Source organism: Methylobacterium sp. AC690 (assembly GCF_979256535.1).
In genome coordinates this window covers 1-54,774 of sequence record NZ_CEEDOX010000016.1, presented here as the reverse complement: position 1 = coordinate 54,774, position 54,774 = coordinate 1, and the positions used below count along the sequence as shown (strand labels likewise).

The following is a 54,774-nucleotide window of genomic DNA, read 5'->3' as shown; positions in this document are numbered from 1 at the left end:
GGCCGCCACGCCCGCCTGCACGAGTTCGCGCAGGACCGAGCCGATCTGGTCCACATGGGCGCGGCAGACATCCCAGCTCTCGGTGATGGCCGCTTCCACCATCTCGTGCAGGCGCGGGTTGGCCTCGCAACGTTCGACGCAGGCCTGGTGCATCACCGTGATGACGCCGGCGATGCGCGACGCGGCGGTCCGGTTCGGGGCGACGGCGGCCTGCGCCACCCGCTGCTCGGTGTCGTCCATGAGGCGCTTGATGACGGCTTCGTGGATCGCCTTCTTCGATTCGAAGAAGCGGTACACGTTGGCCGGGCTCATCCGCAGCGTCTTGGCGATGTCGGCGACGGTGGTCTTCTGATAGCCGACGAGCCGGAACGCCTCTTCCGCCGTCGCGAGAATGCGGCAACGCGTGGTCGGGGCCGCTTCGTCGGGGATGTCGCGGACGATGGCCGCTGCACGGGTCATGGCGATAAACTAGGCTGTTGCCTCGTCGGCGTCAAAAACGGCGCCGCGCCGTACCGCGCGCCGTCGATGGCCTGACGACGCAGCGCAAAGCCCGGCATCGGACGATGCCGGGATGGTTCGTATCGGAGCCGGATCGGAACGGATCAGGATCCGAACTGGGAGCCGAGCTGCTCCAGGTACTCGGCCAGATCGACGCCGCCGATCCGCTTGCCGTAGTCGAAGCGCATACCCTGGCGGATGTCGACGCTGCTGCTCTTGGTCGTCAGCGTGAAGGGCTTCACGCAGACCCAGGCGCCATCGCGCCGATGTTCGAAGAAATTCAAGATCTCATGCTTGGCCATGAGGGCCTCCCCGGCTGTCTCTGCAGACAACGGGCCGAGGCAGGAACGGTTGCGCTCCCGGTTAACGAAGTTCGAGCTTGGCCGTTAGACTTCGCTGCCCCTGCGCGGCACTGTCCAATGGTGCGACGCAGCGCGTCTGATCTTGCGGAGATTGCAGTCGCGCCCGCGGCCGCCGGAGGGCTTGTCGCCGCCCGGCGCCGGGTGGTGTTGCGCTCGCGCGGGAATCAGGCGGCGCTCTTCAGCGCGCCCGTGCTCTCGTGGAAATCCGGTCCGTTGACGGTCCGGGTCACGTAGCCGTCGCGGATCAGGTAATCGCCGAACCGCTCGCCGGCTTGCTTGTTCCGGGCATAGGCCGCGAAGAGCGGGTCGAGGAGGGTCTTGATCTCGGAGGCACTGACGTCCTCGGCGTAGAGCTTGCCGAGGCGCGAGCCGTCGAAGGCGGCCCCGAGATAGAGGTGGTAGCGCTCGGGGCCGCGGCCGACGAGGCCGATCTCGGCGATGAACGGCCGGGCACAGCCGTTGGGGCAGCCGGTCATCCGGATGGTGATCTCGTCGTCCTGGAGGCCGTGGGAGGCGAGGCTCGCCTCCAGCTCGTCCATCAGGCTCGGCAGGTAGCGCTCGCTCTCGGCCAGCGCCAGGCCGCAGGTGGGCAGGGCGACGCAGGCCATGGAGTTGCGGCGCAGCGCGCTCGCGCCCTTCATCATGCCGTACTGGTCCACCAGGGCCTCGATCTCGGCCCGCTTCGCGGCCGGGACGTTGGCGATGATGACGTTCTGGTTGCCGGTGAGCCGGAAATCGCCCTCGTGGATCTCGGCGATCCGGCGCAGGCCGGTGAGCAGCTGCGGGCCGTTCTCGTAGTCCTTGATCCGGCCCGAAGCGACGTAGAGCGTGAGGTGGTGGCGTCCGTCGTCGCCCTCGGTCCAGCCGTAGCGATCGCCGTTGCCCGTGAAGGCGAAGGGCTTCGGGTCGGCGAGCGGCTTGCCGACGCGCGTCTCCACCTCGGCCCGGAAGGCGGCGAGGCCGTAGCGCTCGATGGTGTACTTCAGGCGGGCGTTCTTGCGGACCTTGCGGTTGCCCCAGTCGCGCTGCACCGTCATCACGGCCTCGGCGACCTTCAGGGCATCCTCCGGCGCGACGAAGCACATCACGTCGGCGGTGCGCGGGAAGGTGTCGGTCTCGCCGTGGGTCATGCCCATGCCGCCGCCGACCGTGACGTTCCAGCCGGTGACCTGGCTCTTCTCGTCCAGGATGGCGATGAAGCCGAGGTCGTGGGCGAAGATGTCCACTTCGTTGGACGGGGGCACCGCCACCACGGTCTTGAACTTCCGGGGCAGGTAGGTCCTGCCGTAGATCGGCTCGATCTCGGCCGCGTCCTCGCCGCCGACCACGCGCTCGCCGTCGAGCCAGATCTCGCGCCAGGCGCTGGTCTTGGGCAGGAGCGAGTCCGAGATGTCCTTGGCGAGCTGGTAGGCGGCCTTGTGGGCCCCGGTCTGGGCCGGGTTCGTGGCCGCCATCACGTTGCGGTTGACGTCGCCGCAGGCCGCGATGGTGTCGAGCAGCGTCGCGTCGATGGCCGCCATCGTGCGCTTCAGGTTCGACTTGATGACGCCGTGGTACTGGAAGGTCTGGCGCGTGGTCGCCCGCAGGGCGCCGCCCGCATAGGTCGTGGCGATGTCGTCGAGGGCCAGCCACTGCTTCGGGGTGACGACGCCGCCGGCGATGCGCAGACGGATCATGAAGCTGTAGGCCTTCTCGAGCTTCTTCTTGGTGCGCTCGGCCCGGATGTCGCGGTCGTCCTGCAGGTACATCCCGTGGAACTTCACGAGCTGCCCGTCATCCTCCGAGATGGCGCCGGTGGCGTGCTTCAGGAGGCCGTCCGCCAGGGTGCCGCGCAGGTAGCCGCTGGCGATCTTGATGTGTTCGTTGGCGGCAAGACCCGCCGCGCGCGCCGCTTCCGCTTCCGAGATCGGGCGGTCGGTGGGCGGGGTCTCGTAGGTGCGGGGGGTGGTCTTGTCGGCCATGGCGGGATTTCCGGTTCGGGAGCTCTCCTCCCCCCTGTGGGGAGGAGCTGGCGGTGGCGGTGGTGCGGGAGGCGCCGCGAGCGCTCGATCCTCAACCACCCCCACCCTCGGTCCCTCCCCACGCGGGGGAGGGAGGGGTCTCAGTAGACGTCCTGCTGGTAGCGGTGGGCGCGCTCCAGGGCGGCGACGGCGGCCTCGGCCTCGGCGGGGCTGAGCGCCTTCACGTCCTGGTAGGCCTTCACCACGGCGTTGCGCACGTCCTTGGCCATCCGGGTGGCATCGCCGCAGACGTAGAAGCTGGCGCCGCCGTCGAGCCAGGCGACGACCTCCTTGGCGTGCTGGGTGATCCGGTCCTGCACGTAGATCTTCTCGGGCTGGTCCCGCGAGAAGGCCACGTCGATCTGCGACAGCGACCCGTCCTCCAGGGCCTCCTGCCACTCGAGCTGGTACAGGAAGTCGTGGGTGAACTGCCGGTCGCCGAAGAACAGCCACGCGCGGCCGGGGGCCTCGACGGCGCGGCGCTCCTGCACGAAGGCGCGGAACGGGGCGACGCCGGTGCCGGGGCCGACCATGATGATGTCGGTGGCCGAGTCCTGGGGCAGGCGGAAGTGCCGGTTCGGCTTCAGCTTCACCCGCAGCTTGGCGCCATTCTTGATGCGGTCGGCCACGTGGGTCGAGGCGACGCCGCCGCGTGCCCGGCCGTGGGTCTCGTAGCGCACGGCCGCGATCACGAGGTGGACCTCGTCGCCCACCTCCTTGCGGGAGGAGGCGATCGAGTAGGCCCGCGGCGGCAGGGGCCGCGTGATGGTGGTGAGGTGCTCGGCCGTCAGCGCCGCCGGGTAGGCGGTGATGAGGTCGATGAGGTGGCGGCCCTCGATCCAGGCGCGCAGCTCGCCGCTGTCGATCAGCGTCTGCGCCTCGGCATGGCCCGTCGCCTTAACGAAACGCTCCACGGTGGTGGCCGACAGGGTGGTGATGTCGCGCTCGGCCAGCAGGGCCTGGCGCAGGGCCGCGTCACCGGACAGGCCGGTGGCGTTGAGGATCTCGTCGACCAGGGCCGGGTCGTTCTCCGGATAGATCTCCAGGGAGTCGCCGGGCTCGTAGGCGGGGGCGCCGTCCTCGAATTCCAGGGCGAGGTGGATCGTCTCCTTGTCGGAGCGCGACGAGTTCAGGTTGACGTGGTCGACCACCTCCACGATCCGGGGCTCGCGACTGGGCTCGGCGTCCTCGTCCTCGTCGCCGGCGGCGCGGGCGGCGAAGTCCACCGCCACCACGTTGTCGGCGCTCGGCGGCGGGGTCAGGGCCTTGAGGGTGTCCTTGATCCAGGCGGCGGCCGGCGTCTCGAAATCGAGGTCGAGGTCGGCGCGTTCGTGGGCCCGGGTCCCGCCCAGGGCCTCGAAGCGGGCGTCGAGCGCCTTCCCAATGGCGCAGAACTCCGCGTAGGAGGTGTCGCCGAGGGACAGCACCCCGAAGGACACGCCGTCGAGGCGCGGCGCGCCATCGGCCATCAGTTCGTTGTAGGCGCGCACGGCCCGGGCCGGCGGTTCGCCCTCGCCCCAGGTCGCCGCGATGGCGACGATGCGCTTCTCCTTGGCGAGGCTGGCGATCTCGAGATCGGCGAAATCGACGATCTTCGGCTTGAAGCCGTTCTTGCGGGCGAGCTTGGCCATGTCGCCGGCGAGCTTCTCGGAGTTGCCCGACTCGCTCGCGAACAGGATCGTCAGCGGCTCGGCGGCCTTCGGCGGCGCGGCCGGGACGGCGGCGGCCTGCGGCGTGCCGCTGGCGTCGAGGCCGGCGAGGAAGCCCGCGAGCCAGGCGCGCTGGATCGGGGAGGCGGCGCCGAGGACGGCGTCGAGGCTCGCGCGTTCGGTGTCGCCGAAGGGAGCCGTACGGGGGATGATCGCGTGTCGTGCCATGTGGAAAGCCATGTCGTCCTGAGAGGCCGGCTGTCAACGGGGTTGTCCGTTTTACAGAACGACGTCACGGTAGAAGGAGCTGCCTGCGTGTGCAGGGCAAAAGAGAATTCTATTCCCCGGCCACCACCGACAGCGTCGGCGTGAAGCGTCCGTTGGCGGGCGGGACCGGGAGGGGCAGGGCCGTGGTGGATTTGACCTTTTCCATCGCGAACCGGGAGGTGACGTTCTTGAGGGGCAGGGTCGCGATGAGGTGCTTATAGAACGTATCGTAGGCGCGCATATCGGCGACGACGACGCGGAGCATGTAATCCACGTCCCCGGCCATGCGATAGAACTCGAGCACCTCCGGCATTGCGGAGACAGTCTCGGCGAAACGCTCCAGCCATTCACGCGAGTGATCGGCGGTCTCGATCGAGACGAAGACCGTCAGGCCGAGGCCGAGCTTCACCGGGTCGAGGACAGCGACGCGCCGGTCGATGACGCCGTCGGCTTCCAGCCGCTGGATCCGCTTCCAGCACGGCGTCTGCGACAGGCCGACCTTCTCACCGATGGTGGCGATGGACAGGGTGGCGTCCTGCTGCAGCAGCGCCAGGATCTTCAGGTCGATCGAATCCAAGCTGGCCTCGCGGGTTCGTGAGACGCGGGGATGTGCAGGTCAGCACATCGTGACCGCCCGATGAGAAGGAATTTCCTTCGTTGAGCAACAGAATGCCCCTGTGGCCCGTTTCGGCGAAGGGGTCGTCGCACCCGGGGGTTGCCCGGTATCGATAGCCGCCATGCCTTGACAGCGTTCGTTATAGCGAACATTTCAGGTGCCAGACAAGTCACATCACCACGCAAGTCCCGTCGCCACATTCGTCGCCACGTCATATCGCGAAGTCTTTCATGAGCTCTCAACTGGAACACGCGGCGCGGGACCTCGCGTCCGCGATGGCGGACCGCGACCTGAAGGGCCGGATCGCCCTGATCGAGGCGCAGGTGCCGGGGCGTCTGGTGTTCACCACCAGCCTCGGGATCGAGGACCAGGTGCTGACGCACGCGGTCGCGCTGCACAAGGGCCGGACCGAGATCGTCACCCTCGATACCGGCCGGCTCTATCCGGAGACCTACGACACCTGGACCGAGACCGAATCGGCCTACGGCATCCGCATCCGCGCCTATGCGCCGGAGCGCGAGGCCGAGGAGCACTTCGTGGCCGAGTCCGGCATCAACGGGTTCCGCCACTCGGTCGCCGCCCGGCAGGCCTGCTGCGGCTTCCGCAAGGTCGAGCCTCTGGGCCGGGCCCTGGCGGGCGCCGCCGGCTGGCTCACCGGCCTGCGGGCCGGGCAGTCGGCCAACCGGGCCGACACGCCGCTGGCCGAGGCCGACGAGGCCCGCGGCCTCATCAAGATCAATCCCCTGGCCGACTGGTCCCGCGCCGACGTCGAGCGCTTCGTCTCGGACAATTACGTGCCCTACAACGTGCTGCACGATCGCGGCTTCCCCTCGATCGGCTGTGCGCCCTGCACCCGGGCGATCCGCGTCGGCGAGGACGAGCGGGCCGGCCGCTGGTGGTGGGAACAGGCTTCCAAGAAAGAGTGCGGGCTGCACGTCCACGCACCCGAAGAGAACGTCGCCCCCGGCCAGGAAGCGGCGGCGTTCGAAACGACACAAACCTCAAACGCCCTGGAGATGGCCCGATGAGCGCCGCCCCCCTCACCACCCAAACGGGCACCAGCCCTGCGGCGAGCCGGTCCGCCCGGCTCACCCATCTCCAGCGGCTGGAGGCCGAGAGCATCCACATCATGCGGGAGACGGTCGCCGAGACCGAGAACCCGGTGATGCTGTACTCCATCGGCAAGGACTCGTCGGTGCTGCTGCACCTGGCGCTGAAGGCGTTCGCGCCGGGCCGCCTGCCGTTCCCACTGATGCACATCGACACCACCTGGAAGTTCCGGGAGATGATCGCTTTCCGCGACCAGCGCGCGAAGGAGCTCGGCCTCGACCTCATCGTGCACACCAACCAGGACGGTCTCGCCCGCGGCATCGGTCCGGTGAGCCACGGCTCGGAGGTGCACACCGACGTGATGAAGACCCAGGCCCTGCGCCAGGCCCTCGACAAGCACAAGTTCGACGCGGCCTTCGGCGGCGCCCGGCGCGACGAGGAGGCCTCGCGCGCCAAGGAGCGCATCGTCTCCCTGCGCACGGCCCAGCACCGCTGGGACCCGAAGCGCCAGCGCGCCGAGCCCTGGCACCTCTACAACATGAAGAAGAAGCGCGGTGAGTCGCTGCGCGTGTTCCCGCTCTCGAACTGGACCGAGCTCGACGTCTGGCTCTACATCGAGCAGGAACAGATCCCGATCGTGCCGCTCTACTTCGCCAAGCCCCGTCCGGTGGTGGAGCGCGAGGGCCAGCTCATCATGGTCGACGACGAGCGGCTGCCGCTGAACCCCGGCGAGACCCCCCGGCAGGTGTCGGTCCGTTTCCGCACCCTCGGCGACTATCCCCTGACCGGTGCCGTCGAGAGCGACGCCGCGACCCTGCCGGAGATCATCGGCGAAACCCTGGCCGCCCGCACCTCGGAGCGCCAGGGCCGGGTCATCGACAAGGACGGCGCGGGCGCCATGGAGCGCAAGAAGCAGGAGGGCTATTTCTAAGATGACGATCCATCAGTCACCCGAAGCCTTCGGCTACGACGCCTTCCTGACCGCACACCAGAACAAGGAGGTCCTGCGCTTCATCACCTGCGGCTCCGTCGACGACGGCAAGTCGACGCTGATCGGCCGCCTGCTGCACGACACCAAGCAGATCTTCGACGACCAGGTGACGGCCCTGCAGCGCGACTCGCGCAAGCACGGCACGCAGGGCGCCGAGATCGACCTGGCGCTCCTCGTGGACGGCCTGCAGGCCGAGCGCGAGCAGGGCATCACCATCGATGTCGCCTACCGCTTCTTCTCCACGGACAAGCGCTCCTTCATCGTGGCCGACACCCCCGGCCACGAGCAGTACACGCGCAACATGGCCACGGGCGCCTCGACGGCGGACGTGGCGGTGATCCTGGTGGATGCCCGCCAGGGGCTCACCCGGCAGACCCGGCGGCACGCGCTCCTGGTCTCCCTGCTGGGGATCAAGCGCGTGGCGCTCGCGGTGAACAAGATGGACCTCGTCGGCTGGTCGCAGACCAAGTTCGAGGAGATCCTGTCGGCCTTCAACGCCTTCGCCGCCCCCCTCGGCTTCAGCGAGATCCGGGCGATCCCGCTCTCGGCCAAGAACGGCGACAACGTCGTGCTGCCGGGCGCCGCCGCCCCCTGGTACACCGGCACCCCGCTGCTCCAGTACCTCGAGGAGGTTCCGGTGCGCGTCGAGGAGCAGGCGGCGCCCTTCCGCATGGCGGTGCAGTGGGTGAACCGGCCGAACTCGGAGTTCCGGGGCTTTGCCGGCCTCATCGCCAGCGGCCGCGTGGCCCCGGGCGACGCCGTCATCGTCGAGCCCTCGGGCCGGACCTCGAAGATCGCCCGCATCTTCACCGCCGACGGCGATCTGCCCCACGCGGTCGAGGGCCAGTCGGTCACCCTGGTGCTCGCCGACGAGATCGACGCCTCCCGCGGCTCGGTGATCGTCACCGCGGACGCGCCGATGCGGGTGACGGACAGCCTGGACGCCCGCCTGTTCTGGGCGGCCGAGACCGAACTGCTGCCGGGCGCTACCCTGCTCGCCAAGATCGGGACCGTGACGGTGAACGCCGTCGTCACCACGATCCGGACCCGGATCGATCCCGAGACCGGCAACCCGGAGCCGGCCGCGCGCCTCACCGCCAACGACATCGCCGACGTGACCCTGACCCTCGACCGGGCCGTGGCGGTGGATGCCTACACGGCCAACCGCGACACCGGCGGCTTCATCCTGATCGACCGCGAGACCACCGACACGGCGGCCCTCGGCCTGATCCAGGCCGATGCGGCGGCGGCCGCGGTCAAGGACGAGCCCGCGGAGGTGCGCGAGACGCGCTCGGGTGGCGGCTTCCTCTCGAAGCTGCGCTGGGTCTTCGGCGGGATCTGACGGACCCGGACCCGGCCCGACAGCGCACGAACCATCATCGACTGCCTTGCCGCCGCGGCTCCCCCAGGAGCCGCGGCGGTTCGCGTTCACGGCAAGCCTGCGCCGGGTTGCAGGGGGACAGATGCATCAATAGCAGAGTAGTGGTTCCGTTTGAAATCTGACGGGGTTGACCGTGCCTTAAAGAGATCGGGCGGTCGTGGCACAATGGGGCTATGACAGAGATCAAGCAGACCAAAGCTCGTGCGGACCAAATCGAACAGGAGCCGCCCTTGTGGCGCTACGAGCTTCTTGAGCTGGATTGTCAGCTGATCGAAGCTTCAGATCAGGACTACGGCAGCGAAGCAGCCGCCCGTTTTACAGGGGAGAACCGCGCTCAAAAGATACGCCAGGAAGGCTTCCTGCACGGTATGCGTCAACGACCACTCGCAAGCGCCCCCGCGATCCCATCCAACTCGCCAAGTTCATCGTAGATATCACGACTGGCAGCGAATAATCTGCTCGACAGCCGTCAGTTGAAAAGCCAACCTGCCTACAATCGAGTTCGCAAGGAGCGGCGTGCTGATGGGAGGTCGAGCGCGGGCTGACAAGCTGTCGGCCGATGAGCGCTTGAACTTTCCTCGGAAAGCCGCCGCCAGAAGGTGGTCTAAGGATGACAGCTGAAATCGTTATTATTAACCAGCAAGCCGTAACGCTTGCCGCTGATAGTGCTGTCACGATTGGCAAGAACCGAGTTTGGAAACACGCTAACAAGATATTTTCTGCCGGGCATCGCAACGACATCGGCATTATGATTTACAATGCCGGCGATTTCCTGAGTATTCCATGGAAGTTGCCATTAAACAGCACCGGAATAGCATCAAGAAAAAAAGCTTTAACAAGCTCAGTGACTATGCAGATGATTTCGTAAAATTTATTAGCTCAGATATTTTTAATATACCCGAGCAGGAGAATTTAAGTTTTCAGCTAATTATGCTCGATATAATCTCCGGGCTGCAAGATGGAAAACAAAGTAAAAACAAATCAGATTTTCACGCGGCGTTGAGCGCTGAAATATCAGATCAAAAAGCAGCGGTTGACGCAGTCGACGTCTTAGTTTGCCCTTTTGATTCAAAAAAATTTAGTAAAACGTTTTCATCTTCGATTAAAGATCTAGCGAACGAGCATTTCAAGTATCGCCTATCTCGACAGATTATGAATGAACTAATCGAGCTTTGCTATGCGCACATAACGCATTGTTCTATGTCCGAATATTTTACTGGTATCGTCATAACGGGGTACGGCAAAGATGAGCTGTTTCCCAGCGTTGCTCATTACGTGATTGACGGTAGATCTCTGGGTATGACGAGGATTTGGCGATCGGATAGATGCATTGATCTGAATGTTCCAAAAAATGCCGGAGCAGCAATCATTCCATTTGCTCAGGCAGATATGGCGCATTTATTTATGGAAGGTATCTTGGAGCAGTATCTAAAATATATATACATGACAACTAGGCGGCTGCTAACGAAAAGATCGCACGAAACGATCGATAGATACGTGGTGCGTGACGATGAGAAATTAGTAGAGAAGGCAATTCAAGACAAAGAAAACGAAGATATTATGAAAAAATTTATGGAATTATTCGCAAGTTTTAGGGAAAATAAGTTTACAAAACCAATAATGAGGACTATCCGAGCTCTACCAAAGGAGGAGATGGCCTTCATGGCTAGGGCAATGGTAGAGATAACAGCCCTGAGAAGACGGTTCGCGTCATCTGTAGAATCTGTTGGCGGCGATATTGATGTTGCTATCATTTCTAAAAGCGATGGCTTTGTGTGGATAGCTAGAAAACATTACTTTGATCTTGACTTAAACACTGATTTTGTGCATAGAAAGTCGCACGTTAGGGGAGACTGATATGCGCCAATTTTTATCAACCGACGCGCCTCTTCGTCGGAAAGAAGTAAGTCAGATCAAAGATTTGCTGGGGCTGGATGAGCGGGACGTTTCTGTGGAAGAAGCCGCTGAAGCTGCCGTTGAGAAGATGCTCGCTGCGGCGAAAAAGCGACGAGACCTTGAGTTGAAAAGCAACCAGAATACTTGACTGATAAACAAAAGTGTCGTGTCCACGGAGGGCCATGAACAAGCTCTCCGCTTCCAACTGCGCGCGCATCCTGCACCGCTTTGCGAGGGTACATTGATCCGCGCTGTCACTCAGCTGACGGGTGCGGGCAAAATAACGGTCGCGAAGCTGCTGGTAGACACGGGCAAACTATGCGCCGCTTTCTACGACGATCGCGTCCTTAGTGTCGCCGCCAAACTCTTGTAGGTCGATCGGATCTTAGCTTTCACCCACTGCACGCAGAAAAACGGCGCGACGGCGAAAGCCGCGCCGGATGTCGCTGGCGACGGGTGGACATGGACCGCGATCGACGCCGATAGCAAGCTCGTCCTGTCGTACCTCGTCGGTGGACGGGACGCTGAGTACGCCAACGTAAGCATGCTGAACGTGGCGTGCCGCCTGACGGACCGCGCGCAGGTGACCTCTGATAATCTGCGCGCATACCTAAAAGCCAACGAAGAAGCTTTTGGCGAGGACGTAGATTACGCCCAACTGGTGAACTCTTACGGCGCTGTGCGCGCCAGCACCAAAGGTCGTTACAGCCTAGCCTTATGCACGGGAATCAAGAAGAACCCATTTGAGGGCCGCCCCGACGAAGCGCGCGTCTCCACATCCGACGTCGAACTCCATAGGCTCTTCAAACTGACCCACTACCGACGGCAGGTCTCCCTTGCCCGTGCGCGGCGGCGCGACTAGGGTCCGCGCCGCTCGATCCGACCTTCATACACTATACGGGAGTGACCCCCCATGGGCTTTCTGGCCGACGCCTTATCTCGCGTGAAGCCGTCCGCGACCATCGCGATGACGCAGAAGGCGCGCGAACTGAAAGCGCAGGGCATGGACGTGATCAGCCTCTCCGTGGGAGAGCCGGATTTCGACACCCCCCAGCACATCAAGGATGCGGCCATCGAGGCGATCCGGCGCGGCGAGACCAAGTATCCGCCCGTTTCCGGCATCGTGCCGCTGCGCGAGGCCATCGCGAAGAAGTTCAAGCGCGAGAACGGACTCGACTACAAGCCGTCCCAGACCATCGTCGGCACCGGCGGCAAGCACGTCATCTACAACGCCCTCCTCGCCACCCTGAACCCGGGCGACGAGGTGGTGATCCCGCGTCCGTACTGGGTCTCCTACCCCGAGATGGTGGTTTTGTGCGGCGGCACCCCGGTCTTCGCCGAGACCGACATGGCGCATGACTTCAAGCTGCAGCCCGAGGAGCTGGAGCGGGTGATCACGCCCAAGACCAAGTGGATCATCCTCAACTCGCCGTCCAACCCCTCGGGCGCCGCCTATGCCCGGGACGAGCTGAAGAAGATCACCGACGTGCTGATGCGCCACCCGCAGGTCTGGGTGCTCACCGACGACATGTACGAGCACCTGACCTACGGCGACTTCGAATTCGTCACCCCGGCCCAGATCGAGCCGGGCCTGTACGAGCGCACGCTGACCATGAACGGCGTCTCGAAGGCCTACGCCATGACCGGCTGGCGCATCGGCTACGCCGCCGGCCCCGAGCCCCTGATCAAGGCGATGGACTTCGTCCAGGGCCAGCAGACCTCCGGCGCCTCGACGATCTCGCAATGGGCCGCGGTCGCCGCCCTCGAGGGGACGCAGGCGCACCTCGCCGAGTTCCGCAAGGCCTTCCACACCCGGCGCGACCTCGTGGTGTCGATGCTGAACCAGACCAAGGGCCTGAAGTGCCCGACGCCCGAGGGCGCCTTCTACGTCTATCCGTCCTGCGCGGAGACGATCGGGCGCAAGACCCCGGCCGGCAAGACCATCGCGACCGACGAGGACTTCGTGGTCGAACTGCTCCAGGCGGAGGGCGTCGCCGCGGTCCACGGCTCGGCCTTCGGCCTCGGCCCCAACCTGCGCATCTCCTACGCCACCTCCAACGCCGCCCTCGAAGAGGCCTGCACCCGGATCCAGCGCTTCTGCGGCTCCCTGAGCTGACAGCGCCCCGGGTGACGCCCGTTCTCCGGGCCTGCCCCTTGCATCCCTGAGCGACCGCGCCCCGGCCGAGAGCCGCGGCGCGGTCGTTCGCATTTCGGAAGGCGCGGGCTCATGACGACGATCGCCATCCTGGCTGCCGGCGCGATGGGGAGCGCGCTCGCCGCGCGCCTGACCGGGAACGGCGCCGACGTCCTGACGCTCCTCGACGGCCGCAGCGCCGCGACCCGGGCCCGCGCCGACGCCGCCGGCATGACCGAGACCGACGCCCCCGGCCTGATGCAGGCCGATCTCCTGCTCTCCATCGTCCCGCCCGCCGATGCCGAGGCGCTCGCCGTCTCCCTCGCCCCGGTCCTCGCCGCCGCGACCCACAAGCCCGTCTACGTCGATTGCAACGCGGTGAATGTCGAGACGGTCCGCCGCATCGCCGGGATCGTCGCGGCCACCGGTGCGGCCTTCCTCGATGGTGCGATCATCGGCCTGCCGCCGAAGCCCGGCACCCCCGGTCCGCGTCTCCACGTGTCGGGCGACTCGGTCGAATCCGCGCGACCTCTTCGCGACCTCGGTGTCGACCTCAGGCTGAATTCCGGTGGTATCGGCGCGGCCTCGGGCCTGAAGATGGCCTATGCGGGCATCAACAAGGGCCTCACCGCCCTGGCCGCCCTCATGGTGCTGGGGGCCGAACGGGCGGGCGCCGGCGAAGCCCTCCGGGCGGAACTCGCTGAAACTGAGCCGGCTCTCCTCGCGCGCTTCGCCCGCGGCCTGCCCGACATGCTTCCCAAGGCCCAGCGCTGGGTCGCCGAGATGCACGAGATCGCCGATTTCCTCGGGGACGATGCCGCCGGGCGTCAGGTCTTCGCCGGCGCGGCGGACCTCTATGCGCGCCTGTCCGGGGCGGACGAGGCCGGCGACGGCGCCCGCCTGACGGCCTTCGCGGCGGCGTGCGGATCGTCGCAGCCGTCATGACGCGGGCGAAGCCGGTTGCCGGCTCAGTCGCCGCCGCCTACATCGGCGGTCCCTGCTGCCGAGGCGCCCGATGGTTTCGCGAACCCTCTCGGGCTTGGCATGGTGGCGGGGCTTGTCGTGACGGGGCGGTGCGGACCAGTTCTCTGCGCAGTCCCTGTGAGGCCTAGTGGGCCGGGTGGCGACAGGCGTGTCAGGGACGCGGGGAACAGGAACCGCAGCCTTGGCGCAAGGCCCACCTCATCGGCCCCGTCCCATCCCGGGACGGACTCCCGTTGTATCTTAGTCACGGTCGTTAACGATCCTGGGCAAGTGTGGGCATCGGCCGGGGAACCGGTCGCGTGCCACTGCGTAGTTTCGGGCCTGACCACTATGAGACGCCTCCTGACGGGTGGCATCAAGGCGATCCTCACGGTCGCTGCGCTCTCCACCGCCGCTCACTGGACCTTGCGCCTGCAGCGCGAGCCGACCCCCTCGCTCCGCGCCCAGGCGGAGCTCCCCGACCCGATCACCACCGGATCGATCACGTCGCGGCCCGCAGACCCGGCCGTGCTTGCCGAGCCGGCTCCGGATTTCGCGAAGACCCTCGATCAGCGCCATCTCTCCGAGCTCTTCGCGGGTGCGACGCCTGAGAGGGCGAAGGTGCAGAAGACGGCCGTCAAGCGCTAGGGCCGCTTCGAGCCCGCATCTGCGCCAACGCTTCGACGGATCGCACGCCCGATTCCGGGGCGTGCGGCCGTCGGCGACGGGATCGCGGATGGGTCAGGCGGCGGCGCGGCTGCCGTGCTTGCCTTCCTGGATCTCCTCGATGATCTTGGCGCAGAAGGCGTCGAGGTCGCCGGGGTTGCGGCTGGTGATCAGGCCCTTGTCGGTGACGACGGGCTCGTCTCTCCAGTCCGCGCCCGCATTCACCACATCCGTTCGGATCGATGCGAACGAGGTCATCCGGCGTCCCTTCGCGGCGCCAACCTCGATCAGCAGCCAGGGCGCGTGGCAGATGGCGGCGACCACCTTGCCGGAATCCAAGAAGCTGCGGATCAGCGCGAGGGCCTTCGGCTCCAGGCGAAGCTTGTCCGGGTTGATCTGGCCACCGGGAAGCACAAGGGCGTCGTAATCCTGCGGAGACACGGACTCGAGATCCTTGTCGACTGCGACGTTCTTACCCCAATCAGTCTTATCCCAACCCCGGATGGATTCCCTGGCCGTGCGGGACTGCGGCGCTGCGACGTGAACGGTCGCACCGGCTTCCTTGAGCTTGCTGTGTGGGACCGTGAGTTCGGTCTCCTCGAAACCATCTGTGGCGACGATCAAGACCTTGGCCTGCCTGATGTCAGACATGGATTTTCTCCGAGAGGTTGAGGGTACGGCACTGAACAGGTCCTGTGGGACGCAAGTTCCCCACGGGCTCCCATAGGTCACCGCGGCCGCGGGAACCCAGCCGCGCTCGGCCGTGTTGGTCCGCACATCCCTCAGACAGACAGGAGGCTTCGCATGGCCCATCACGAGATGGCCAATCCCGGCCTGCCGATCCCCGAGCCGCTGCCGGGTGGAATTCCCGGTGACCTGCCGACGCCGCCCCCACCGGATGAGCAGCCCGATATCGGACCGACCGGCCCGCGCACACCCTATCCCGTCAACGATCCGGGAATCGACGAGCCGGCCGGCCCTGGCTCGGAGCCGGATTACCTACCGGGCGGCCCCACCGACCCGGGCGTTCGGATGTAGCGGACTCAGTGATCCCCATGCGACGCGCGCACGTCGCGCGGCGCGCTCAAGATTTCAGAGAGGCTCGTTGCCACGTGACGGGCCTCTTCGTCCGTCAGGCGAAGCTGAAACGGGGGCAGCGCGCCGGCCTGCAAGGCTACGACGGCCTGGCCCTGCTCGTCCGTACCGACCTCGATCGCCGACGAGGTGACGTCGAGCATCGCGATCTCTTCGTCAGACATATCCTCGGGCAGGTCGCCGTCGTCGGGTTCATCGATGGCTGTGAGAAGCTGGCCCACCGCCCGTACCAGGGCACGGGCCGCCCGAGCATCCATCACGACTGCCGTGGCCTGATCGTCCTTCTGAAATGAGAGTTGGATGTTCGCCCCTTCGAGGGAAACCGAGATGCCCGCCATAAATCGCCTAACCGCTTGCTCAAGAACTCTTATATGCGGTCGACCGCGCAAATAACACAGGGGCTGCCCCTGCGGCCGCTCCGAACCGGCGTCGTTTCCGTCCGCCAGAACGCCTTGTTGCGGCCGCATGATCAGACTACATGAGAGATAGCGGGTATCGGTGAGCTGGGATCTTGTACCGCAAGCGTCTCACGTCCTGCTGATTCCGTCAGGCCTACCGAAGAGGATCCGCCGCTTGCGTCGAGCAGACGCAGGCTGTTGATCGACGAACGATACGAGGATCTATTTCGTGAATACCGGCACTGTAAAGTGGTTCAACGAGACCAAGGGCTACGGCTTCATTCAGCCTGACGACGGCGGCAAGGATGTGTTTGTGCACATCTCCGCAGTCGAGCGCGCTGGCATGCGCAACCTCATCGAGGGTCAGAAGATCTCCTATGAGATCCAGACCGACAAGCGCAGCGGCAAGGACTCGGCTGGCAACCTCCAGGCGGCCTGACGCTCCCGGCGCCAGCCCCCGGGCTGGCGTCACCCCGAAGGGCTTCTCACGAAGCCTCCGCCGTCGGTGACCGATACCCTTCTGGGGAGAATGGGTCAGGGATCCGACATCTTCCGCAACCCCAACGACGCCCGCGGCCTATCTGGTCCGATGCGTCCGAGACACTGCACGCGAACCTGCACGTTATTGAAAGTACACAAGAAAAATATGTTGTTTGAATATACCCGACGCCGCGGCGTCCGTTCGCCGGTCACTGATGCGGCGACGTTCAAGGTGGGTCACCTGAAGCAGACCATGGCTCATGAAGCCAAGACCGTCGACCTCAGCCACCTGATCGACACCTCCTACAACTACCATTCGCCGCGTGAACTGCGCTGGCATCTCGCCGAGCGGTTCGGCATGGCCCCAGAGGCGATCGCCCTGCGCGAGCATCACTGATCCAAAGGCGGCCCTGATTTTTTCGGGGTGGACCACACGTTGCTTCACTAAGCCGACGTTGCGATCGAGCCCAGCGCCCAGGTGCTGGGCTTTCCTGTTTTCAGACCCCTCCCGCAGCCTTCGCCGCGTACCCTTAGCGCGGCACCAAGGCCGCCACGACATCGTCTCGCAGAGCTTGGGATACGGCGACGAGTTCCCCGTGCACCGGATCGGGACGGTTGTAGGTCGTCGGACGGCCCTGCAGGTCACTGACCGTGCCGCCCGCCTCGCGCAGGATGAGGTCCGCACCGGCGAGATCCCAGTCTCGCGCATGGGGCGAGACCAATCCAACATCGATCGAGCCCTCGGCCACCCGCGCGACGCGCAGGGCCAAGGACGGAATGCGCGCGACGGAGACGAGATCGGCCTGCTGGCCATTCGTCCCAGCGCCTCGGGCCAGGCGGTCCATCATCGGCTTCGGACCGGTGACCCGTGCCCCCTCAACCGCGCTTTGGCCAGAGACGGCGATGGTCTGGCCGTTGCGAGTGGCACCCGCGCCCGCGATGGCCTCATAGAACGTGTCGGTCACGGGCGCGTGAACGAAGCCCAGGATCGGTTGTCCGGCCGACAGCAGCGCAACGGCAATCGACCAGTCGGGATGCCCGGACATGAAGGCGCGGGTCCCATCGATGGGATCGACGATCCAGACGAAACCGGCATCGAGTCGCACCGGATTGTCGCTGGTCTCCTCCGAGAGCCAGGCGGCCCGGGGCAGCATCGCGCTGAGGCGAACCTTCAGGAAGGTGTCGACCGCCACATCGGCTTCCGTCACCGGTGAGCCGCCTGCCTTCGACCAGACCCGCGCGCCCGTCTGTCCGCCTGCCTTGTAGAAGGGCAGCGCGAGGGCGGCCGCTTCGCGGATCGTCTCGCGCAGGGCGGGAACGAGGGCGTGTGCGGCTTCCGGGGCAATCGGATCGGACATGCGTCCCCATACGGTTTTGGAGGTAAGGCTGGGCGCTTGTTGAAGAGCCCGTCGCCCCGGCACGGATGCATGGAGGGCGGTGCTTCCTTCGTTGTAGGGTGCTGCGCGGGTTGTCACAAGCAGAGCGGCGCAGATCTCGATACGGACAAATCTCTCAGATCGAAGCAAGGAAGCGTTGAGCATTCCATCTGCTTCACCCTTGTCCATACTCGCTTAACGCTCACTCTTAAGCTGGTCTGAGGAGGTTAGACGTAAATCTGCTTGTCATAGACGGGTGGCCCATAGAGGTTGCCGGCGCCAACAGGGTGTACGAGCCATGAACACTTTCGCGAACATGAACGACATGTCGGCGGATGCCACCTTTGTCGGCGCTGCTCCGATCCTGACCCAGTCGCGGCTCCCGGTGATCGACCGCTCCGGCCCGAGCCGGCTCGCCGGCGTGGCCCTCGCTTTCGCCGAGGATGATTCGGATGCCTGCGGCGAGGATCGCTTCGACCTTCTCCTCGTCGACGCCGCCGGTCGGGTCGTTACCCGCCTCGGACCGTTCTGTGAGGACGAGGTGGTGGCGTGCTGGCGCGACGTCGCGGCCAAGTCGGGCCTCCCGCGGATGATCGTCAAGGAAGACGGCGAGCTCGCCAGCATCTCGAACCAGCTGGGCCCGGTGGCCCTCGGTCGGACCCGGACCCGCCGCCGTCACGGCCTCCTCAACGGCCGCCGCCCGCGTTTCCTCGTCCGTCGCAAGACCGGCGCGCTGCCGGTTCGCCCCTTGATCCATCGCGGCGAAAGCGAAATCATCTCCGGCGCCCGCTGCTGAGAAGGGGTCGCCGGACTTCGAGCGACGTTCAGAGGAGGTGCGTCACCGCGGCATCCGCCGCGAGACCAAGAAACAGGATGAGACCCGCTTCACGGTTGGAGCGGAAGAGCGTCAACGCACCCCGTCCGTCGCGCGTGTCGAGGCGCAGCACCTGTCGCCCGAGTTGGGCACCGAACAGGGCGACGCCGAGCAGTCCCACGGGGCCTGCACCCGCCAGGATCGTAGCCAGCGCGATGAATCCGACGCTGGCGCCGTAGCACAGACCGATTGCTCCTCGCATCCGGCGCCCGAAGAAGCGGGCCGAGGAGCGGATACCCGCGATCTCGTCGTCCTCGATATCCTGCACCGCGTAGATCGTGTCGTAGCCGATCACCCAGGCAATGGTGCCCGCGTAGAGAAGCAGGGCCGGTGCATCGAGCCGGCCGAACACCGCGACCCATCCCATCAGCGCACCCCACGCGAAGGCGAGGCCGAGGACCGCCTGCGGCACCGGCATGACGCGCTTCATGAACGGATAGATCGCCACCGGGACAAGTGAGGCGATGCCGACGCCGATCGCCGTGCCGTTGAACTGCAGCAGCACCGCGAGGCCGATCAGGGCCTGCACCACGAGGAAGACGGCAGCCTGGCGTGCCCGGACCTGCCCCGAGGGCAGGGGGCGCGAGCGCGTGCGCTCCACCTGTGCGTCGAGGTCCCGATCGGCGATGTCGTTGTAGGTCGAGCCCGCACCCCGCATGGCGACGGCGCCGACGAAGAACAGGACCAGATGGACAGGGTCGGGAAAAGCGGCGCCCGACCGAATGGCCGCGAGCGAGGCCGACCACCAGCATGGCAGCAGCAGGAGCCACCAACCAATCGGGCGGTCGATGCGCGCAAGACGCAGATAGGGCCGCGCCCAGCGCGGCGCGATCCGGTCGACCCAATGTCCTGCCACCGCATCGGCGACACGGCGGTCCGCCTGGGGGGGACTCACGCCGTCCATGGACGCATGGGCGCGCTGGGCCGACTCGTCCGGAAAGTCAGCACAGGATCAGAGGGCACCCTGCGGCATCTTCAGGCTGCCCGTAAGGCCGGGGCCGCCGAGAAGGCCACCGCCGCCGCCGCCGTTCTGGGCCTGCGCGCGGGCTTGAGCTTCCATCTTGGAGGCCTGGGCCGCGACCGTGCACACCTTGGTCTTGATACCCGACACCTTCAGGTGGTCGGCCTTGAAGCCTTCCGCGAAGGAATCGGGGATCGAGCACCACTCCTTGTTGGCGGTGATCCATTTCAGCCCGGCGGTACCGTTGGCCTGGAGCTTGCCGAACAAGGTGCAGGCCTCGGCCGGCGTCATCTTCTTCTTCGAGTTCGACGCGGCGTTCGCCTTACCGATCAGGTCCTTGCGGGCCTGGAGGGTCTGCTGGATCTCGCCGCACTCGGCAGCGGCCTGTGCGAAGGCGTGTTCGCTGGAAAGCGCGGTCCCGGCGAGGGCGACGGCCAGCGCCGCGATGGTCTTGAACGACATGCCTTGAGATCCTTTCTCCGCCCATCCTCGATCCGGTCGGGGTAAGCCCGGCGACCGGATGCGGAATAGCCTGATGCGTGCCCGGATGCGCGCAAGATTCCGCGTCCTCCGGTCTTGGTTTTGTTTCGGCATAGGAATGTGGCGCCTTTCAAGCCGCAAACGCCGGGCCGCATTCGAAGGTGGATTTGCGACGCAATATTGCTGCGTGTTGCGGTTTTGCATCGGCCGATGCGGTCCCGGGACCGGACCGTTGACAGCCGACCCCCCCTCACGCGACCACGCCGGGCATGGCCGCATATGACTTCACCGCCCCACGTCTCTTCGTCGAGGCGGACCTCGCTGCCGGAGCGACGCTGCCGCTCGACCGGTCGCAGGCGAACTACCTCCTCAACGTCTTGAGGCGCGGGCCCTCCGATCCGGTGCTCTTGTTCAACGGGCGCGACGGCGAATGGCGGGCCGAAATCACTCCGACCGGACGCAAGAGTGCGGACCTGATCGTGCGGGAGCGCACACGCCAGCAGCCACCACGCGCGGACCTCCATTACCTGTTTGCACCGTTGAAGTCGGCCCGGCTCGACTACATGGCTCAGAAGGCGGTGGAGATGGGTGCTGGAACTCTTCGTCCGGTTTTCACCCGCTACACGCAGGGCGAGCGACTGAACGTCGATCGCCTGCGTGCGAACGCCATCGAGGCGGCCGAGCAATGCGGCATCCTCGACCTGCCCGAGATCCAGGAAGCGGCCAAGCTCCCGGCGGCGCTTTCCGACCTCAACCCCTTGCGGCTGCTGGTGTTCTGCGACGAGGACGCCCCGGTTTCGGATCCGGTTCGAGCTTTGCGCGAGGCGGCGGCCTCAACCGTTGCCCCACCTCTCGCGGTACTGGTTGGACCCGAGGGTGGGTTCGCACCGGAAGAGCGCGCGCTGATTCTGGAACGCCCCAACACGGTCGCCCTCTCCCTCGGTCCGCGCATCCTGCGGGCCGATACGGCGGCGGTGACGGTGCTGGCCCTGGTTCAGGCCGTGCTCGGCGACGCCCGCTGAGGCGTCGCTTGCCCGCGTTGTTCGCGCGGGTCCCCTGGCCTATGAGGCGCGTTGACCCGATCCTAGGGGCCTCGCCGCTGCGGTCCGGCACGCCTCTCCTTTGAACGACCTTCCTGAAGAGGCAGCGCATGGCGCGCGACACGTCCGATACGACGCCCCTGACCACGCGGGACGAGCTCATCGCCTGGTTCGCGGAAGGCGAGAAGCCGCGCGCGCGCTTCGCGATCGGCACCGAACACGAGAAGGTGCCGTTCTACCGCGACGGCAACCGTCCGGTCCCGTATGCGGGTGAGACGGGCATCCGGGCCCTGCTCGAGGGGCTTGGCCGCGACACGGGCTGGGAAGCGATCGAGGATGCCGGCCACCTGATCGGTCTCGCCGGTTCCGAGGGGGGCGCCATCTCGCTCGAGCCCGGCGGACAGTTCGAACTCTCCGGTGCACCGCTGGCCGACGTGCACGCGACGGCCGCGGAATTGCGGATTCATCTCGACGCGACGGCGCAGGTCGCAGACGGTCTCGGCATCGGCTTCCTCGATCTCGGCATGAGTCCGAAATGGACGCGGGAGGAGACCCCCGTGATGCCGAAGAGCCGCTACAAGATCATGGCGGGATACATGCCCAAGGTCGGCAGCCTCGGCCTGGACATGATGCTGCGCACCGCCACCGTGCAGGTGAACCTCGACTTCGCCTCCGAGGCCGACATGGTGGCCAAGATGCGCGTGGCCCTCGCGCTACAGCCGGTGGCGACCGCCCTCTTCGCCAATTCACCCTTCACGGATGGACGCCCCAACGGCTTCCTGTCGCGCCGGTCCGAGATCTGGCGCGACACCGACGGCGACCGTACCGGCATGCTGCCCAGGGCTTTCGAGCCTGGCTTCGGCTACGAGTCCTACGTCGACTGGTTGCTCGACATGCCGATGTACTTCGTCAAGCGGGGCGAGACCTACCATGACGTCTCCGGCGCCTCGTTTCGCGACCTGATGGACGGCCGCCTCGCAGCGCTGCCAGGGGAGCGCGCTACGGTGTCGGACTGGGCCAATCATGCTTCGACCGCGTTCCCCGAGGTGCGGCTCAAGCGCTTCATCGAGATGCGTGGATCCGATGTGGGCAATCCAGCGATGATCGCCGCGCAGGCGGCTTTCTGGGTCGGCTTGCTCTACGACGAGGCCTCCCTGGCGGCGGCCTGGGACATCGCCAAGAACTGGAACGCCTGCGACCGGGAAGGCCTGCGCGCGACGGTCCCCCGCCTCGGTCTGGCCGCCCGCATCGCCGGCCGGTCCCTGGGGGCAGTGGCGGCGGAGGCTCTCACGATCGCCCGCGCGGGCCTCGCTGCACGGGCGCGTCGCGACGCTCAGGGGCGAGACGAGACTCACTTCCTTCAGCCGTTGGAGGCCATCGTCGCCGCCGGACGTTCCCTCGCCGAGGAGCGCCTCGCCGAATACGAGGGGCGCTGGCAGCGCTCCGTGGAGCCCGCCTTCACCGAATGCGTGTTCTGAACAGATCATACCGCGGAAGCAGGGGATACGCGCCTGCGATTTTGCGAATGTGCTTGAGGACACCCACCGGCGCGGCTTGACTGTGGCGATCCTGGAACGGATCGCCAAGTTCATCGTTTCAGGAACATCCAATCCTGTGACGGAGAACGCTCGCATGTCGCGCATCTTGTCCTTCGCCCTCGCGGGCACCACCGCCATCGGTCTCTCGGCGGGTTCGTTCACGGCCGCTCAGGCTGCCCCGATGCCGGCTCTGAGTGCTGCCCAGGTCGGTGGCGGCGCCACGGTCGAGACCGTGCGTTATCGCGGCTACGGCCGGGGTTATTATGGTGGCTATCGCCGTGGGCCCGGCGTCGGCGGCGCGCTGGCGGCCGGTGCAGCCCTCGGCATCATCGGTGGGGCCATCGCGGCCAGCCAGGCACCGCGCTATGGCTATTACGACCGCGGCTACGTCGGCACCGGTTACGGTTATGGCTACGACGCGCCGGCCTATGGCTATTACGCCGCTCCGTCTTACGGCTACGGCTATCCCGCCTACGGCTACGGCTACTGAGGTCTGACCTCGCCGGGCGCCCTCAGCGCCCGGCCCGGCCCTCCCTGGTCCCGCCGACGGTCCAAGCCGTGGGCGGGATTTTTTGTATCGAGACTGGTAGAGCGGCTGGGACCAGGAAAGCCGGGGGCTGAGATGTGACGTCGATGACGGGCGGAGGCAGCGAGACCAGACATCTCGACCTCACCGGGTTGAAGTGCCCACTACCGGCTCTGCGGACCCGGAAGGCCTTGCGCCGGATGCCGTCTGGCGCGTTCCTGGTGGTTACCTGCACCGATCCGATGGCGGTCATCGACATTCCCCACATGGTGAGGGAAGAGGGCGACGCCCTCGTCGCGCAGACGCGGGACGCGGATCGGATGACCTTCACGATCCGCCGACGCCTCACAATCCCCGAGACCGTTGCTGAAAACACGCGCTTCACGCCTCATTGATGCGCCAAGCCGCTGTTAGGTCCCTTCCATTCGGTCGCCGCAGCCTCGGCGATCCGACGGGGGGGAGAGCAGAATGGCGCCGATTATCCGCGGCACCCGGATCGTGCATGACGGCTGGAGCCGGTTTCTCGTCGCCGAGGTGACGATGGAGGATGGCACACGCCTGGCGCGCGAGATCGAGGATCACGGACGGGCGACCGCAGTACTGCCCTACGATCCGACCCGGCGGGTCGCTCTGCTAGTCGAACAGTTCCGGACCCCGGCCTTCTATGCGGCGGGGGTCACCTCCGTGCTCGAGGTGCCGGCCGGCCTCCTCGATGAGTCCGAGCCCGAGGAAGGGGCACGCCGCGAGGCCTTCGAGGAGACGGGCGTGCGTCTCGGCGTCCTCGAACCGGTCGCCTGCGGCTGGAGCATGCCGGGGATCTCGACCGAGCAGATGGATCTGTTCCTGGCGCCATACGAAGCGCCCGACCGAGTCGGTCCCGGCGGCGGACTGGTCGGCGAGCACGAGGACATCACCGTTCGGGAGCTGGCCCTGAGCGAACTCGCGGCGATGACGGATCGCGGTGAGGTCACCGACATCAAGACCCTGGCGTTGATCCTGACCCTGCGGGTGCGGCATCCGCACCTGTTCGGCGCGGCGTGATCCGTCCGAAACGCTTCAGGGCGTTTTAGGCGCGCGCTGGGCGTTGGGCGCCGGACGCTGCCGGGCGGCTTGGGGAAGCCGACGGGATCTCCGAAACAGCGATCGGCGCAGAGCAATCCCGAACAGTCCCCACGAGCGTACGAAGTAGCGGCGGAACAGCCGATGCGGCGCGTGCCAGAACCGGAAGAACCATTCGAGTCCGAAGCGCTGCATGAGGGCAGGCGCGCGGGGCACAAGCCCGGCCGCGACGTTCAGTGCTTCGCCGACGGCAAGGACGACCGGACCCCCGAGGGCGTTCCCTTGGCGGTCGACCCAGATCTCCGAACGTGGCGCACCGACGCCGAAAACGAGCAAGGTCGTTCCGTGCGCCCGCACAGCTGCACAGAGGTCCGCCCCGTAGGCCTCATCGTTCTCGAAGCCGAAGGGCGGCACCGTGAAGGCGACCGACGCGCGCGGTATGCCCGCCATCACCAGGCGCTCAGTGAGGCGAAGTCCGACGGCCTCCGTCGAGCAGACCAGAAAGATCTGCCGACCCGCAGGCCACGGTGCGGCGAAGGCGGCCGCGATGAGATCGTGGCCCGTGACCCGCCGCGCCGATCGTTCCCCACAGAGCCGGGCGAGCCAGACGAGGGGCATGCCATCGAGGGTGTGAGCGACCGCGCCCTCGTAGGCTTTCCGGAAAGCCATGTTCTCCGACAACGTGACGATATGATCGAGGTTCGCGGTGACGATCATGCGCGGACGGGTCACCGGCTGGCGGGCCGAGGTCGCGAGGATGTCGGTGGCCGATCCAGGCGTGAACGTGATGTCGAATAAGCGAACGCTCATGTCATCGCCTTTGGCACCTGTCCCGTGCGCACCCTGAGGATGAACGACGGGAACCCGGGGCTGACCCGTCGCGCCACGTGGGAGGGTCGCACGGGGAAGGTTTGCAGAAATCGATCGTGGAGGCAGGGGTGGGCGGAGCTGGACTCAGGCATCGACAGCTCGGAAGCTGCGGGCCCCGGTCGAACCGCTCGTCCGGGGCGGACGGGGCACCCGTCGGTCGCGGCGGGCTCCGAGCCAGAGCGCGCCAGCGGCACCGAGACCCAGGCCCACAAGCAAGGCGAGGGGCAGCACCAGCTTCGGGGAGGGCGGCCAGGTTCGGCTCCGCGGCGGCGTCGCCGTCGAGATGACCCGCACGTTGGAACTGTTCAGACGCTCCTGTTCGTTGGTCTCGCGCGAACGGCGCAGAAAGGCCTCGTAGATCGAGCGCCGGGCATCGAGCTCGCGCTCGAGCTCACGCAGGCCCACATTGGCGCGATCGTTACCGGCCGTCTCGGTCTTGGCGCGCTCCAGGCTCCGACGCACCGCGGCCTCGCTCGCCACGGCCCGATCGTAATCCTTCTGCGAAGTGTCGATGATGCGCTCCTTCTCGCGCTGGATGAGGCGCTGGAGATCGCGCTGCTGCGCGTACTGGTCGGCCATGGCCGGATGGCGGTCGCCGAGGCGTTGGGCGAGTTCCGCGGTGTTGCGCGACAGGGTCGCGTATTGCTGCCGCAGGTTCTGCATTTCGAGCGACTGCAGCATTTCCGGAAGGGCGGTCCCGGCCTCGCCGGTGCGCATGTGCCGTGCCTGATCGAGCCGTGCCTTGGCCTCGGCCGTCTTGAGGGTCGCGGTGACGAGCTGCTGGTTGAGATCGCTGAGCTGCTGGTCGCTGAGGAGGCGTCCGCTCGACGTCACCAGCTTGTTCGTCACGCGATACTGCAGGACCTTGCGCTCGGCCTCCTCGACCGATTGGCGCAGCGTCGTCAGACGGCCCGTCAGGGCCTCGGAGGCACGACGCGCCGCATCGGTGCGGGCCGCCGCATCCTCCGCGAAATACGCGTCCGCGATGGCATTGGCGATCCGGGCCGACTTTTCCGGGTCCTGAGTCTGGACATAGACGTCGATGACGAACGTCCGCTCGGCGCGACGCACGCCGAGCTTGAGGCGCAGGTTGTCGAGGGCGAGATTGACCGGCTCGCGGCTCGCCGGCGGCGGATCCATGCCGAGGAGCCCCTTGAGGCTCCGCACCAGCGGGTGTGTCGAGGCCGGGGGAACGAACTCCTCGTCCTCAGTCAGATCGAGGCGGTCGATGACCCGCCGCAGGACGCTGTCGGACTGCATCACCCGCGTCTGGCTCTCGGCGATCGAAACGCCGCTATCCGCCTGGGGCTGCCGGTTGCTGAGGTCGTTCTGGATCACCGGAAGATCGGACGGGTCGACGAGGATCTGCGTCACGGCGGTGTAGGTCGGCGCCACGGCGTTCAGCAGCACCACCGCGAGGATCACGGCGGCGAGCCCGCCGAGCAGGATCACGCCGGTGCCGCGCCACAGGCGACGCAGGATCAGACCGCTGTCGAGCCCGCTCGGAACCCTGGTCTCGAGAATCACCGGCTCGCCACGGACCGGGCTTCCGAAGTCGAACATCTGTCTCGTCTCCCGACCTGGTCGCCGCGCGCGCGGTTCTTCTCGTCCGCCTCGAACAACTCTGTTCCAGTTTTGCCGCCCGTCTGTCTCGAAACGGAACAGGCGCCGACTGAAACGGCATCAACATCGTCGTCTGCGCAGGACGTATGCCAGTGGATCTGCTGCGCTGAGCGTCGCGATGGTCGCCCTCGACGATCTCCTCGTAGAAGCCGTGACTCGCAATGATATTGGTAAGAACAGGTTTGCTGACAGGTTGCGATCTGCGTAGTCCGCCGGACCTTCGTCGCTTATCTGTGTACAACTCCAATCGGCTTCATGCTGGGGCACGATTGTAAGGCTGCACCAGCCGATCTTCCGCATCGTCGTAGGCGGCAGCACCCACCTTCAGAAACATTGAGAAACACGCCGCGTCCCCAGCGGCGAGGCGGTTCCAGCGCGCCACATTGGCCCGCGCGGCATCCGGTACGGCCGCGAAGGCGGAGCTCTCGACCCAGGAGAGGATCGCGGCGGCGGCTCCCTTCGGATCGGAGGAGTCGATGTGTAAACCGGAGCCGGCCAGCACCTCGGCGAAGACCGGTCCGTGCGGTGCGGCAACCGGGAGACCGCCGTGCTGGGCCTCGAGGAGTGGCAATCCCAGCCCTTCGGCCTTCGAGGTCGAGAGAAGGAGATGGCATCGCGCCGCGAGGCCGCGCAGAGCCCCGTCGTCGAGATAGCCGTGCAGGGTTAGGAAAGGTGGCGGCGCCGCAAGGAAAGCATGGTCGCCCCAGCCGACCCGGCCGACCAGATGGAGTTCCGCAGCGATCCCACTTGCATTCAGGGCCGCGACGATGGCGAGCGCAGACGGGTAGTCCTTCCGCGGCTCGATGGTCCCGATGCAGAGCAGCCGAAGCGGCGTGCCGGGGGCGGGCGGCGGGGCGGCGGGCAGGCCGGTCAGTCTGAACACATCGCGCACGGCGGGCCTCAGCAGGGCGACCAGGGCATCGCGGGCGCAGTACGCCCGGACTGCCTCCCCGGTGGTGCGCGAGTTGGCGAAGAAGGTGCGCCCGAAGCGTAGTGCGAAGGCGAAGCTCGGCGCCATGTAGAGGCGGCTCTTCCAGCTGAGGTCCTGCGGGCGCGTCAGCAGGAAGGTGTCGTGCACATAGGTGATGCACTGGCGACGACGCAGGACCGAGAGCGGACCCGGGGGGAACCCGGGGAAGAGGAACAGGGCCGCGGGATCGCGCAAGGCCCGCAGGGGCAGGCCGAGATGCTGCGCGGCGATCATGCCGGGGATCCCCCGCGCACGGACCGTGGTGACAGGGTGCGGATGGAGCGTGTCGGGCGTGAACAGGTCGAGGGCGACGCGCTCGATCCCGGTGACATGCCCGCGCAGATGCGTGTGATCGAGATAGAGGCGGCGAGGCCGGTCTGATGGCGCGCTCATCGAACCTCTCCGCGAGTCGCCGGCCGAAGCATCCTGCGCAGCGTCGCGACCGCGTAGAGGATCCGGCGCAGCCAAGGCGGCATGTCACGCCCCACGAGAGCGTGCTTGGTCCGCCGGGCGAGGCGGACCACCCGCGAGGCGTCGCTCGGAATCAGGCCGGTCCGTCCGGGCGCACGATCCTGCGCCATGGCAAAGGTCGACAGCATCTCCGGCGCGAAGCGGATACGTCCGGTCCCGGCCGCGGCCGGCAGGATACCCCGCGCGACGAACACGTCGTTCAGGCGCATTGCGCAGGCGGCGTGGCTGTTGCGACTCTCCAGGGCGATCCGTCCTAGGGCTCCCAGGCGTTGGCGCTCGGGAGCATCGGCGATCAGCGCACGGAGGGCGTCTTCAAGGGCGCCCGCCTCCAGCGGCACGAGGCGGCCCGAGACCCCGTTCAGGACGGCGGTGGCCAGACCGGTGGCGCGATAGGCGATGGTTGGGGTTCCGCACAGCCCGGCTTCCACGGGTGTCTGTCCGAACGTCTCCTGGCGGCTCGCGGTGACGTAGAGATCACAGGCACCATACCAGGCTGCCAGCGTCGCCTCGTCACCGATCGGACCCGCCGCGATCAGATCCGGAATTCCGAGAGAATCCGGATCGTCGAGCCGCCCGACGACGACGAACCGGAGCCCCGGCCGGACAGCCCGGCGCAGGATCGCGGTCAGCTCGGCCGTTCCCTTGCTGGGCGCGTCCGCGATCACGGCGGCGAACATGACGAGGACGTCATCGGCCGGCAGACCGAGTTCGCGCCGCAGGGCCGCGCGCGAGCGAGGACGGAACACGCCCGTCGGGAAGGCCAGGTCGATGCGATCGACCCGCGTCTCCCGCGGCGCCAAGGCGCGCGCCGCCGATTCCGTCCAGGCGGAGGCGGCGAGCAGGAGGGGTCCGTCGGGTTCGGCCAGGATCGCCTGCTTCTCGGCATAAACGCTGGCAATCCGCTGGGGCAGCAACTGCGGATAGGCGTTGGGCGAAGGACAGCGGGCGTCGCATCCCTCGGGGATGATGGGGCAGCCGGACGGGGAGGCGCAGCGCCCGGTGACGGGGAAGAGGTCGTGCAGCACGGCGGCGACCGGAACGGCTCGGGTGAGCCGCTCCAGGATCGTGGTCCGGCGGGTCGCGCCATGCAGGTTGCCCGCCACGATCAGATCGTAGCGCCCCTGCGACAGGGTGCGCTCCGTCCGCGGGAACCGCTCGACCCATTCGGCCGCCGCCGGCGGCGATTCCGCCGCGAGGCAGTGATCGCTGACGGTGTGGCCGGCGAGGGCGAGCGCATCGCACAGGCGTCGGTGGGCGATCCCGGCGCCGCCGAGAGGACCCTGGTCGGTCAGGCTGGCTACCGAGAGGCCCGAACCCATCGCGGGCGCCGCGTGGCCCGGCGCAGAGTGCAGGAGCACCGGTCGGCCCACCCGTGCGAGCACCGCACCCTGCCGGACGAGCCGCGGCCAGAGGGCGGCAACCGGATGTGCCGCGTCCGGGTCGAGCCCCCCGGCGGCCTGTACGCAGGAGCGCTTGAGCAGAGCCTCGCCGCCGGTGAAGGGGGCGAGCGGCCCGTCCGGAGGCGCGGGATCGACGAGCGTCCCCGGCGGCGCTGCCGGTGCGTCGAGACCGAGCGGTCCCGCATCGAAGACGACCCGTATGCCAACGACGACGTCGGCGCCACTGAGCAGGAATTGCAGGCCGAGGGCGGCAAGTGCGTCGGGGGCCAGAAGGTCGCCCGGCTGGAGGATCAGGAGAGCGTCGTACCCTTCATCCGCAACGATGAGGGGAAACCGAATCGCGCCGTCTGTCCGCAGGATGATGTCGTGTCGGAGATTCGGATAGGCCTGCGCCTCCACGGAGGCCCGGGTGGCGGCGAGTCCGTCGCACGGCTGCTGGACCAGCGTCACGATGCGCAACCGCGGCCACGCGCCATTCGCCAAAGGTCGATCGACGAGAGCGGAACGGGGTGGTCCGAAGGGCCAATCTGCGATGCCGTGCGCACGGGGTCCGAAGCGATCGGCGTCACCGTCCACCGTCAGTTGCGTGACGGATCCGTCCGATAAATCCGTCACGCTTGTCCGATCACCCTTCGCCGATCACGCTCGCCTCGGAATCGTGAGAATGCCGAGGACCGATCTCACCAAGGATGCGAGGGAGAGCTGAATCTTCCGTATGCGCGATGCCGGAGTCCGGCAGATGATCCCCATCCGGCCCGGCGCGCGGTCGTGCCAGTCCAACTGGACATGCACGCGGCGTTTACGCCGACCCAAGAATCGAACCGTCGCAGAGTGAGAGCCGGCGCCCGCCTGAACTCTCGACGTCGCTGGGCGTACAATCGAGCGCTTCGGCCGACGTGTCCTGCGCGAACGAACAAGTTCTCGAAATTTGAGTGATCTCGGGAAAAGACCAAGTCTTGGTGATGCTGGTCGGAGTGGCAGGATTTGAACCTGCGACCCCCACGTCCCGAACGTGGTGCGCTACCAGACTGCGCTACACTCCGACAACGCCGGCTGTGTGGGCCGGCGAGCGGACGTATAGCGAGCCCTCCTCGGAGCCGCAAGCGCTTCCTTGCGGGAAATCGTCAGTCGGTGCCGTTCTCAGCCCTGAAGGCCCCAGTCCTCCGGGAGGCGATACCGGTGGCAGGACTGACCGGGCAGCGGAAAGGCAACGGCGCCGGCAGCCTCCGGTCCGAGGTCGAAATCGGACAGCGACCACCCGCATCCCACGGGGTCCGCGCCCTCCCAGGCAACGGTCGGCGCCGAGGGGGCACTGGTGCTGACGTCGAAGCCGTCAAGCGCGAGCATCAGGCCCGTGCCCAGTGCCTTCACGACGGCCTCCTTTCGCGTCCAAAGTCGAAAGAACGCATGATTCCGGAGGGCCTTCGGCGTCTGCGTCAGAACTTCGACTTCGTTGCGATGGAAGTGGGCGCGCGCGATCGGGAGCGGATCGTCAATCGGCCTGATCGCTTCTACGTCGACACCGATCGGAGCGGCGCAGGAGATGCCGACCAGGGCAAGGGATCCCGAATGGGACAGGTTGAAGTGCAGGCCTGCGCGTTGATGGGTTGCCAGAACGGGTTTTCCGCCAGCGTCCTGTCCGAAGATCAGATCCTGGGGCTGCCAGCCCCCGTATCGCGCCAAGATCAAACGAAGCGCGACGTGGCTTTCGATGAAGCGCGAACGATCTTCGGCGCGTAGGAAGCGGTCAGCTCGAGCACGCTCCTCGTTCGAGAGCCAAGCGGTCCGTCCAGGCGGGAGGGCCGTACCGAGGGACAGGTCGACGCGCCAGACCGCATTGCCGGCGTTGGCGCCAGGCACAGCACACTCCCAGCGGTGGGGTGCAGGCGTCGCAGCGGGCATGAGGCTGGACGACAAATCTTCCGGAAAGCGGCGATCCATCCTGACGCCTACAAAGCCCCTGTCAGACCCGCCATATGGCGGGCGCCGAGAGGTCTGTACGCCCATCACCACCACCCGCGAAAGCCCATGTCGCGCGGGTCGACGCTTCAACGCGCCGTGGTTTCCTCAGGCGTAGACGTTACCACCCGTCTGGGGAAAACGCTCAGCCAGGGCACGCCGCAGCTTCTCAAGCGCGCGGTTCTCGATCTGACGAACGCGCTCCTTCGAGATGCCGAGGCGATGACCAAGAGCCTCGAGGGTTGCTTGGTCCTCGGCGAGACGGCGCTCCTTGAGGATGCGCAGTTCACGCTCCGACAGAACCGTCAGGGCTTCGTTGAGCCAGATCAGCCGGCGCTCACCATCCACCGTCGCAGAGACGGTTTCATCCGGGAGGGCAGCGCCGTCCACCAAGAAATCCATGCGCTCGGAGGAGGCTTCGCTCTCCTCGCCCACCGGCGCGTTCAGGGACATGTCGGGGCCGGACAGCCGGGCGTCCATCAAGGCCACATCTTCCCGAGACACACCGATGGCCGTGGCGATACGGCGATGAATCTCGTCGCCGACGTGCTCCTCGGTCGACTGCATCAGCCGGGCGCGCAGGCGACGCAGGTTGAAGAACAAGGCCTTCTGGGCCGAACTCGTGCCACCGCGAACGATCGACCAGTTGCGCAGGATGTAATCCTGGATGGAGGCTCGGATCCACCAGGTGGCGTAAGTGGAGAAGCGAACTTCCCGCTCGGGCTCGAAGCGGGCCGCCGCCTCCATCAAGCCGACATGTCCCTCTTGGACGAGGTCGGCCATGGGCAAGCCGTAGTGACGAAAGCGTCCGGCAATGGCGATGACGAGCCGCATATGCGCCGAGATCAGCCCGTGCAGGGCACGTTCGTCGCGCTCGTCCTTCCAGCGCACGGCGAGACCGCGTTCCTCATCCCGCGCAAGGAAGGGCGCCTCCATCGCCGTGCGTATGAATTGCCGCCGTATCCCTGCGATATCCGCCATCCCCGCCTCCGCCTCGATGAAACGTGTGCATCTGACCACAGGGCGTCACCGCCGATCGAAACCGGATAGTGGACCTGTGACTGGCAACGCGACAACACGAGGTCTGTGGGATGGTTCCGCGGCCAGGGTGCTTCACACGGTCTCGTGAGCGCGTAACCCGGAGCGGATGGGGCCAAGAAAAAAGCCCGGCGCGCGGGCGCCGAGCTTTGAAAGCTGTTGGTTCCGGAATGATCCGGAACGCTGGAAGCGGCCGATCAGGCCGCCTCTTCCTGCAGATCGTCGCCTTCGGCTTCACCTTCCACCTCAGCCTCGCCCTTGGCGCGCCGCGGGGACTTGGCAAGGCTCTGCTCGATGAGCTTCAGGGCTTCGGTCTCAGTGATGCGATTCACCGACGAGATTTCCCGCACGACCCGGTCGAGGGCCGACTCGTACAGCTGGCGCTCGCTGTAGGACTGCTCGGGCTGCGCCTCGGAGCGGTAGAGGTCGCGCACCACTTCGGTCACCGACAGGAGGTCGCCCGAATTGATCTTGGCCTCGTATTCCTGCGCGCGGCGCGACCACATGGTCCGCTTGATCCGGGCGCGGCCGGTAAGCAGATCCAGAGCCTTCTTCACGAGATCCGGCTCTGCGAGCTTGCGCATGCCGACGCTGTTGGCCTTGGCGGTCGGGACGCGCAGAACCATCTTGTCCTTCTCGAAGGACACCACGAACAGCTCAAGCTTGTAGCCGGCGATCTCCTGCTCCTCGATGGCGGTGATGCGACCGACACCGTGAGCTGGGTACACGACCGCTTCGCCGGTCTTGAAGCCTTGGCGGCCTGCCGTCGTCTTCTTGGCTGTGGTCATGCGAGAAGCGCCTCCAGAACATTGCGCGGCCTTGAACGCCGCGCCGAACCCTGTAATCCGGGGTGGGTCACCCGGCTCCAGCCCCTTGTCCGAAGGATCTGCATCAGCGACGCACATCCTGCCGGTTCCCGGGCAAGCCGATGATCGCACAACGAGAGAGCGTTCGCCGAAAGCAGCTGAGCCTTCAGCGATCGATCGCATGCGCCCCCAGTCCACAGCTGAGTGTGAGACCCATCCGGTGTTGGCTGGAGGCAGCACGTCGGGCACGAACGACGGCAGGCATCTGTAATAACATAAACCCGCCGACGAATCAAAGGATTGCCGGCGCCGGGCCGTGGGAATGGCGAACGCTCGCCAGCCCTCCACAGCCTCTTCGTTAATGCTTCGGGAGGGCTCGGTGTCGGCGATAGGCCGCACCGAACGCACTTCGCGGCGATCAGTCGCCGGTGCCGGGATTGGCTGAGAAGTGCGCTTCGAACTTACCGGCGACGCCGTCCCAGGTCTTGGCGTCCGCGGGGGCGTCCTTCTTCTGCGTGATGTTCGGCCAAGTCCGCGCGTAATCCGCGTTCACCTTGAGCCAGGTCTCGAGGCTCGGTTCGGTGTCAGGCTTGATCGCCTCGGCGGGGCATTCCGGCTCGCAGACGCCACAATCGATGCACTCGTCGGGGTGGATGACGAGCATGTTCTCGCCTTCGTAGAAGCAGTCCACCGGACAGACCTCGACGCAGTCCATGTACTTGCACTTGATGCAGTTGTCGGTGACGACGTAGGTCATGGGGCCTTCAGTCCTTGATCCGGCCAGCGCCGGGAGCGTCTCGATGCCGATGCATGGTCGCTCGCGCAGATCGTTGCACGGATGCCTTAATGTGGAGTGGCGATGATGCCGGGTCGCATGGGCAAGAGTGAGTCGCGCTGGCTCTAGACCCTGTCCGTGGGACTGACAAGCGCGCTGGCGGACCTCCTGCACGACCGTTCACCCGGTGTCGCGCGGGTGACACGGGTCGGCCGCCTATTCTGGAGCATCCCCCACGACTTCGTAGAGCAGCTGGGCCTCCGGAGCCGGACCCCGCCGCTCGCCGAGATCGAGGATTCGGGCGATCACCGTGACGTGCGCCGCCGCGACCGTCACGACATCTCCGAGGGCGACGGCCGTGGCGGAGGCGTCGACACGCTTTCCATTCACCCGGACATAGCCGTCGGTGACGAGGCGTGCCGCCAGCGATCGGGTCCGCGCGAAACGCGCGAACCACAGCCATTTGTCGAGCCGCTGACGTCCCGGCTTCATTCCACCTCAGCGCTTGCGGTCGTTCCCGGCTTCGAGTTGCGCCTTCAGCGCGGCGAGCTTGGCAAACGGCGAATCCGGATCCGGAGCCCGCTCGCGTCGCTGCGGACGTGGCTCGTCCCGGGGCGCAGCCCGCGGTTCGTCTCGACGCTCGGGTCGCGTACGGCCTGGCTCGAAGCGTTCGCGGCGCTGCGGCCGCCCCCCATCCGGACGTCCCTCGCCGGGACCACCGCGGCGTCCGCCCTCGGGCCGGTCGCCGGCCGGGCCACCGCGCGGACGGTCACGGCCCTCGCCGCTCCCACCGCCCGGACGGCGTTGGTCGGGGCGTGCCTCGCCCGCGGCACGATTCGGGGCGCCGCCGTCACGGCCCTGGCTGCGCGGACGATTCTGGCGCGGGTTGGCATGGCGCTGGTGACGCTGAAGCCGCCAGACTTCGACCGTCGCGACCTCGGCCGGAGGAGCTTCCGACGGCGTTTCGCCGTCAGCGGTCTCGGCCGAAACCGCCGTGGGGGTCGCTTCCGGCTGAGCAGCTACGGCCTCCTCCGGCGGATGCTCCGTCGCCTCGGCGACGGCTGCAGCGTCGGCGACGGGCTGTGGTGCGGTCTCCTCGGCAGAGTCGACCGCACTTTCCTGGGCGGAGCTCTCCTCGAGCAAGTTCGCCGGCGTGGCGCTGTCCTCGACGGCTTCCTCGGGTGCACCGGCGGCGACGGAATCCTCAGTCGAACCCGGCGCGAGCGCCGGCTCAATCATCTCGGCGGATGCCGCGCTCGCGTCGGCCGGAGCCGTGTCGGTCACGCTGTCGGGTGCCGTCTCGCCTGCGGTCTCGGCCGGGGCATTCTCGGCGGTCGCCGGATCGGCGTCGGCCGCCGTCTCGGAAATGGTGGGGTCGGTGCCCGCAGCGGCGGGCACGATGGGCTGGGTTGGTGCCGCCGGGAGCAGCGGCACGGTGATCGCCGGGCCCGGGCGCGTCTCCGAGGCGTAACCGAGGGATTTGAGGATCGAGGCGAAATCCTCGCCGGAGCAGCCGACCAGGGAGGTCATGCCCACCGTCGCCACGAAGGCGTCTCCGTCGGCGGTGCCTACCGGAGCCTCGCCCGGCGTGGTGCCGGGGCGATAGGCGATGGCCGGCCGGATCAGGTCGGCGAGACGCTCGAGGATGTCGACGCGCACGGCGCGCTCGCCGCAGACCCGGAAGCCGGCGGCGCGGTACAGACCCTTGGCGATCTCGGGATCGACCTTGATCGAGGTGCGGCCGGAGCTCGCCAGATGGGCAATCTCGTCGAGGCCGCGCTGGTCGAGGCCGCCGTTTTTCAGGGCCCAGAGCTGGGCCGCGAGGGTGCGGGGCGCGGGCTTCAACAAGGCCGGCAGGAAGATGTGGTAGGCGCCGAAGCGGACACCGTGACGGCGCAACGCGCCGCGGCCTTCCTGATCGAGGGTGCGCATCTCCTGCATCACTTTGGCGCGCTCCAGCACGCCCAGGGCTTCCACCACCTGGAAGCCGATGCCCTTGGCCAGACCGGTGAGGTCCGCCGCGGTCTCGATCTCCATGAGCGGCCCGAGGAGGCGCACCACGTAGGCTTTGAGCCAGGCAACGAGCCGGGCTTCGACCTTGTCGCGCGCCGGGCCGGTCAACTGCTCGTCGGCCAGCAGGCGGACATGCGGCTCGAACAGCTTGTCGCCGGGCGTCAGCTTGGCGACCGGGTCGCCCGTCCAGCGGATGACGCCGTCATGGCTCAGCACCAGGGAGGCGTCGGCAGCCGACGAGAACCGCTCGGCGCGGGCCTCGATCTCGCCACCCAGGGCCTTTTCGGCCGCGGAGCGCAGGGTCTTGGCCTCATGTCCTTCCGCACCGGGATCCGGAACGAACTGGAAGCCATGCAGATGGCCGACATGCTGGCCCTCGACGGTGACGTCCCCGCCGGCGGTGATCTCAGCTTCCAACATCGTATTCTCTCTCAGGCGCCGCATCAGGACGCTGGTGCGCCGATCGACGAAACGGCTCGCGAGGCGTTCGTGCAGGGCGTCGGACAACCTGTCCTCTACCCGACGCGTCTCGCCCTGCCAATGCACCGGATCAATCAGCCAGTCCGGACGGTTCGCCACGAAGGTCCAAGTCCGCCCCTGCGCGATGCGCTGGGAGAGCGCGTCGATGTCGCCGTCGGTGCGGTCGATCATGGCGACGTGCTTCGCGAACCAGTCGTCGGGGATGCGCCCCGCCATCCCGCGCATGAGGAAGCGGTAGAGCTGGGCGACGAGGTCGGCATGGGTCTGCGGATGCACCTTGCGGTAGTCCGGCACGCCGCAGACGTCCCAGAGCCGGCGGACATGGGCCGGCCGGTTCGCGAGGTCGCGGATATCGTCCTCGCGCATCAGAATTTCGAGAGCGGACTGGTCCTCGCCCATGGGAGCGCGGGTCAGGCCCTTCTCCCGCGGGTGTTCGTCCAGACTTTCCTGCAGCGACTTCAGGGAGGAGAAGTCGAGGTCGGGATTACGCCATTGCAGGACGCGCAGGGGCTCGAAGTCGTGGGTCTCCAGCGCCTCGATCATCTCGGGCTCGAAGGGCGCGCACCGGCCGGTGGAGCCGAAGGTACCGTCCGACAGGTGGCGCCCGGCGCGGCCGGCGATCTGCCCCATCTCGGGCGGGGTCAGCTTGCGGAAGCGAGTGCCGTCGTATTTCCAGTTCGCCGCGAAGGCGACGTGGTCCACGTCGAGGTTAAGGCCCATGCCGACTGCGTCGGTGGCGATGAGGTAATCGACGTCGCCGGACTGGTAGAGCTCCACCTGCGCGTTGCGGGTCCTGGGCGAGAGTGCGCCGAGCACCACCGCCGCGCCGCCGCGCTGGCGCCGGATCAGCTCCGCGATCGCGTAGACCTCCTCGGCCGAGAAGGCGACAATGGCCGAGCGTCGGGGCAGGCGACCGAGCTTCTTCTCGCCCGCGAAGGTGAGTTGCGACAGGCGCGGCCGCGTCGTGGTGTGGACGCCGGGAATCAACGACTGCACCAGGGGCAGCATGGTCGAGGAGCCGATGAGCAGGGTCTCTTCGCGCCCACGCTGGTGCAGCAGGCGATCCGTGAAGACATGGCCGCGGTCCATGTCGGCGGCGAGCTGAATCTCGTCGATCGCCACGAAGGCGACGTCGAGGTCGCGCGGCATCGCCTCGATGGTGGAGATCCAGTAGCGCGGCCGGTCCGGCTTGATCTTCTCCTCGCCGGTGACGAGGGCGACCTTGTCGACCCCGACCTTCGCGACGACGCGCAGGTAGACCTCCCGCGCGAGCAGCCGGAGGGGCAGGCCGATCATGCCCGTCGGATGGGCGAGCATGCGCTCGATGGCCAGATGGGTCTTGCCGGTATTGGTCGGCCCGAGCACCGCCGTGACGCCGCGTGCGCGGGCCTGCGGGGAGAGGGAAGGGCGGATCATGAGGTGGGGGCGGTCCCTTCGGCGAGGCCGGCAGGCTCAGGAACGGGGGAGACCGCCGCGGCGCCGTCAGGGTCGGCGCTGCCGTGGCGGCTGCGCCTCATATGGGTCGCCATAGCCCCGCCTGCCATCCCGCGGCGGCATGCCGGGTACGCCGAGGCTCGGGTAAATTCCGATCTCCACGGGGGGCTGGCCCCCCTGCGGTGCGACATCGGCGCAGAGGGTGTCGGGCACCGCCGTGAGGGGGCCGCGGCGGGGTGGACGGTTCTCGATCACCTGGGCCGACGAATAGGCGTCGCCGCCACAATCCGGGCCCGTGGAGAGGCTCGACTGGGCCCTGGCCGCACCGCCCGTGAGGACGATCAGAGCGGCCAGCGCGCAGGGGCGGGTGATTCGCGTGCGTGCGAAGGGTCTCACTGGGCCAAGCTGGCCTGCGTGACGGGGGTGCCCGGCGCCGATGCGGTGGTGCTGCCCTGCTGTCCGCCGGTCTGGGTCCAGCGCGTCGCCTCGATGATGTTGGTGCCCACGGTGGTCCGGACCGCGATGCGCACCGGCAGCAGCACGCGGGTGCCCTCGACCGGCGCGAGCCAGACCGACATTTCGCGATTGTCTTCCATGAACTTCACGCCCGGCCGGTCCGGACGGTGGCCCGCGATCGGCGTGTAGCGTGCGTTGCAGACGAGGACGGGACCGCTGTAGCCGGGCTTGGCCACGCTACGGGTCTCGCCGTAGCTCAGCACGACGTCGAATCGGGTCGCGCCGTCGAAGATCGGCAGGGTCCGGTTGCAGTTGGCCGGGTCCATGGGGTCGGCGCGGCCCTGCACGGGCATCATCAGGGCGCTCGCGGGATCGATGACGCCGCGCTTGTTGGCGGGCGTGATCGGCACCCGATCGCCCATGTCGATGAGGGGCGGGGTGATCTCCGCCTGAGTGACGGTGCCGCGCGCCAGGGCCATGCGCACGGCGATGCCGGAATTGGTGGTCTTGGTGGCGATCGCGAAGGTGCTGGGCTGCGGCGCTGCCGCGATGGCACCGCTGGCGCGGGCGGAGCCCATGCCGCCCGTGACCACGCCGGCGAGGCCCGTGAGGCGCGCCGAGACATCCATCCGATAGCCGGACCCTTCGAAGGCGCCGGCCACCTGCGCGTTGCCGATGGTGAGGCCGGCCAGGGCGATGTCGTAGTCCACGGTGACGGCGGCAGCCGTCTTGGAGGCCGTCCGGGCCGTCTTGGAACGTGCCTCCGCCGAAGGCGCGGTCAGCAGGGCCGCGAGCGTCAGCAGGCTGGCGCCGAGGAGGGAGAGCGGGGCGGGGCGCTTGCGGGTGCCGCACATGTCTGGGGACTCGGGGTTGGCTGTCGATCTCCGGTCGAACGGGCCGGAGACATCTCGCCGGCATCGTCCGTCCTCATGGTTAACACATCGTTGGGAGCCGAACAGTCAGGCTTGCCTGCCCCTTGCCTGCCACTGGTCCGCCGGCCCGCGAAACGGCGCGAAAGATCACCTCGGACCTTGACGCCACGGGGCACAGTCCCCTATAGGCTCGCGCCTTCAATGAGAACGCCGCTCCACCGGGCCTGGCGTGCGAGAAGCCGTTTGCCGCGACGCGGTTCTGGTTTCCCGCCAGCCTGTCGGACACGCGGAACGAGACGGGAAATAGAACAATGTCGCGCCGTTGCGAACTCACGGGCAAAGCCGTGCAGACCGGCCACCTCGTGAGCCACTCGAACCGCAAGACCAAGTGCCGGTTCCTGCCGAACCTGTGCCAGGTCACGCTGCAGTCGGACGCGCTGAAGCGCCGGGTCCGCCTGCGCGTCACCGCGCACGCCCTGCGCTCGGTCGAGCACCGCGGTGGCCTCGACGCGTTCCTGATCAAGGCCCGCGAGATCGAGCTGTCGCAGACGGCCCGCCTCCTCAAGCGCGAGCTTCACAAGAAGCTCGCCGAGGTCGAGACCCCCGCCGCCGCCTGAGGCCTCCGCGGGACCGAATCGCTCCGGTACGTACCGCCGCCGTTCCCCCGCAACGCCTTCGTCCAGGTTCCCGAACGGTCGCCGCACGCTCAGCGCGTACGGCGACCGTTCGCGTTGGAGCACCGGTCCGCCGTCGATGACCGTCCTGTCGCTCGTTACCCCGATCTTCGGGCTGATCCTGGTCGGCTGGATCGCGGCCCTGGCTGGCTTCCTGTCCGACAAGGTCAGCGACGGCCTCTCGGAATACGTCTTCTCCATCGCCGTCCCGGCCCTCATCCTGGCGACGCTGACGCGCCCGGGTCTCACCGGCGAGATCACGCCGTCCTACTGGTTCAGCTACTTCGGTGGCGCCGGGCTGTCCTGGCTGATCGGCTCGCTTCTCAGCCTGCGCCGCGAGGGCGTGGAGCGGCGCGGTGCGATCCTGCACGGCTTCGCCGCCAGCCAATCGAACACCGTCTTCATCGGCGTGCCCATGATCCTCCAGGCCTATGGCGAGGAGGGGGCCTTCCCGCTCTTCATGCTGCTGGCGGTGCATCTGCCGCTGATGATGGGCTGTGCCACCTTCCTGATCGAGGCGGATGGGCAGGCGTCGATCCTCAGGCGCCTGCGCGGACTGGCGCTGGTTCTCCTGCGCAACCCCATCTTCCTGGCGCTCATCGCCGGCCTCACCCTCAAAGGGCTCGGGCTCGCCCCCACCGGTGTGGTCAAGTCCCTGGTCGATGCCCTGGCGGGGACAGCCTCGACCTGCGCGCTCATCGCTCTCGGAGCCGGGCTCGTCCGCTACCGGGTCCTGCACGACCTGCCCAGTGCCATGGTGATCACTGGCCTGAAGCTCGTGATCCATCCCCTCGCGGTCTGGGTCCTGGCCTTCCACGTCTTCACCATGCCGCCGGCCTATGCCGGCGTGGCGACCCTGTTCGCGGCCATGCCCGTGGGGATCAATGCCTATCTGCTGGCCTCGCGCTACAAGACCGAGACCGGGGTGGTCGCCGCCGCAGTGATGCTCTCGACCCTGCTGGCGATCGTCACCACCATCGTCTGGCTCACGATCCTCGGACACGCTTGACGATCCGGATGGGCGTTTGTACCGATCGGTACAGACGCTGCAGCGCCCAGCGTGAATTAGGGAAATGCCGCCATGTCCGAATCGCGTCCGCCACTGCCGCCCTTCACTCGGGAGACCGCGATCCAGAAGGTGCGGGCCGCCGAGAATGGTTGGAATGGGTGTGACCCCGAGAAGGTCGCGCTGGCCTACACGCCGGACAGCCGCTGGCGGAACCGGGCCGAGTTCTTCGCCGGTCGGCCCGCCATCGTGGCCTTCCTGCAGCGCAAGTGGGCTCGCGAACTGGATTATCGTCTGATCAAGGAGATCTGGGCACACGGCGATGATCGGATCGCGGTGCGGTTCGCCTACGAATTCCACGATGCATCCGGGCAGTGGTTTCGCGCCTACGGCAACGAGAATTGGGCCTTCGACGCGAACGGACTGATGCGCGAGCGCCATGCCAGCATCAATGATCTCATCATCACTGAATCCGAGCGCAGGTTTCGGTGGAACCGCGCCGCGCCGCGTCCGGAGGATCATCCGGGCCTGACCGAGCTCGGCCTCTAGGAGACTCGACGTGGGACAGGGTGCGGGCGCTCGGACCGCAGCCATTCCGATCCTGTCCGAGGTCTTCCGGGAGCACGGCTACGAGGGCGCCAGTCTCGCGCTCCTCGGCGCACGCACCGGCCTCGGCAAGGGAAGCCTCTATCACGCCTTCCCGGGGGGCAAGGCGGAGATGGCGGAGGCTGTGCTCACGGCGATCGCAGCGTGGTTCGAGACCCGGATCTACGCGCCGCTTCGGGAGGAGGCCGATCCCCGTGCGGGGATCACCCGGATGCTGTCGGAAACCGACGCCTATTTTCGCTCCGGCGGACGGGCCTGCCTCGTCGGCGCCTTCGCCCTCACCGAGGGACGCGATCGATTCGCTGCGCGCATCGCCGGATACTTCGTGGCCTGGCGTACCGCCCTGGCCATTGCCCTGAGGCAGGTCGGTCACGGCCCGGAGGCAGCGGCTGACCTCGCCGAGGAGGCCGTCGCGGCGATCCAGGGGGGGCTCGTCCTGGCGCGGGCCCTGGACGAGCCCGCGGCCTTCGGTCGAACCCTGGAGCGTCTGCGGCGGCGCCTGATCCCCGATCCCTGAATCCGGCGGCCCTGCTGTCGGGCCGCCGGCCGGGATTGCGGATCAGTTGCCGGGGGTCAGTTTCAGGATCTTGCCGTCCGCGCCCTCGGTCACGGCATAGACCGCACCGTCGCTGCCGACCCGAACGTCCCGGATGCGGGCCTGCAGGGGAATGCGCTCCTCGGTCACGACCTTGTCGCCGTCGAGCTTCACCGCGACGATGCCCTCGCTGACGAGTCCACCGATGAGGAAGGCATCCTTCCAGGCCGGGAAGGCGTCGCCGGTGTAGAGGGCCATTCCCGAAGGCCCGATCACCGGGTCCCAGTAATAGACCGGCTGTGCGGTTCCGCCCGCCTGGGTCTTGCCCTCGCCGATCTTCTCGCCGCTGTATTCCAGGCCGTAGGTGACCTCGGGCCAGCCGTAATTGACGCCCGGGCGGGGCCGGTTGAGTTCATCGCCGCCCTTCGGGCCGTGCTCGGCGGTCCAGAGCCGGCCCTGCGGGTCGAGGGCGGCCGCCTGGACGTTCCGGTGTCCGTAGGACCAGATCTCGGGCTTGGCCTTCTCGCCGCCCGAGAACGGGTTATCCTTGGGCGCATTCCCGTCGGTGTCGATGCGGAACACCTTGCCGAGGCCGCTGGTGAGATCCTGCGCCTGGACGCGGGTGACCTTGTCGGAGCGCTCGCCCACCGTGACGAACAGCTTGCCGTCGGGCGCGAACACGAGGCGTGAACCGAAATGCTTGTCGCCGTCATAGGTGGGCATCTGTCGGAAGATCACCTTGACCTCGTCGAGCCGAGCGACGCCGTTCTCTTCGATCAGCTTGGCACGGAGCACGCTGGTGCCGTTGCCCTTCTCGCGCGGCTCCGAATAGCTGAGATAGATTCGCCGGTCCGCCGGGAAGCTCGGGCTGAGGGCGACATCGAGCAGACCGCCCTGACCCCGTGCGTCGACCTTTGGCACCCCCGGAATCGCCGGACCGGGCGTCCCGTCCTTGGCGACGATCCGCAGCTTGCCGGCCTTCTCGGTCACGAGCATCCGGCCGTCCGGCAGGAACTCCATCGCCCAGGGACTGTCGAGGCCCTTGGCCACCACCTCAGTCTTCACCTGCGTGGCGACTTCGGGCTTCGGAGCCCGAGTCTGGTTCGGCAGGAGCGGTTTGTAAGGCGCGTTCGGCGCTTCCGTCTCCGCCGGGCTGTTGCCGGCGGCTGCGCTCGTGGGGGCCGCGAAGGCATCGCCGCCCACCCGGGGCTGCCTGGGTTCGGTCCCTGCCGATTCCTGCGCATGGACGGCCGTGCCGAGGCTGAGGAGGGCTGCGGTGGCGAGCAGGCGATAGGGGGTGCGCTTCACGTCGGGTGTTCCTCCATGCCGGTCGCGGGACCGGCTTCGGATCGAGCCCCGTCGGCCGGCCGAGCGGCCCGCCGGGGCAGGGACGAGAGGGACATGGGGCGACGGACACGCTTTGACGAGGGTTGGGTCAATGGGGATCACCCGAGCGGGACCGGCGAGGGGCCGTGGACAATGCTTGTTCCGGAGGGAGGTCAGCCCCGCTTACGGTGCAGGATGCCTTGACCGTTCCCCATGGCATCGCCAAGTCTGGTCGACAGCGCACAGTCTCGCGGTGCGATGACGGCGAAGAGGTGGTTCCGCAGGCGCGGTACCGGAAAGGAAGTTTCCCCATGGCGACGGTGAAAGTGACCGACGCGAGCTTCGAGCAGGACGTTCTCCAGTCCGCGGAGCCGGTCGTAGTGGATTTCTGGGCCGAGTGGTGCGGTCCCTGCCGCCAGATCGGCCCGGCTCTCGAGGAGATCTCGGCCGATCTCCAGGGCAAGGTGAAGATCGCGAAGGTCAACGTCGACGAGAACCCGGGAATCGCCGCCCAGTACGGCATCCGGTCGATCCCCACGCTGCTGATCTTCAAGGACGGCCAGCTCGCGAGCCAGAAGGTCGGCGCAGCGCCCAAGGGCGATCTGTCCCGCTGGATCCAGGCCAGCGCCTGAGTCACCCGGCTTGCGAGGTCGCCGACACGGCGGTCTCGGTTTGGGTCTGAGAAGGAAAAAGCCCGGCGTGATGCCGGGCTTTTTCGTGGGCGGAGATTCCGCCTGCATGTGCGTTCGCGCCTTGCCGCATGAGGCACCAAACGGAAGAAGCCCGGCCTGGCGGCCGGGCTTCTCCGTTTCGAGACCCGTAATGTCGGCTTAGTACGAGCCGAACTTGTAGTTCAGGCCGGCGCGGACGACGGCGAACTCGGTGTTGCGCACCTGGGTGCCGCCGCTGACCAGGACGACGCCCGGGCTGGCGGTGGTGATGACGGCGCCGGCGTTGTTGATGGCGAAGGCGCCGTTGTTGCGGTTGCCCTGGTCGAGGTTCACGTACAGACCTTCGACCTTCAGCGTGACGGCCGAAGAGCGGAAGAAGTTCAGGAACGAGTCGGTGGGGAGCGCGTACTCGATACCACCGCCAGCGGCCCAGCCGGTCTGGAAGTCGTCACGGCTGCGGTTCGGCAGACCGAAGTCGCGGCCGCCGCCCGAACCGTAGGCGAAGCCGCCGGTGCCGTAGAACAGAACGCGGTCGAAGGCGTAGCCGAGACGACCACGGACGGTGCCGAAGTAGTCGAGGCCCGAGATGCCGGCCGGGTTGAAGACCTGCTGGGCGGCCAGCGGGCCGGTGGCCGAGAAGCGGTTCCGCTCACGACCGAAGTCGACGTACTGGGCGTCGGCTTCGATACCGACGACCACGCCCGAGCCCGGGGTGAACTGGTAGTTGTAGCCGACCTGGCCGCCGCCGACGAAGCCGTCGTTGCTCTGACCGTTGCCGAAAGCGACCACAGCGGTGGTGCCCGGCAGGACCAGGGTGCTGGCGCCGTTGACGCCGATGACGGTCGCCTGGTTGTTGCTGGAGGCGTCGAAGCCGTAACCAGCGTTGAAACCGGCGTAGAAGCCGGTCCAGGTGAACACCGGCACCGGCACGAACACCGGCGGCGCAGCGCGACGCGGAAGGTCAGCGGCCGAGGCAGCTGCAGTGAGGGCCGTGAAGGCCGCGAAAGACGTAAGAAGCTTTTTCATTATTTGATCCCCAGCGATATGCCCGATCGATGGAGAACCTACTGCAGTTTCCACAGCCAAGATGTAGCGCCAGGGTCACACAGCAGAGCTGACGTGGTCGTGATCGAACCCCGAAAAGTGAAGGAAAATCAGATGGGAGAAATCAGATGGGAGGAGTCCCGTTCGCCGTGAGGACAGCACCCACCAAGTAGAGCGAACCGCAGATGAGGATGCGTGGCGGCTGCTCGAACGCGATATCGGCCAAGCTCTCGAGCGCGGCCTCCACGCTCGGCGCCGTCTGCGCGTTCAGACCGACATCCGTCGCGATGCTTGCGACCTCGTCCGCGGGTCTGGCCGCCATCTGCCCGGCGATCGGAACCGCGATGAGCACCCGCGCCAGACCGATGAAATTGCGCAGGAAGCCTTCCGCGTCCTTGGTGCCCAGCAGCCCGACGATGAGGACCAGCGGCACGTCCGAGCGCTCGCCGAGATCCGCCATGGCGGCGGCCAGGATGCGCCCGCCGTCGATGTTGTGGCCGCCGTCGAGCCAGAGCTCGGCGCCCTGCGGCACGAGGTCGGACAGGCGCCCGCGGTTCAAGCGCTGCAGGCGCCCGGGCCACTCGACGGTGTTGAGACCGGCCTCGATGGCCGCGGTGCCGATATCGCCGAAGCCGGCCGCGCGTAGGGCCGCGATCGCCGTGCTCGCGTTGGTGAACTGATGCCGGCCGTTCAAGCGCGGCTTCGGCAGGTCGAACAGGTCGAGATCGTCCTGATAGACGAGACGCCCGCGCTCGGCATGCACCGAGAAGTCCTGGTTCCCGACGCGGATCGGCGTGGCCCCGGCGGCCTCGGCGAGGCGGCAGAGCACCGAATCGGCCTCGGCGTAGTCCTGTGCGGCGATGATCGCCGGGCAGCCCTTCTTGAAGATCCCGGCCTTCTCCGTGGCCACGGCCTCGACGGTGTCGCCGAGGTATTCCGCGTGGTCGCGCCCGATCGGCGTCACCACCGCGGCTGCGGGATTGTCGATCACGTTCGTGGCGTCCACCCGGCCGCCGAGGCCGACCTCCAGGAGCAACACGTCCGCGGGCTGCTCGGAGAACAGCAACAGGGCGGCGGCCGTCGTGATCTCGAACACCGTGATCGGCTCGCCCTCGTTGGCGGCCTCGCAGCGGGCGAAGGCATCGGCGAGCTGGTCCTCGGGCACGAAGTGCCCGCCGCCAATCGCGCCGATGCGGATGCGCTCATGGAAGCGCACGAGATGGGGCGAGGTGTAGACGTGGGCCGCCAGCCCCGCCGCCTCGAGGATCGCCCGCATGAAGGCGATGGTCGAGCCCTTCCCGTTGGTCCCGGCGACGTGGATCACCGGCGGAAGCTTGCGCTCGGGATGTCCGAGCCGGGCAAGCAGGCGCTCGATCCGCCCGAGCGACAGGTCGATCGTGCGCGGGTGGAGGGCGAGGAAGCGCGCCATCAGCGCGTCGGAGGAATCCATGATCGAACGTTGTGTCGCGAAGGGGAGGGGGCGGGGTGTGGCGCCTCAGGCGGGCTCCGGGACCGGAGCGGCCGTCCGGGTCGGCTGTGCTCCGGGCTCCTGGTTCATAAGGAGACCGCACAGGTTGGCGATCGTGTCCTTGAGGGCGTGCCGGTGCACGACCTGATCGACCATGCCGTGGTCGCGCAGGTATTCCGCGCGCTGGAATCCGTCGGGCAGCTTTTCGCGGATCGTCTGCTCGATGACGCGGGGGCCGGCAAAGCAGATCAGCGCACCGGGCTCGGCGAGATGGACGTCGCCCAGCATGGCGTAGGAGGCGGTGACGCCGCCGGTCGTCGGATTGGAGAGCACGACGATGTACGGGAGCTTGGCCGCGTTGAGCCGGCGCACCGCCACGGTGGTGCGGGGCATCTGCATCAGCGAGAGAATGCCCTCCTGCATGCGGGCGCCGCCGGAGGCGGAGAACAGGACGTAGGGGGTCCGCTTGTCGAGCGCCGTCTCGGCGCCGCGCACGAAGGCTTCGCCGGCCGCCATGCCGAGCGATCCGGCCATGAAGGCGAAATCCTGCACCGCCAGCGTCATCGGCAGGCCGGAGACCCGGCCGAAGCCGACCTTGAAGGCGTCGGCCATTCCGGTCTTGGCCCGGGCGTCCTTCAGCCGATCGACGTAGCGCTTCTCGTCGCGGAACTTGAGGGGGTCCGCGGCGACCTCCGGCAGGGGAACGTCGATCCAGGTGCCCTCGTCGAACATCATCTTGAGGCGCGCCTGGGCGCTCATCTTCAGATGGTGCTCGGAACCCGGGATGACCCAATGGTTGCTCTCCACCTCCTTGTGGAAGACCATCTGGCCCGTGTCGGGACATTTGACCCAGAGGTTCTCCGGGGTCTCGCGCTTGAACAGGGTCTTGATCTTGGGGCGAACAACCTCCGAGATCCAGTTCATCGGTTCAACCATCATGCGACGGCGTCCTTGTGCGGGTTCGAAGCGAGCGAGCCGGAAGGTCTCTGCAAATTGCGTCAGGCGCGGGGCGAGGAGCGAACGCCCTCGGCCAACTCGCGCACTAGGGCGCTGACGGCCTCGACCGTCCCGCCCTGCGACGCGCCCTCTGCGTCGAGGGTCGCCCGCATGGCATCGACCAGGGCCGAGCCGACCACCACTCCGTCGGCGCCGCGGGCGATCGCGGCGGCATCCGCGCCGGTGCGCACACCGAAGCCCACCACGATCGGCAGGTCGGTGTGGCGGCGGATCCGGCCCACGGCTTCGGCAACCCGGTCGAAGTTCGGCTTGGCCGTTCCGGTGATACCCGTGATCGAGACGTAGTAGACGAAGCCTGCCGTGTTCGCGAGGACGGCCGGGAGGCGCTTCTCGTCGGTGGTCGGTGTGGCGAGCCGGATAAAGGCCAAGCCCTTGTCGAGCGTCGGCAGGCAGAGCTCGTCGTCCTCCTCCGGCGGAAGGTCGACGATGATCAGGCCATCGATGCCGGCCGCGAGGGCATCGTCCAGGAAGCGCGCGACACCGTAGGCATGGATGGGGTTGTAGTATCCCATGAGGATCACCGGCGTCTCGGCATTGCCTTCGCGGAAGCGCCGGACGAGGTCGAGAGTCCGCACCACGCCCTGTCCGTGCCTGAGCGCGCGCAGGCCCGCCGCCTGGATCGCCGGACCGTCGGCCATGGGATCGGTGAAGGGCAGTCCGAACTCGACGATGTCGGCTCCCGAGGCCGGCAGGGCCTGCAGCACCTTCAGGGAGGTCTCGGCATCCGGGTCGCCGGCCATGACGTAGGTGACCAGCGCCGCGCGCTTCTCGGCGCGGCAGCGCGCGAAGGTGGCGGCGATCCGCGCCTGACCGGGATTTGCCGAACTCGTAGCCGTCATGACACTCACGTCTCGCGTTCCTCGGAGCCGCCGGGGGCGCGGCCCGGGATCAAGCCGCCGCGCCTACACCATCGCGACCGGCCCGTGAAGCGTGCGGCACGTCGCGTCAATCCCAGGGGTGTCCGGCAACGAACCTTTAACAGCCTTTCGAAAGCCGGCCTTCAACCTCGGGCGGCATGGTCGAAGCCCAGCGGGGTCCCGACCCGCCAGGGGCTGGCCGCATGACTCTGCCCGACATCGTCCTCGTCGTCCTCCCGGCCGGCCTCGCGTTCCTGGCAGGCTGGCTCCTGCGCGCGCGCACCCGTCAGCCCATGGTCGGCCTCCAGCTTATGGGGAAGGAGGGGGCGCGCACCGAGCAGCTGGAGGACCGGATCTGGCGCCTCTCGGAGAGCGAGGAGCGCTACCGGGCCCTGGTGGAAGCCACGACGGAGATCATCGTCCAGCAGGATTCCCAGGGCCGGATCACCTTCGCCAACGAGGGCTTCGGCCGCCTCGTCGGAGCCGCGCCCCTGTCGCTTCTCGGCACGGCCCGCCAGCCGGAGGTGCTGGAGACCGGTGAGATCGTGCGGCAGGCGAACGGCGTCCGCCGGATCGAGATGCGGCTCGCCCCGGCTTCGGGGACGCCACGCTGGTACGCCTTCATCGAGATGCCGGTGCCGGGCAGCAACGGCGAAACCCAGTGGCTGCGCGCCGGTGCCGACATCACCGAGCGGGTCGAATCCGCCCGCTCCCTGGACGAGGCTCTCAACCGGGCCGAGGCGGCCAACGTCGCCAAGTCGCGCTTCCTCGCCACCGTGAGCCACGAGTTCCGCACGCCGCTGAACGGGATTCTCGGCATGGCCGACCTCGTCCTCGAGACCGGGCTCGATCCGGAGCAGCGCACCTACGTCGAGGCCATCGGCACCTCGGGCAAGGCGTTGCTGACCCTGATCGACGGCATCCTCGACTTCTCGCGGATCGAGGCCGGGCGCCTCGACCTCGCCGCCGAGCCCTTCGATCCGGCCGAGATCGCCGAGGGCGTCGTGGAATTGCTGGCGCCCCGGGCCCAGGACAAGGGGATCGAGATCGCGGTCGATGTCGCCGACGATGTCCCGCGTTTCGTGATCGGTGACGCGGACCGGGTCCGGCAGATCCTCGTGAACCTCGCCGGCAACGCCATCAAGTTCACGGGGACCGGTGGCGTCGGGGTCGAACTGACCCACGGTGACGGTCATCTGCGCATCGCCATCTCGGATACGGGTCCGGGCATCCCGGAAGATCGCATCCCGCGCCTGTTCGAGGAATTCGAGCAAGGCGACGACAGTGCGAGCCGCCGGCACGAGGGAACCGGGCTCGGCCTCGCCATCACGCGCCGCCTCGTCACCCGAATGGGTGGCCATGTCGCGGCGACGTCGCGCCTCGGCACGGGCAGCACCTTCACCGTCGCCCTCCCGCTCGGCATCGCCGAGGCGGAGCGGGAGCGCCCGCCCGGCCTCGCTGGGCGTAGAGTCCTTATCGTTGCGGCTTCGCCGTTCCAGGCGCCCTACCTCGCGCGCCGGCTGACGCGGTCCGGGGCCTCCGCCCTGGTGGTGCCGGACCTCGCGGCGGGGCTCGCGGCGTTGCCGGGGGCAGCCTTCGACGCCCTGCTGGCGGATCGCACGCTCGGGGACGCCGCCGTGCGAAGCCTCTCCGGGGAGGCGCGGCGTCACGGCGTGCGCTGCTGCCTGGTGCTGCTCTCACCCTTCGATCGACGCGATTTCGGCGCGCCAGCCGCGTCCGGGTTCGACAGCTACCTCGTGAAGCCGGTACGCGCCCGTTCGCTGTTCGATCGCCTGCTCGCGCCGTCCTCTCCCCGCAGCGAGCGCCCGGCGCCGTTGGAGGCGATTCGGCATCCGGATCTTCTTCGCCCGGAGCCGGAGACGCCGCGCACCCCGATCGCCACCGGACCGCGCGTGCTCCTGGCCGAGGACAACCCGATCAACGCCCTGCTGGCGACCAAGGCCCTGGAGCGCCTCGGAGCGATCGTCGTCCTGGCGCGGGACGGGGAGGAAGCGCTCGCCCGCATCCGCGAGGCGTCCGACGCGGTGCCCTTCGACCTCGCCCTCCTGGACATCCGCATGCCCGGCCTCGACGGGCTCGAGACCGCGCGACGGATTCGGGCCGGCGAGAGCGGAGTGCACGCGTCCGCCCTCCGGCTCGTCGCGCTCACCGCCAATGCGGGCCGCGACGACGAGCGTGAGGCCCGAGCGGCCGGCTTCGATCATTTTCTCGCCAAGCCCCTGGATCTGCAGGCCCTACCGGACTTGCTGGCCCGTCGTGCGGCGGCCGCATGAGCGTTGACACGCCGGTTCTCCCGCGCGAACACCGCGCCATGGCCGATGACCTGATTTCCGATGCGCCGACGCGCAACCATGACCGCCGCGTCGCCTGGGGCGTGGTCGCCCTCACGGCCGCGACGGTGCTGATCGGAGCCGCCATACCGGCGCCGTCGCACCCCAAGGCAAGCGTCGCGCCGAGCGAGGACACGGCCTGCGCCGAGTGGGGCGACGGCTGTCGCGTCTGCCAGCGCGTCGAGGGGGGCATCCATTGCTCCCTCCCGGGGATCGCCTGCGTGGCGAAGGAACAGAGTTGCCTTCGCCGCGTCGGCGGCTGATCGAACGACGGTCGGAAGGGGTCCGTCGGTGAAGGCCCCGATATTCCGCTTCGCCCCCAGCCCGAACGGCCGCCTGCATCTCGGACATGCGGCCTGCGCCCTCCTGAACGACGCCCTCGCGCGGGGGACCGGCGGCCGCTTGCTGCTGCGGATCGAGGATATCGATCCGGTCCGGTCGCGCCCCGAACTGATCCAGGGGCTCCGCGACGACCTCGCCTGGTTGGGCTTGCGGTTCGCGTCCCCGGAGCGCCGCCAATCCGAGCATTTCGACGCCTACCGGCGTCAGGTCTCCGCCTTGGCCCAGCGCGGCCTGGCTTATCCATGCTTCTGCTCGCGCGGCGTGATCGCCGCGGCGGCGGAGGCCGGGTCTGCCGACGGCGGCACGGCGTTGAACCGCGACCCCGATGGAGCGCCGCTCTATCCGGGCACCTGCCGGGCCCTGCCCAGGGGCGTCGCCGATGCGCGACGGGCCGCCGGAGAACCGCATACCTGGCGGCTCGATACGGCCAGGGCCCTGGCCGCGGCACCCGGCCCGCACAGGGTGCGCGCCTTCGCCGTCGCGGCGGGGGAGGGGAGGGGGCCTGTCCGCAAAATCGGGACCGAATGGGACGAGGCTGCCGATCCAGCGCGCTGGGGGGATCCGGTCATCGCCCGTCGCGACGTGCCGACGAGCTATCACCTCGCCGTCGTGATGGACGATGCCCTCCAGGGCATCAGCCACGTGGTCCGCGGCGCGGACCTGCGCGCCAGCACCGACCTGCACGTCCTTCTGCAGGCCCTGATCGAGGCGCCGTCGCCGCGCTACCATCACCATGATCTGCTGCTGGACGCTTCGGGCGAGAAGCTCGCGAAATCCCGCGGCTCGCAATCCCTCGCCGACCTGCGCGCGTCCGGCGAGAGCCCGGCGGACATACGGACCCGCCTCGGATTCGCCTGAACGACGGCGATCAGCCCAGGGACGCAGCCGGCATCGAGAACCCGAACGCAGGGGCGCGAATCAGCGCATCGCGTCGCGCTGGGCCATGGCGGAGGCCGTGCGCGACTTCTGCATCGTGCCCTCGATCTGCTCGCGTTGGCGGGTGAATTCCGCGAGCATCCGCCCGTCGAGTTCGCGCCCGCGAGGGACGCGGATCTTCATCGGGTCGACGAAGTGCCCGTTGATGATGACCTCGTAGTGGAGGTGGGCGCCGGTGGAGAGGCCGGTCGAGCCGACATAGCCGATCACCTGGCCTTGGCGCACCTTGGCGCCGGCGGTGACGCCGCGGGCGAAGCGGGACATGTGATTGTAGGTCGTGACGTAGCCGTTGATGTGCTGCAGTTCCACCCGGCGGCCGTAGCCGGAATCCCAATCCGCCTTCAGCACCGTCGCGTTGCCGGCCGCCACGATGGGCGTGCCGATCGGGTTCGCCCAGTCGACGCCGGTATGCAGCTTCGCGTAGCCGAGGACCGGGTGGCGCCGATAGCCGAAGCCCGAGCGCATGATGCCGTCGGCGATGGGCTTGCGGATGAGGAACTTCTTGAGCGATCGGCCCTGCTCGTCGAGGTAGTCGATCGTTCCGTCGTCGGGGGACTGGAAGCGGAAGACCTTGCGGGCCTCGCCACCGAGATTGAGCGAGGCGTAGAGCAGTTCCGGTCGCTCGGTGGAGCCCTGCGCACCCTCGTCGTCGAAGGTATAGAAGACGTCGAGGCTGTCGCCCTGCGAGATCCGGCGCTGGAAATCCACGTCGTAGCCGAAGATCTTGACCAGGTCGTCGACGGCACCGCGGGGCAGGTCGTGCCGGGCCGCCGTCTCGTAGAGGCTCTGATACAGGCGCGGACCCGTGCCTCCCTCCTCCTCGCCGTCCTCGGAGGCGTCCGCCACGGCCGGTGCCGTCCGCGAGGGAGCGTCTTCGGTCGGCGGCGCGACGGAGACGAAGGTGCCGCGATCGTTGATCGCCGCGATCCCCTCGATGCCGCTCTCGCCGTAGAGCACCACGCGGGTGACCTGACGCGGATCGCCGGGCCGCGGCCCTGGCGCGACCTGGACCCGGAACTGCTGACCTTCGGAGAGGTCTGCCGTCCGTGTGCGCCCGCCGAGGGCGGCCACGATACCGCGAATCTGTTCGTCGCTGGCGCGGGCCGTGTTCTTGAGGGCGGCCTCCAGCGTCTCGCCGCGCTTGAGGGCGAGGTCGCGCTCCTCGACGAGAGGCGGCTCGGCCCCGACACCGCTCTTGGCCAGGCTGGTGACGTTCTCGGGCACCACCAGAACGTCGATGGATTTGAAGGGCGAGCCCTCGTCGCCGAGGCGCGACGCCGGATCGAAGCGCGACCCCGCCATTCCCTGCTGCAGGGTCCGCGACAGCATGATCTGGGGCGCGATCGGGATCGCGGCGCGGCGGCCCGCCTCGACCGAGAGGCGGCGCTCCTCCTCGATCTGCGCCGCCACGTCGTCGTCGGACAGGGCAGGGGCGCCGGGCTCGACGTCGATGCCGGCGAGATCGCGCTTGATTACGGAGACCTCGGCGCCTGGCGCATCCGCCAGGCCCGGCTCGGGCGCGCGCTCCAGGGGTTCGTCCGTGCTGAGCTTCATGGGATCGAAGCGCGGCATCTCGGTCGCGAACACGCCCGTCGTCATCGACAGTGCGGTCGAGACGCGCATGAAGGGACGCACCTTGATGATCTCGCGGTCACCCAGCCGCACCGTCACGGGCGAGCGGAAGCTCTGCTTGGCCGAGGCGATCATCAGATTTCGGACCAGCCGGTCGCTCTTGCGGGCGACATTGGCCGTGCCGTCGCTGAGAGCGGGCCGGACCGCGGTCGAGGCCCGTTCCGGAATCGCCGCGAAGGAGGCCTCGCTCTGCAGCGAGACATGGATCGCCGCACCGATCAGGGCCGCACCGGTCAGGCCCGTGAGCGCGCTGGCACAGAGCCAGCGCAGGTTGACGTCACGCCGGTCGATCCGCGCCGCATCGGGCCCGAGAAGGTCGAGGGCCGGAAGACTGCCGTTCGGCGAACGCCCCGGGACGCGTCCCTCCGCTGGGCCGTCCCGCTCCCCGATCTTCAGACGGCCGCGCTTCACGATGAGGTTCCTGTTCTCTGACAACCGCCCGCGCAGGTTTCCCGCGCACGGCGCCGCCCAGCGGCCAGCCACCGATGTCGTGGCCCAGCATGTCGAGATTGAGGCACGTTTCGGCGCGCGCGTCACCGCAGGAGGGGAGGGCGCACGTGACACTCGCAGCAAAGTTTTCCGCGCGCCGTCCGCGGTGAATTTTTTTCGTTTCCGGCGGTTGACGGGTTGGGGCATGATCCGTATACCCCGGTTCATCGGCGGGCGGCCAACGGGGTTGGCGGCTTGCTTTTGCATCTCCTGACGATTTGGCGGGGTTTGGCCTGGTATTCTGGGCGGGCTTTGCTGTTTTGTTTGTGTGTATGTTGTTCTTTGACAAGTGAATCTGAGAAAGAGAAGCGTGGGCGGCGATTTGGCTCTTGCGGATCCTCTGTGAAGGGGAT

General features: G+C 67.6%; 56 protein-coding genes and 1 tRNA gene (1 of these 57 only partly in view). 28 read left to right on the top strand and 29 right to left on the bottom strand.

Going from position 1 to position 54,774, the window contains the following annotated elements; genetic code table 11:
• The 5 genes from AC0IY1_RS18740 to AC0IY1_RS18720 all read right to left on the bottom strand — a co-directional run.
• Window positions 1-459: the 5' portion of a TetR/AcrR family transcriptional regulator gene (locus AC0IY1_RS18740; RefSeq protein WP_471771483.1), read on the bottom strand. It extends 165 nt beyond the left edge of the window; the window shows 459 of its 624 coding nt (coding positions 1-459); its start codon is at window positions 457-459; its stop codon lies off the left edge, out of view.
• Window positions 460-602: 143 nt separating this feature from the next.
• A complete protein-coding gene (locus tag AC0IY1_RS18735; protein ID WP_055956893.1) occupies window positions 603-800 on the bottom strand; it encodes a hypothetical protein in 198 nt (65 codons plus the stop codon).
• 224 nt (window positions 801-1,024) lie between these two features.
• Entirely contained in the window at window positions 1,025-2,821 is a 1,797-nt protein-coding gene (locus tag AC0IY1_RS18730) for an NADPH-dependent assimilatory sulfite reductase hemoprotein subunit (protein WP_471771481.1), read from the bottom strand.
• 140 nt (window positions 2,822-2,961) lie between these two features.
• A complete protein-coding gene (locus tag AC0IY1_RS18725) occupies window positions 2,962-4,737 on the bottom strand; it encodes a diflavin oxidoreductase (protein ID WP_471771480.1) in 1,776 nt (591 codons plus the stop codon).
• 109 nt (window positions 4,738-4,846) lie between these two features.
• A complete protein-coding gene (locus tag AC0IY1_RS18720) occupies window positions 4,847-5,353 on the bottom strand; it encodes an Lrp/AsnC family transcriptional regulator (RefSeq protein ID WP_055956884.1) in 507 nt (168 codons plus the stop codon).
• A 269-nt stretch (window positions 5,354-5,622) separates the two neighbouring features.
• On the opposite strand from AC0IY1_RS18720, the gene AC0IY1_RS18715 reads away from it, so the two are divergent.
• The 11 genes from AC0IY1_RS18715 to AC0IY1_RS18665 all read left to right on the top strand — a co-directional run bounded on the left by AC0IY1_RS18715 (window position 5,623) and on the right by AC0IY1_RS18665 (window position 14,455).
• Window positions 5,623-6,420: a phosphoadenylyl-sulfate reductase gene (locus AC0IY1_RS18715; RefSeq protein WP_471771478.1), complete on the top strand. Its 798-nt coding sequence runs from the start codon at window positions 5,623-5,625 to the stop codon at window positions 6,418-6,420.
• The gene (cysD, locus tag AC0IY1_RS18710) at window positions 6,417-7,373 is read left to right on the top strand and encodes a sulfate adenylyltransferase subunit CysD (protein WP_471771476.1); all 957 of its coding nucleotides are present in this window, start codon (window positions 6,417-6,419) and stop codon (window positions 7,371-7,373) included. The genes AC0IY1_RS18715 and cysD overlap by 4 nt, the downstream gene beginning before the upstream one ends.
• Before the next feature lies 1 nt (window position 7,374).
• On the top strand, window positions 7,375-8,775 hold the full coding sequence (gene cysN / locus AC0IY1_RS18705) for a sulfate adenylyltransferase subunit CysN (RefSeq protein WP_471771474.1): 1,401 nt from the start codon (window positions 7,375-7,377) through the stop codon (window positions 8,773-8,775).
• A gap of 212 nt (window positions 8,776-8,987) precedes the next feature.
• A complete protein-coding gene (locus tag AC0IY1_RS18700; RefSeq protein ID WP_471771472.1) occupies window positions 8,988-9,245 on the top strand; it encodes a hypothetical protein in 258 nt (85 codons plus the stop codon).
• Window positions 9,246-9,424: 179 nt separating this feature from the next.
• Complete coding sequence (locus AC0IY1_RS18695; RefSeq protein WP_471771470.1) at window positions 9,425-9,682, top strand: hypothetical protein; 258 nt, start codon at window positions 9,425-9,427, stop codon at window positions 9,680-9,682.
• Window positions 9,598-10,671 (top strand): hypothetical protein, encoded by a 1,074-nt coding sequence (locus AC0IY1_RS18690; RefSeq protein WP_471771468.1) that lies wholly within the window; start codon window positions 9,598-9,600, stop codon window positions 10,669-10,671. Before AC0IY1_RS18695 ends, AC0IY1_RS18690 begins: the two co-directional genes overlap by 85 nt.
• A gap of 1 nt (window position 10,672) precedes the next feature.
• Window positions 10,673-10,858, top strand: a complete 186-nt coding sequence (locus tag AC0IY1_RS18685) for a hypothetical protein (RefSeq protein WP_471771466.1) — start codon at window positions 10,673-10,675, stop codon at window positions 10,856-10,858.
• Between the two features lie 396 nt (window positions 10,859-11,254).
• On the top strand, window positions 11,255-11,572 hold the full coding sequence (locus AC0IY1_RS18680; protein WP_471771464.1) for a hypothetical protein: 318 nt from the start codon (window positions 11,255-11,257) through the stop codon (window positions 11,570-11,572).
• A gap of 51 nt (window positions 11,573-11,623) precedes the next feature.
• Window positions 11,624-12,826 carry a pyridoxal phosphate-dependent aminotransferase gene (locus tag AC0IY1_RS18675; protein ID WP_055956872.1) on the top strand — a complete coding sequence of 401 codons (1,203 nt, stop codon included), beginning with the start codon at window positions 11,624-11,626 and terminating at the stop codon, window positions 12,824-12,826.
• Between the two features lie 111 nt (window positions 12,827-12,937).
• On the top strand, window positions 12,938-13,789 hold the full coding sequence (locus tag AC0IY1_RS18670) for an NAD(P)-dependent oxidoreductase (RefSeq protein WP_471771462.1): 852 nt from the start codon (window positions 12,938-12,940) through the stop codon (window positions 13,787-13,789).
• A 369-nt stretch (window positions 13,790-14,158) separates the two neighbouring features.
• The gene (locus tag AC0IY1_RS18665; protein WP_471771460.1) at window positions 14,159-14,455 is read left to right on the top strand and encodes a hypothetical protein; all 297 of its coding nucleotides are present in this window, start codon (window positions 14,159-14,161) and stop codon (window positions 14,453-14,455) included.
• Between the two features lie 93 nt (window positions 14,456-14,548).
• Here the strand turns inward: AC0IY1_RS18665 and AC0IY1_RS18660 are convergent, their stop codons facing one another.
• A complete protein-coding gene (locus AC0IY1_RS18660) occupies window positions 14,549-15,124 on the bottom strand; it encodes a type 1 glutamine amidotransferase domain-containing protein (protein ID WP_103710294.1) in 576 nt (191 codons plus the stop codon).
• A gap of 168 nt (window positions 15,125-15,292) precedes the next feature.
• Between AC0IY1_RS18660 and AC0IY1_RS18655 the strand changes: the two genes are divergently transcribed.
• Window positions 15,293-15,511, top strand: coding sequence for a hypothetical protein (locus AC0IY1_RS18655; protein WP_055957152.1), 219 nt, complete (start codon window positions 15,293-15,295; stop codon window positions 15,509-15,511).
• 5 nt (window positions 15,512-15,516) lie between these two features.
• Here the strand turns inward: AC0IY1_RS18655 and AC0IY1_RS18650 are convergent, their stop codons facing one another.
• The gene (locus tag AC0IY1_RS18650) at window positions 15,517-15,906 is read right to left on the bottom strand and encodes a hypothetical protein (protein ID WP_103710293.1); all 390 of its coding nucleotides are present in this window, start codon (window positions 15,904-15,906) and stop codon (window positions 15,517-15,519) included.
• 289 nt (window positions 15,907-16,195) lie between these two features.
• On the opposite strand from AC0IY1_RS18650, the gene AC0IY1_RS18645 reads away from it, so the two are divergent.
• A complete protein-coding gene (locus AC0IY1_RS18645) occupies window positions 16,196-16,405 on the top strand; it encodes a cold-shock protein (RefSeq protein WP_055956856.1) in 210 nt (69 codons plus the stop codon).
• A gap of 207 nt (window positions 16,406-16,612) precedes the next feature.
• Window positions 16,613-16,843, top strand: a complete 231-nt coding sequence (locus AC0IY1_RS18640; RefSeq protein WP_055956852.1) for a hypothetical protein — start codon at window positions 16,613-16,615, stop codon at window positions 16,841-16,843.
• 133 nt (window positions 16,844-16,976) lie between these two features.
• On the opposite strand, the gene AC0IY1_RS18635 is transcribed toward AC0IY1_RS18640, so the two are convergent.
• Window positions 16,977-17,804 carry a 3'(2'),5'-bisphosphate nucleotidase CysQ gene (locus AC0IY1_RS18635; protein WP_471771619.1) on the bottom strand — a complete coding sequence of 276 codons (828 nt, stop codon included), beginning with the start codon at window positions 17,802-17,804 and terminating at the stop codon, window positions 16,977-16,979.
• A 316-nt stretch (window positions 17,805-18,120) separates the two neighbouring features.
• Between AC0IY1_RS18635 and AC0IY1_RS18630 the strand changes: the two genes are divergently transcribed.
• Entirely contained in the window at window positions 18,121-18,618 is a 498-nt protein-coding gene (locus AC0IY1_RS18630; RefSeq protein WP_244477420.1) for a DUF6101 family protein, read from the top strand.
• 28 nt (window positions 18,619-18,646) lie between these two features.
• Here the strand turns inward: AC0IY1_RS18630 and ubiA are convergent, their stop codons facing one another.
• Together ubiA and AC0IY1_RS18620 are read right to left on the bottom strand one after the other, a co-directional pair.
• Entirely contained in the window at window positions 18,647-19,600 is a 954-nt protein-coding gene (gene ubiA, locus AC0IY1_RS18625; protein ID WP_471771458.1) for a 4-hydroxybenzoate octaprenyltransferase, read from the bottom strand.
• A gap of 48 nt (window positions 19,601-19,648) precedes the next feature.
• Entirely contained in the window at window positions 19,649-20,119 is a 471-nt protein-coding gene (locus AC0IY1_RS18620) for a hypothetical protein (protein WP_055956843.1), read from the bottom strand.
• 287 nt (window positions 20,120-20,406) lie between these two features.
• Between AC0IY1_RS18620 and AC0IY1_RS18615 the strand changes: the two genes are divergently transcribed.
• The 5 genes from AC0IY1_RS18615 (at window position 20,407) to AC0IY1_RS18595 (ending at window position 24,282) form a co-directional block, all read left to right on the top strand.
• The gene (locus tag AC0IY1_RS18615; protein ID WP_055956841.1) at window positions 20,407-21,159 is read left to right on the top strand and encodes a 16S rRNA (uracil(1498)-N(3))-methyltransferase; all 753 of its coding nucleotides are present in this window, start codon (window positions 20,407-20,409) and stop codon (window positions 21,157-21,159) included.
• A 128-nt stretch (window positions 21,160-21,287) separates the two neighbouring features.
• Window positions 21,288-22,655, top strand: a complete 1,368-nt coding sequence (locus tag AC0IY1_RS18610) for a glutamate--cysteine ligase (RefSeq protein WP_471771455.1) — start codon at window positions 21,288-21,290, stop codon at window positions 22,653-22,655.
• 154 nt (window positions 22,656-22,809) lie between these two features.
• Window positions 22,810-23,205 carry a hypothetical protein gene (locus AC0IY1_RS18605; RefSeq protein WP_055956835.1) on the top strand — a complete coding sequence of 132 codons (396 nt, stop codon included), beginning with the start codon at window positions 22,810-22,812 and terminating at the stop codon, window positions 23,203-23,205.
• Between the two features lie 143 nt (window positions 23,206-23,348).
• The gene (locus tag AC0IY1_RS18600) at window positions 23,349-23,636 is read left to right on the top strand and encodes a sulfurtransferase TusA family protein (protein WP_471771453.1); all 288 of its coding nucleotides are present in this window, start codon (window positions 23,349-23,351) and stop codon (window positions 23,634-23,636) included.
• A 73-nt stretch (window positions 23,637-23,709) separates the two neighbouring features.
• Window positions 23,710-24,282 carry an NUDIX domain-containing protein gene (locus AC0IY1_RS18595; RefSeq protein ID WP_055956828.1) on the top strand — a complete coding sequence of 191 codons (573 nt, stop codon included), beginning with the start codon at window positions 23,710-23,712 and terminating at the stop codon, window positions 24,280-24,282.
• Between the two features lie 15 nt (window positions 24,283-24,297).
• On the opposite strand, the gene AC0IY1_RS18590 is transcribed toward AC0IY1_RS18595, so the two are convergent.
• The 12 genes from AC0IY1_RS18590 to AC0IY1_RS18535 form a co-directional block, all read right to left on the bottom strand.
• A complete protein-coding gene (locus tag AC0IY1_RS18590) occupies window positions 24,298-25,110 on the bottom strand; it encodes a WecB/TagA/CpsF family glycosyltransferase (protein ID WP_471771451.1) in 813 nt (270 codons plus the stop codon).
• A 144-nt stretch (window positions 25,111-25,254) separates the two neighbouring features.
• Window positions 25,255-26,733, bottom strand: a complete 1,479-nt coding sequence (locus AC0IY1_RS18585) for a GumC family protein (RefSeq protein ID WP_471771449.1) — start codon at window positions 26,731-26,733, stop codon at window positions 25,255-25,257.
• 313 nt (window positions 26,734-27,046) lie between these two features.
• Window positions 27,047-28,156: a glycosyltransferase gene (locus tag AC0IY1_RS18580; RefSeq protein ID WP_055956819.1), complete on the bottom strand. Its 1,110-nt coding sequence runs from the start codon at window positions 28,154-28,156 to the stop codon at window positions 27,047-27,049.
• Window positions 28,153-30,084, bottom strand: coding sequence for a glycosyltransferase (locus tag AC0IY1_RS18575; RefSeq protein ID WP_244477419.1), 1,932 nt, complete (start codon window positions 30,082-30,084; stop codon window positions 28,153-28,155). Before AC0IY1_RS18575 ends, AC0IY1_RS18580 begins: the two co-directional genes overlap by 4 nt.
• Before the next feature lie 516 nt (window positions 30,085-30,600).
• Window positions 30,601-30,677, bottom strand: a tRNA-Pro gene (locus tag AC0IY1_RS18570).
• A gap of 97 nt (window positions 30,678-30,774) precedes the next feature.
• Window positions 30,775-31,494 (bottom strand): 4'-phosphopantetheinyl transferase family protein, encoded by a 720-nt coding sequence (locus AC0IY1_RS18565; RefSeq protein WP_162242088.1) that lies wholly within the window; start codon window positions 31,492-31,494, stop codon window positions 30,775-30,777.
• Window positions 31,495-31,701: 207 nt separating this feature from the next.
• On the bottom strand, window positions 31,702-32,574 hold the full coding sequence (locus AC0IY1_RS18560; RefSeq protein WP_055956812.1) for an RNA polymerase factor sigma-32: 873 nt from the start codon (window positions 32,572-32,574) through the stop codon (window positions 31,702-31,704).
• 254 nt (window positions 32,575-32,828) lie between these two features.
• Window positions 32,829-33,419 (bottom strand): CarD family transcriptional regulator, encoded by a 591-nt coding sequence (locus AC0IY1_RS18555; RefSeq protein WP_055956809.1) that lies wholly within the window; start codon window positions 33,417-33,419, stop codon window positions 32,829-32,831.
• A gap of 436 nt (window positions 33,420-33,855) precedes the next feature.
• Entirely contained in the window at window positions 33,856-34,194 is a 339-nt protein-coding gene (gene fdxA / locus AC0IY1_RS18550) for a ferredoxin FdxA (protein WP_055956805.1), read from the bottom strand.
• A 234-nt stretch (window positions 34,195-34,428) separates the two neighbouring features.
• On the bottom strand, window positions 34,429-34,704 hold the full coding sequence (locus AC0IY1_RS18545; protein ID WP_471771446.1) for an RNA-binding S4 domain-containing protein: 276 nt from the start codon (window positions 34,702-34,704) through the stop codon (window positions 34,429-34,431).
• A 6-nt stretch (window positions 34,705-34,710) separates the two neighbouring features.
• Window positions 34,711-38,121 (bottom strand): helicase-related protein, encoded by a 3,411-nt coding sequence (locus AC0IY1_RS18540; protein WP_055956799.1) that lies wholly within the window; start codon window positions 38,119-38,121, stop codon window positions 34,711-34,713.
• Between the two features lie 410 nt (window positions 38,122-38,531).
• Entirely contained in the window at window positions 38,532-39,449 is a 918-nt protein-coding gene (locus tag AC0IY1_RS18535) for a DUF3108 domain-containing protein (protein WP_082513205.1), read from the bottom strand.
• A gap of 329 nt (window positions 39,450-39,778) precedes the next feature.
• Here AC0IY1_RS18535 and rpmB point away from each other — a divergent pair, with 329 nt between their 5' ends.
• From rpmB to AC0IY1_RS18515, 4 genes are all read left to right on the top strand, one after another.
• Window positions 39,779-40,084: a 50S ribosomal protein L28 gene (gene rpmB / locus AC0IY1_RS18530; protein ID WP_055956796.1), complete on the top strand. Its 306-nt coding sequence runs from the start codon at window positions 39,779-39,781 to the stop codon at window positions 40,082-40,084.
• A 136-nt stretch (window positions 40,085-40,220) separates the two neighbouring features.
• Complete coding sequence (locus AC0IY1_RS18525) at window positions 40,221-41,150, top strand: AEC family transporter (protein WP_055956793.1); 930 nt, start codon at window positions 40,221-40,223, stop codon at window positions 41,148-41,150.
• 72 nt (window positions 41,151-41,222) lie between these two features.
• Complete coding sequence (locus AC0IY1_RS18520) at window positions 41,223-41,696, top strand: nuclear transport factor 2 family protein (protein WP_055956790.1); 474 nt, start codon at window positions 41,223-41,225, stop codon at window positions 41,694-41,696.
• Between the two features lie 10 nt (window positions 41,697-41,706).
• On the top strand, window positions 41,707-42,270 hold the full coding sequence (locus AC0IY1_RS18515) for a TetR/AcrR family transcriptional regulator (RefSeq protein WP_055956787.1): 564 nt from the start codon (window positions 41,707-41,709) through the stop codon (window positions 42,268-42,270).
• Between the two features lie 42 nt (window positions 42,271-42,312).
• On the opposite strand, the gene AC0IY1_RS18510 is transcribed toward AC0IY1_RS18515, so the two are convergent.
• A complete protein-coding gene (locus AC0IY1_RS18510) occupies window positions 42,313-43,596 on the bottom strand; it encodes a PQQ-dependent sugar dehydrogenase (protein WP_055956785.1) in 1,284 nt (427 codons plus the stop codon).
• Window positions 43,597-43,925: 329 nt separating this feature from the next.
• On the opposite strand from AC0IY1_RS18510, the gene trxA reads away from it, so the two are divergent.
• Entirely contained in the window at window positions 43,926-44,246 is a 321-nt protein-coding gene (trxA, locus tag AC0IY1_RS18505) for a thioredoxin (protein ID WP_055956782.1), read from the top strand.
• Window positions 44,247-44,444: 198 nt separating this feature from the next.
• Here the strand turns inward: trxA and AC0IY1_RS18500 are convergent, their stop codons facing one another.
• From AC0IY1_RS18500 to trpA, 4 genes are all read right to left on the bottom strand, one after another.
• Window positions 44,445-45,311, bottom strand: a complete 867-nt coding sequence (locus AC0IY1_RS18500; RefSeq protein ID WP_471771442.1) for an outer membrane protein — start codon at window positions 45,309-45,311, stop codon at window positions 44,445-44,447.
• A 142-nt stretch (window positions 45,312-45,453) separates the two neighbouring features.
• The gene (locus tag AC0IY1_RS18495; protein ID WP_055956777.1) at window positions 45,454-46,779 is read right to left on the bottom strand and encodes a bifunctional folylpolyglutamate synthase/dihydrofolate synthase; all 1,326 of its coding nucleotides are present in this window, start codon (window positions 46,777-46,779) and stop codon (window positions 45,454-45,456) included.
• Between the two features lie 45 nt (window positions 46,780-46,824).
• Window positions 46,825-47,733 carry an acetyl-CoA carboxylase, carboxyltransferase subunit beta gene (gene accD, locus AC0IY1_RS18490; RefSeq protein ID WP_055957143.1) on the bottom strand — a complete coding sequence of 303 codons (909 nt, stop codon included), beginning with the start codon at window positions 47,731-47,733 and terminating at the stop codon, window positions 46,825-46,827.
• A 62-nt stretch (window positions 47,734-47,795) separates the two neighbouring features.
• Window positions 47,796-48,653 (bottom strand): tryptophan synthase subunit alpha, encoded by an 858-nt coding sequence (trpA, locus tag AC0IY1_RS18485; protein ID WP_055956774.1) that lies wholly within the window; start codon window positions 48,651-48,653, stop codon window positions 47,796-47,798.
• Between the two features lie 221 nt (window positions 48,654-48,874).
• Between trpA and AC0IY1_RS18480 the strand changes: the two genes are divergently transcribed.
• From AC0IY1_RS18480 to gluQRS, 3 genes are read left to right on the top strand one after another with little or no spacing between them, the layout of a single operon-like run.
• The gene (locus tag AC0IY1_RS18480; protein WP_055956771.1) at window positions 48,875-50,965 is read left to right on the top strand and encodes an ATP-binding protein; all 2,091 of its coding nucleotides are present in this window, start codon (window positions 48,875-48,877) and stop codon (window positions 50,963-50,965) included.
• Window positions 50,966-51,003: 38 nt separating this feature from the next.
• Window positions 51,004-51,285, top strand: a complete 282-nt coding sequence (locus tag AC0IY1_RS18475; protein ID WP_055956768.1) for a hypothetical protein — start codon at window positions 51,004-51,006, stop codon at window positions 51,283-51,285.
• A 28-nt stretch (window positions 51,286-51,313) separates the two neighbouring features.
• A complete protein-coding gene (gluQRS, locus tag AC0IY1_RS18470) occupies window positions 51,314-52,222 on the top strand; it encodes a tRNA glutamyl-Q(34) synthetase GluQRS (RefSeq protein ID WP_055956765.1) in 909 nt (302 codons plus the stop codon).
• Window positions 52,223-52,282: 60 nt separating this feature from the next.
• Here the strand turns inward: gluQRS and AC0IY1_RS18465 are convergent, their stop codons facing one another.
• Both AC0IY1_RS18465 and AC0IY1_RS18460 read right to left on the bottom strand, forming a co-directional pair.
• Complete coding sequence (locus AC0IY1_RS18465) at window positions 52,283-54,343, bottom strand: M23 family metallopeptidase (RefSeq protein WP_471771439.1); 2,061 nt, start codon at window positions 54,341-54,343, stop codon at window positions 52,283-52,285.
• 242 nt (window positions 54,344-54,585) lie between these two features.
• Window positions 54,586-54,774: hypothetical protein (locus tag AC0IY1_RS18460; RefSeq protein WP_471771438.1), on the bottom strand; the 189-nt coding region annotated here is incomplete at its 5' end.

What these genes read in the sequence shown, in the direction of transcription:
- AC0IY1_RS18735 (WP_055956893.1), bottom strand. Translation starts at nt 800, where the DNA reads ATGGCCAAGCATGAGATCTTGAATTTCTTCGAACATCGGCGCGATGGC.
- AC0IY1_RS18730 (WP_471771481.1), bottom strand. Translation starts at nt 2,821, where the DNA reads ATGGCCGACAAGACCACCCCCCGCACCTACGAGACCCCGCCCACCGAC.
- AC0IY1_RS18725 (WP_471771480.1), bottom strand. Translation starts at nt 4,737, where the DNA reads ATGGCACGACACGCGATCATCCCCCGTACGGCTCCCTTCGGCGACACC.
- AC0IY1_RS18715 (WP_471771478.1), top strand. Translation starts at nt 5,623, where the DNA reads ATGAGCTCTCAACTGGAACACGCGGCGCGGGACCTCGCGTCCGCGATG.
- cysD (WP_471771476.1), top strand. Translation starts at nt 6,417, where the DNA reads ATGAGCGCCGCCCCCCTCACCACCCAAACGGGCACCAGCCCTGCGGCG.
- cysN (WP_471771474.1), top strand. Translation starts at nt 7,375, where the DNA reads ATGACGATCCATCAGTCACCCGAAGCCTTCGGCTACGACGCCTTCCTG.
- AC0IY1_RS18700 (WP_471771472.1), top strand. Translation starts at nt 8,988, where the DNA reads ATGACAGAGATCAAGCAGACCAAAGCTCGTGCGGACCAAATCGAACAG.
- AC0IY1_RS18695 (WP_471771470.1), top strand. Translation starts at nt 9,425, where the DNA reads ATGACAGCTGAAATCGTTATTATTAACCAGCAAGCCGTAACGCTTGCC.
- AC0IY1_RS18690 (WP_471771468.1), top strand. Translation starts at nt 9,598, where the DNA reads ATGGAAGTTGCCATTAAACAGCACCGGAATAGCATCAAGAAAAAAAGC.
- AC0IY1_RS18685 (WP_471771466.1), top strand. Translation starts at nt 10,673, where the DNA reads ATGCGCCAATTTTTATCAACCGACGCGCCTCTTCGTCGGAAAGAAGTA.
- AC0IY1_RS18680 (WP_471771464.1), top strand. Translation starts at nt 11,255, where the DNA reads ATGCTGAACGTGGCGTGCCGCCTGACGGACCGCGCGCAGGTGACCTCT.
- AC0IY1_RS18675 (WP_055956872.1), top strand. Translation starts at nt 11,624, where the DNA reads ATGGGCTTTCTGGCCGACGCCTTATCTCGCGTGAAGCCGTCCGCGACC.
- AC0IY1_RS18670 (WP_471771462.1), top strand. Translation starts at nt 12,938, where the DNA reads ATGACGACGATCGCCATCCTGGCTGCCGGCGCGATGGGGAGCGCGCTC.
- AC0IY1_RS18665 (WP_471771460.1), top strand. Translation starts at nt 14,159, where the DNA reads ATGAGACGCCTCCTGACGGGTGGCATCAAGGCGATCCTCACGGTCGCT.
- AC0IY1_RS18660 (WP_103710294.1), bottom strand. Translation starts at nt 15,124, where the DNA reads ATGTCTGACATCAGGCAGGCCAAGGTCTTGATCGTCGCCACAGATGGT.
- AC0IY1_RS18655 (WP_055957152.1), top strand. Translation starts at nt 15,293, where the DNA reads ATGGCCAATCCCGGCCTGCCGATCCCCGAGCCGCTGCCGGGTGGAATT.
- AC0IY1_RS18650 (WP_103710293.1), bottom strand. Translation starts at nt 15,906, where the DNA reads ATGGCGGGCATCTCGGTTTCCCTCGAAGGGGCGAACATCCAACTCTCA.
- AC0IY1_RS18640 (WP_055956852.1), top strand. Translation starts at nt 16,613, where the DNA reads ATGTTGTTTGAATATACCCGACGCCGCGGCGTCCGTTCGCCGGTCACT.
- AC0IY1_RS18635 (WP_471771619.1), bottom strand. Translation starts at nt 17,804, where the DNA reads ATGTCCGATCCGATTGCCCCGGAAGCCGCACACGCCCTCGTTCCCGCC.
- AC0IY1_RS18630 (WP_244477420.1), top strand. Translation starts at nt 18,121, where the DNA reads ATGAACACTTTCGCGAACATGAACGACATGTCGGCGGATGCCACCTTT.
- ubiA (WP_471771458.1), bottom strand. Translation starts at nt 19,600, where the DNA reads ATGGACGGCGTGAGTCCCCCCCAGGCGGACCGCCGTGTCGCCGATGCG.
- AC0IY1_RS18620 (WP_055956843.1), bottom strand. Translation starts at nt 20,119, where the DNA reads ATGTCGTTCAAGACCATCGCGGCGCTGGCCGTCGCCCTCGCCGGGACC.
- AC0IY1_RS18615 (WP_055956841.1), top strand. Translation starts at nt 20,407, where the DNA reads ATGGCCGCATATGACTTCACCGCCCCACGTCTCTTCGTCGAGGCGGAC.
- AC0IY1_RS18610 (WP_471771455.1), top strand. Translation starts at nt 21,288, where the DNA reads ATGGCGCGCGACACGTCCGATACGACGCCCCTGACCACGCGGGACGAG.
- AC0IY1_RS18605 (WP_055956835.1), top strand. Translation starts at nt 22,810, where the DNA reads ATGTCGCGCATCTTGTCCTTCGCCCTCGCGGGCACCACCGCCATCGGT.
- AC0IY1_RS18600 (WP_471771453.1), top strand. Translation starts at nt 23,349, where the DNA reads ATGACGGGCGGAGGCAGCGAGACCAGACATCTCGACCTCACCGGGTTG.
- AC0IY1_RS18595 (WP_055956828.1), top strand. Translation starts at nt 23,710, where the DNA reads ATGGCGCCGATTATCCGCGGCACCCGGATCGTGCATGACGGCTGGAGC.
- AC0IY1_RS18590 (WP_471771451.1), bottom strand. Translation starts at nt 25,110, where the DNA reads ATGAGCGTTCGCTTATTCGACATCACGTTCACGCCTGGATCGGCCACC.
- AC0IY1_RS18585 (WP_471771449.1), bottom strand. Translation starts at nt 26,733, where the DNA reads ATGTTCGACTTCGGAAGCCCGGTCCGTGGCGAGCCGGTGATTCTCGAG.
- AC0IY1_RS18580 (WP_055956819.1), bottom strand. Translation starts at nt 28,156, where the DNA reads ATGAGCGCGCCATCAGACCGGCCTCGCCGCCTCTATCTCGATCACACG.
- AC0IY1_RS18560 (WP_055956812.1), bottom strand. Translation starts at nt 32,574, where the DNA reads ATGGCGGATATCGCAGGGATACGGCGGCAATTCATACGCACGGCGATG.
- AC0IY1_RS18555 (WP_055956809.1), bottom strand. Translation starts at nt 33,419, where the DNA reads ATGACCACAGCCAAGAAGACGACGGCAGGCCGCCAAGGCTTCAAGACC.
- fdxA (WP_055956805.1), bottom strand. Translation starts at nt 34,194, where the DNA reads ATGACCTACGTCGTCACCGACAACTGCATCAAGTGCAAGTACATGGAC.
- AC0IY1_RS18545 (WP_471771446.1), bottom strand. Translation starts at nt 34,704, where the DNA reads ATGAAGCCGGGACGTCAGCGGCTCGACAAATGGCTGTGGTTCGCGCGT.
- AC0IY1_RS18540 (WP_055956799.1), bottom strand. Translation starts at nt 38,121, where the DNA reads ATGATCCGCCCTTCCCTCTCCCCGCAGGCCCGCGCACGCGGCGTCACG.
- AC0IY1_RS18535 (WP_082513205.1), bottom strand. Translation starts at nt 39,449, where the DNA reads ATGTGCGGCACCCGCAAGCGCCCCGCCCCGCTCTCCCTCCTCGGCGCC.
- rpmB (WP_055956796.1), top strand. Translation starts at nt 39,779, where the DNA reads ATGTCGCGCCGTTGCGAACTCACGGGCAAAGCCGTGCAGACCGGCCAC.
- AC0IY1_RS18525 (WP_055956793.1), top strand. Translation starts at nt 40,221, where the DNA reads ATGACCGTCCTGTCGCTCGTTACCCCGATCTTCGGGCTGATCCTGGTC.
- AC0IY1_RS18520 (WP_055956790.1), top strand. Translation starts at nt 41,223, where the DNA reads ATGTCCGAATCGCGTCCGCCACTGCCGCCCTTCACTCGGGAGACCGCG.
- trxA (WP_055956782.1), top strand. Translation starts at nt 43,926, where the DNA reads ATGGCGACGGTGAAAGTGACCGACGCGAGCTTCGAGCAGGACGTTCTC.
- AC0IY1_RS18500 (WP_471771442.1), bottom strand. Translation starts at nt 45,311, where the DNA reads ATGAAAAAGCTTCTTACGTCTTTCGCGGCCTTCACGGCCCTCACTGCA.
- AC0IY1_RS18495 (WP_055956777.1), bottom strand. Translation starts at nt 46,779, where the DNA reads ATGGATTCCTCCGACGCGCTGATGGCGCGCTTCCTCGCCCTCCACCCG.
- accD (WP_055957143.1), bottom strand. Translation starts at nt 47,733, where the DNA reads ATGGTTGAACCGATGAACTGGATCTCGGAGGTTGTTCGCCCCAAGATC.
- trpA (WP_055956774.1), bottom strand. Translation starts at nt 48,653, where the DNA reads ATGACGGCTACGAGTTCGGCAAATCCCGGTCAGGCGCGGATCGCCGCC.
- AC0IY1_RS18480 (WP_055956771.1), top strand. Translation starts at nt 48,875, where the DNA reads ATGACTCTGCCCGACATCGTCCTCGTCGTCCTCCCGGCCGGCCTCGCG.
- AC0IY1_RS18475 (WP_055956768.1), top strand. Translation starts at nt 51,004, where the DNA reads ATGGCCGATGACCTGATTTCCGATGCGCCGACGCGCAACCATGACCGC.